The sequence below is a fragment of the Paenibacillus planticolens genome, assembly GCF_013141725.1.
Taxonomy (GTDB): Bacteria; Bacillota; Bacilli; order Paenibacillales; family NBRC-103111; genus Paenibacillus_E; species Paenibacillus_E planticolens.
Map to the genome: position 1 here is coordinate 1 of NZ_WHNZ01000022.1, position 57,671 is coordinate 57,671.

32 protein-coding genes (1 of these 32 running past the window's edge) are annotated in these 57,671 nt (G+C 47.9%); 10 read left to right on the forward strand and 22 right to left on the reverse strand.

Annotated elements, in window-relative coordinates; all coding sequences use genetic code 11:
- From GC097_RS11295 to GC097_RS11315, 5 genes are all read left to right on the forward strand, one after another.
- Window positions 1–927, forward strand: a 927-nt coding sequence (locus tag GC097_RS11295) for a cohesin domain-containing protein (protein ID WP_171683411.1), incomplete at its 5' end; no start/stop codon positions are given.
- A gap of 190 nt (window positions 928–1,117) precedes the next feature.
- On the forward strand, window positions 1,118–1,564 hold the full coding sequence (locus GC097_RS11300; RefSeq protein ID WP_171683412.1) for a hypothetical protein: 447 nt from the start codon (window positions 1,118–1,120) through the stop codon (window positions 1,562–1,564).
- Window position 1,565: 1 nt separating this feature from the next.
- On the forward strand, window positions 1,566–1,793 hold the full coding sequence (locus GC097_RS11305; RefSeq protein ID WP_171683413.1) for a helix-turn-helix transcriptional regulator: 228 nt from the start codon (window positions 1,566–1,568) through the stop codon (window positions 1,791–1,793).
- 5 nt (window positions 1,794–1,798) lie between these two features.
- A complete protein-coding gene (locus GC097_RS11310; RefSeq protein WP_171683414.1) occupies window positions 1,799–2,479 on the forward strand; it encodes a DUF4386 domain-containing protein in 681 nt (226 codons plus the stop codon).
- Between the two features lie 78 nt (window positions 2,480–2,557).
- Window positions 2,558–3,229, forward strand: coding sequence for a class I SAM-dependent methyltransferase (locus GC097_RS11315; RefSeq protein WP_171683415.1), 672 nt, complete (start codon window positions 2,558–2,560; stop codon window positions 3,227–3,229).
- A 580-nt stretch (window positions 3,230–3,809) separates the two neighbouring features.
- On the opposite strand, the gene GC097_RS11320 is transcribed toward GC097_RS11315, so the two are convergent.
- The 7 genes from GC097_RS11320 to GC097_RS11350 form a co-directional block, all read right to left on the reverse strand.
- Window positions 3,810–4,289, reverse strand: a complete 480-nt coding sequence (locus GC097_RS11320; protein ID WP_171683416.1) for a DUF6530 family protein — start codon at window positions 4,287–4,289, stop codon at window positions 3,810–3,812.
- An 88-nt stretch (window positions 4,290–4,377) separates the two neighbouring features.
- Window positions 4,378–4,737: a GIY-YIG nuclease family protein gene (locus tag GC097_RS11325; protein ID WP_171683417.1), complete on the reverse strand. Its 360-nt coding sequence runs from the start codon at window positions 4,735–4,737 to the stop codon at window positions 4,378–4,380.
- Between the two features lie 44 nt (window positions 4,738–4,781).
- Window positions 4,782–5,741 carry a vWA domain-containing protein gene (locus GC097_RS11330; protein ID WP_171683418.1) on the reverse strand — a complete coding sequence of 320 codons (960 nt, stop codon included), beginning with the start codon at window positions 5,739–5,741 and terminating at the stop codon, window positions 4,782–4,784.
- 134 nt (window positions 5,742–5,875) lie between these two features.
- Window positions 5,876–6,994, reverse strand: a complete 1,119-nt coding sequence (locus GC097_RS11335) for an AAA family ATPase (protein WP_171683419.1) — start codon at window positions 6,992–6,994, stop codon at window positions 5,876–5,878.
- A gap of 19 nt (window positions 6,995–7,013) precedes the next feature.
- On the reverse strand, window positions 7,014–8,213 hold the full coding sequence (locus GC097_RS11340; RefSeq protein ID WP_171683420.1) for an MFS transporter: 1,200 nt from the start codon (window positions 8,211–8,213) through the stop codon (window positions 7,014–7,016).
- Window positions 8,214–8,471: 258 nt separating this feature from the next.
- Window positions 8,472–10,694, reverse strand: a complete 2,223-nt coding sequence (locus GC097_RS11345) for a fibronectin type III domain-containing protein (RefSeq protein ID WP_171683421.1) — start codon at window positions 10,692–10,694, stop codon at window positions 8,472–8,474.
- A 136-nt stretch (window positions 10,695–10,830) separates the two neighbouring features.
- On the reverse strand, window positions 10,831–11,865 hold the full coding sequence (locus tag GC097_RS11350) for a HupE/UreJ family protein (RefSeq protein ID WP_171683422.1): 1,035 nt from the start codon (window positions 11,863–11,865) through the stop codon (window positions 10,831–10,833).
- Between the two features lie 194 nt (window positions 11,866–12,059).
- On the opposite strand from GC097_RS11350, the gene GC097_RS11355 reads away from it, so the two are divergent.
- Window positions 12,060–13,250 (forward strand): YibE/F family protein, encoded by a 1,191-nt coding sequence (locus GC097_RS11355; protein ID WP_171683423.1) that lies wholly within the window; start codon window positions 12,060–12,062, stop codon window positions 13,248–13,250.
- A gap of 59 nt (window positions 13,251–13,309) precedes the next feature.
- Here the strand turns inward: GC097_RS11355 and GC097_RS11360 are convergent, their stop codons facing one another.
- From GC097_RS11360 to GC097_RS11400, 10 genes are all read right to left on the reverse strand, one after another.
- Window positions 13,310–23,539 carry an S-layer homology domain-containing protein gene (locus tag GC097_RS11360; protein WP_171683424.1) on the reverse strand — a complete coding sequence of 3,410 codons (10,230 nt, stop codon included), beginning with the start codon at window positions 23,537–23,539 and terminating at the stop codon, window positions 13,310–13,312.
- A gap of 104 nt (window positions 23,540–23,643) precedes the next feature.
- Complete coding sequence (locus tag GC097_RS11365; RefSeq protein WP_171683425.1) at window positions 23,644–31,242, reverse strand: S-layer homology domain-containing protein; 7,599 nt, start codon at window positions 31,240–31,242, stop codon at window positions 23,644–23,646.
- 35 nt (window positions 31,243–31,277) lie between these two features.
- Window positions 31,278–36,563: a hypothetical protein gene (locus tag GC097_RS11370; RefSeq protein WP_171683426.1), complete on the reverse strand. Its 5,286-nt coding sequence runs from the start codon at window positions 36,561–36,563 to the stop codon at window positions 31,278–31,280.
- A gap of 141 nt (window positions 36,564–36,704) precedes the next feature.
- A complete protein-coding gene (locus GC097_RS11375) occupies window positions 36,705–37,391 on the reverse strand; it encodes a S1 family peptidase (protein WP_171683427.1) in 687 nt (228 codons plus the stop codon).
- A gap of 401 nt (window positions 37,392–37,792) precedes the next feature.
- Window positions 37,793–38,515, reverse strand: a complete 723-nt coding sequence (locus GC097_RS11380) for an ADP-ribosylglycohydrolase family protein (RefSeq protein WP_312875648.1) — start codon at window positions 38,513–38,515, stop codon at window positions 37,793–37,795.
- A complete protein-coding gene (locus tag GC097_RS34945) occupies window positions 38,497–38,670 on the reverse strand; it encodes an ADP-ribosylglycohydrolase family protein (protein ID WP_312875649.1) in 174 nt (57 codons plus the stop codon). Before GC097_RS34945 ends, GC097_RS11380 begins: the two co-directional genes overlap by 19 nt.
- A gap of 69 nt (window positions 38,671–38,739) precedes the next feature.
- A complete protein-coding gene (locus GC097_RS11385) occupies window positions 38,740–39,567 on the reverse strand; it encodes a TIGR02452 family protein (RefSeq protein ID WP_171683428.1) in 828 nt (275 codons plus the stop codon).
- A gap of 39 nt (window positions 39,568–39,606) precedes the next feature.
- Window positions 39,607–40,158, reverse strand: a complete 552-nt coding sequence (ybiA, locus tag GC097_RS11390) for a riboflavin biosynthesis intermediates N-glycosidase (RefSeq protein ID WP_171683429.1) — start codon at window positions 40,156–40,158, stop codon at window positions 39,607–39,609.
- Entirely contained in the window at window positions 40,155–41,048 is an 894-nt protein-coding gene (locus tag GC097_RS11395) for an NUDIX hydrolase (protein ID WP_171683430.1), read from the reverse strand. The genes ybiA and GC097_RS11395 overlap by 4 nt, the downstream gene beginning before the upstream one ends.
- A 229-nt stretch (window positions 41,049–41,277) precedes the next feature.
- Window positions 41,278–41,652 (reverse strand): ArsR/SmtB family transcription factor, encoded by a 375-nt coding sequence (locus GC097_RS11400; RefSeq protein WP_171683431.1) that lies wholly within the window; start codon window positions 41,650–41,652, stop codon window positions 41,278–41,280.
- A gap of 391 nt (window positions 41,653–42,043) precedes the next feature.
- Between GC097_RS11400 and GC097_RS11405 the strand changes: the two genes are divergently transcribed.
- Window positions 42,044–43,393, forward strand: a complete 1,350-nt coding sequence (locus tag GC097_RS11405) for a cytochrome ubiquinol oxidase subunit I (RefSeq protein WP_171683432.1) — start codon at window positions 42,044–42,046, stop codon at window positions 43,391–43,393.
- Complete coding sequence (locus GC097_RS11410; RefSeq protein WP_171683433.1) at window positions 43,390–44,418, forward strand: cytochrome d ubiquinol oxidase subunit II; 1,029 nt, start codon at window positions 43,390–43,392, stop codon at window positions 44,416–44,418. The genes GC097_RS11405 and GC097_RS11410 overlap by 4 nt, the downstream gene beginning before the upstream one ends.
- Window positions 44,419–44,495: 77 nt before the next feature.
- Here the strand turns inward: GC097_RS11410 and GC097_RS11415 are convergent, their stop codons facing one another.
- Window positions 44,496–46,847: a heavy metal translocating P-type ATPase gene (locus tag GC097_RS11415; protein WP_281364290.1), complete on the reverse strand. Its 2,352-nt coding sequence runs from the start codon at window positions 46,845–46,847 to the stop codon at window positions 44,496–44,498.
- A 27-nt stretch (window positions 46,848–46,874) separates the two neighbouring features.
- Between GC097_RS11415 and GC097_RS11420 the strand changes: the two genes are divergently transcribed.
- Window positions 46,875–47,024, forward strand: a complete 150-nt coding sequence (locus tag GC097_RS11420) for a hypothetical protein (protein ID WP_171683435.1) — start codon at window positions 46,875–46,877, stop codon at window positions 47,022–47,024.
- 204 nt (window positions 47,025–47,228) lie between these two features.
- On the opposite strand, the gene GC097_RS11425 is transcribed toward GC097_RS11420, so the two are convergent.
- Window positions 47,229–48,392 (reverse strand): DUF4317 domain-containing protein, encoded by a 1,164-nt coding sequence (locus tag GC097_RS11425; RefSeq protein WP_171683436.1) that lies wholly within the window; start codon window positions 48,390–48,392, stop codon window positions 47,229–47,231.
- A gap of 184 nt (window positions 48,393–48,576) precedes the next feature.
- Between GC097_RS11425 and GC097_RS11430 the strand changes: the two genes are divergently transcribed.
- Complete coding sequence (locus GC097_RS11430; protein ID WP_171683437.1) at window positions 48,577–49,311, forward strand: 4'-phosphopantetheinyl transferase family protein; 735 nt, start codon at window positions 48,577–48,579, stop codon at window positions 49,309–49,311.
- A 45-nt stretch (window positions 49,312–49,356) separates the two neighbouring features.
- Here GC097_RS11430 and GC097_RS11435 read toward each other — a convergent pair whose 3' ends face one another.
- The 3 genes from GC097_RS11435 to GC097_RS11445 all read right to left on the reverse strand — a co-directional run.
- On the reverse strand, window positions 49,357–50,622 hold the full coding sequence (locus tag GC097_RS11435; RefSeq protein ID WP_171683438.1) for a methyl-accepting chemotaxis protein: 1,266 nt from the start codon (window positions 50,620–50,622) through the stop codon (window positions 49,357–49,359).
- A gap of 81 nt (window positions 50,623–50,703) precedes the next feature.
- Window positions 50,704–51,045, reverse strand: a complete 342-nt coding sequence (locus GC097_RS11440) for a hypothetical protein (protein WP_171683439.1) — start codon at window positions 51,043–51,045, stop codon at window positions 50,704–50,706.
- A gap of 145 nt (window positions 51,046–51,190) precedes the next feature.
- Window positions 51,191–57,671, reverse strand: partial view of a non-ribosomal peptide synthetase gene (locus GC097_RS11445; protein WP_171683440.1) — the 3' portion only. Its footprint extends 326 nt past the window's final position; the window shows 6,481 of its 6,807 coding nt (coding positions 327–6,807); its start codon lies beyond the right edge, outside the window — the gene reads right to left on this strand; its stop codon occupies window positions 51,191–51,193.

The window sequence follows — 57,671 nt, forward strand, 5'->3', positions numbered from 1 at the left end:
ATCGTTACCGTTAACTTTGAACCCCAAACCGTCCGGTATTTCAAAGTGATCCAAACGGGCACAGCCTCGAACTGGTGGTCCATTCGCGAGCTTAGAGTATATGGCTTGACAGCAGCTTCTGCATCCTTAACGGTTCCGGCGAATGTGACCAGCGGGCAAAACTTTGATGCAACTGTTGAATTGGACAGTGTGGTAACAAGTGTATATGCCCAAGATATTAATTTCACCTACGATCCCAACGTTGTGGAGTTCCTTTCAGCGGAATCCTTACAGTCTAAAATCGTGATTGCGGCACAATCCAATGCTGGAGGCCATTTGCGCTTCTTGACTGCGAATATCGGCGGCGGCGGCAGTGTGAATGGTCCATTATTGAAGCTGCATTGGAAAGCGAAAGAAACAGCCGATAATGTCAGCACCACAATAGCTCTTTCAAGTATTGCGCTGGCTGACTTACAAAAGGAAACCAATCTCGATGGTAGTTCGAAAGTCATTCTCGTAAAAGCCATTGTAGATTTGACTGAACTGAGAGCACTGATTAATAATGCACAAACGCAGCACGATGCAGCCACAGAAGGTTATTCTTCCGGTCAATATCCTATTGGCTCGAAAGCAAAGCTGCAAGCTGCAATTACCTCAGCCAATAATGTAGCAAATAATCCAGATGCAACGAAATCAGAAGTCGCAGGAGCAATAACGGCACTGACGGCAGCCCTGCAATCATTCACATCTTCCGTCTACACTTCTGACCCGGCAGACATGAATAATGACGGAAAATTCACGGTAGTCGATTTAGCGATTGTGGCTGCGGCATATGGCAAAACTTCCTCAGATCCAGATTGGGAAATGTATAAACGAGCTGATTATAACCGAGATGGCAAGGTTGATCTCACAGACTTGGCTGCTGTTGCACAACGTATTTTGCAATAAGAATCTCCGTAAATCGTTTAAGTTGCCTAGGCTAAGCTGAATGACGCCCGCTATGATACATTTTGTATTGTAGCGGGCCTTTTCTTTCTTGTAAATGTAAACTACTCTTGACATGGTGTAAATTTTTTATTACATTGAGAATATAATACTATACATCGTGTAAAAGTTAACGTACAAAGGAGTGTGAAGCATGACTTATCAAGAAAAGAAAAGCATCTTATCGTTGATCAGCGCTATTCTCATTTTCGGTTCTTATTGTATGTACATGTACCCGAAGTATCCCGAGGGTGCGCCGGAGTCGACCTCAACCTTACACTATTGGGGTTCCTTCGTCCTCATTTTGACGATGGTTTCCATCGTCGCTCACATCGTGATCAGCATTATTTTTAACATCGTCTTTCGAATTACGACCAAGGAAAAGGAACCGTCCTTTGAAGATGAACTGGATAAGCTGATTAACTTGAAAGCCTTCCGAAATTCTTTCGCTGTATTTATCCTCGGTTTTCTTCTTGCTATGGGATCGCTTGTTATCGACCAGCCGTTACACGTAATGTTCATGATCCTGATCGCTTCGGGATTCCTTTCCGATGTGACCGGCTCCATTACGAAACTTTATCACTATCGGAAAGGAGTCTAGTATGGGCAAAAATCTTGTCGGCAATCACATCCGTAAATTACGATTCAACCATGATGAAATGACTCAGCAGCAATTGGCTGACAAGGCAGGCGTAACAAGACAAACCATCGTGGCCCTGGAAAAGGGTAACTACTCACCGTCTCTTGAACTTGCTTTTCGCATCGCTCGTGCCTTTAACTCGCCATTGGAAGAAGTATTCTTTTATGAGGATGAAAAAGATGGAGGTTAGATAGGATGTCAGTTAAAATGGCTTCTAAAATTGTGGGAATATTGTTTATCCTTGCAGCCGTTACGGCGGTAATCGGTGGTCTTTTCTTATACAAACCAATCCTAAACGATCCTAATTACCTGATTCAAGGTTCCGAACACGCGGGCCAGATCGTACTTGGAGCGCTTATGGAATTAATTCTTGTCGTTTCCGCGGTCGGAACTGCAACTACAATGTTTCCATTATTAAGAAAATACAATGAAACCATCGCCCTGTGGCATGTTTGCTTTCGGTTTATGGAAGCCGTTATTATTACTATCGGTGTGATCAGCGTACTGTCCCTACTGACTTTAAGCCGGGAATTCGTAGCGGCAGGAGCCTCGGATATCGCCTCTTTTCGAGCATCTGGCATTTTGCTAAAAGCAGTGCATGACTGGACATTTTTGCTTGGCCCCAATTTCATGCTAGGCATCAATACGATGATGTACAGTTATATCTTTTATAAATCAAAGCTCGTCCCCAGGTTTATCCCCATCTTAGGTATGTCAGGTTCCATTCTCATTTTTCTTTGCGCCTTGCTCGTCATGTTCGGTGTAATTGAACAGCTTTCGGCTTGGGGTGCTATTTTAGCGCTGCCAATTGCGGCTAATGAAATGATCCTCGCTGTGTGGCTGCTTGTTAAAGGATTCAATGATATTTCTCGCTAATTTTGGAAACTCGGTAATAGGACAAATTTGTTCTCGAATACGATAGAAAGCTGTCATGCTATAAAAGGAGGACTTCGGATGAGTTCCCTACTTCAATCCCGCTTCTTCAAGCAGTCCGATCCAATGGAGCAAGATTTTGTTTATCGTTTACCTGAGACTTGGTGGAGCAGACCTTATGAGTATGCCTGGTGCGCTTCCTTCATAGAGTCCAGCGATACTGCATTAGATGCGGCTTGCGGAATCCCACATCCGTTTAAATTTGTTCTTGGTCGGAGATGTATGCATGCTTATGCCTGCGATTGGGACTCTCGCATCGTTTCATCAAACATCATTCTGGATGCCGTTCGGATGGAAATTAACGAAGAGGCAGCCGAGATTGTACAAAAGGGTGCGTTTACGGAAACTCATCTCAGTCAAGCAGGCCTTACTCAGCTTCCTTACGCAAATTGTTTTTTTGATAAAATATTTTGTATTTCCGTTTTCGAACATTTGAATCTCGCAGACATGCAGTTAGTCTTGGAGGAATTCAAAAGAACGCTTAAAGACTACGGAATCATTCTCCTCACACTCGACTACCCAACCATCGACTTGAGCAAATTTCAGTCATTTGTTCAGAACGCAGGGCTAGAATTCTGCCATGAAGCAGACTTCACACTTCCGCCTGATGCTTTAAAAACTGACTTGTGGGGTGGACTATATTGTTTTCGAGCAGCGCTAAAAAAGACGGTTCTTAACTCCGGTAGTGCCTGATAGAAAAACAAAAACATAGCAAAAAAACGAGCCTCTAGAGTCGCTTCTAGGGCTCTTTTTAATGCTTCCGCACTAATCGTTTGGTTATCTGGATCAAATATATTTTAAATATTCCTTAACCGGAGCTGAAATTCAATGAAAAAAATTACGATTCCCTACTGGATTTTTACTGTGCTAATAGTGTTATTTATGGGTGTAGGCGCGAATGGGCATATGCCGGTTTGATCTTCGATTTGACAGGCGCTATGTATTCCAGCATCACTGTGGACGGCATTTCGGCTGGATTGGGTTTTCTTCTTGGTTATATTATGATCTTAGGTTCTTATGTTTATTACCATAAAAGACAGAAAATTGGCTTGTTAAAAGAGAATATCGCAAGGGGAATATGAGGGTAAAAGAAAAATCTCCCTCTAAATGGACTGCAGATGCTTGTCAGAGCCATTTAGCCGGAAAAACTCCCGCTATTTGCACCGATTTCGTGAGAATCTACGAAAACCAGTCAAATTAACGGGAGTTTTTCCTTTTAAATATCCTAAAAGGTCATCATTCGAGCCATTTAGAGGTGGGTTTTCCAGTTATTTCAATAACCCATATCCTTTAATATCTTTGACAATGTGCGCAGACGCTCTCCGATCAGCTCATCGTCGTCGCTCAAAGCTTGATTGAATAGCTTAATATCTTCATTAATTCGCTCATTGTCCGTACATATTGCCACGGTCATAGCATCACCTTGCAGGCCAACCCTATCAATGACGGGCTCCTGTGGGTCATATAAATTTTCATATCTATAAGCTTCACGAAAATGCTCCAGTGTTCGGCAAATCAGAATGGATAAATCGAGAACACGATGGAGAGGCAGTTCTTCTGACTGTCTTGACCATTTTTCTCCCGTGTATCTCCATACTTTGGCCGAAATATCGACCTTCCCTCTATCGTTCCACTGAGCTAAGCCTAATGAAAGGCCTTTTGCATCCGTATTTCGGGCAAGTCGGCCGTCGATTTGCTCATAGTTTTCCGACACGACAACAGGTTTATGCTTCAAGGTAGTGGGTATTTTCATTGTAATTCCCTCTTTCCGTTTACCTATTTACTAATTTACTAAACAACGGTTTCATCTTATCTTGAATTTCACCGTTAGTCAATCCGGCTTAATCCTTAAGAGGCTTATTATATCCTCTGTCTCCGTAGGGCTGTAACTTCTCAAGCCACGGCTTTAAGATTTGTTTCTTCTCCCAGCGCATGTCGGTCACCTTGTCGGCTTCCTTCTGTTCCAGCACCTCATAATCGAAGCTATCCTCTCCGAATTCCTTCCAATCGTTCTGGAGCTGAGCATTTGCGAATCTTCCGGCATCCAACTGCATCTTCAAGGTGAGCCATTTGTTTTTCAAATTCGGATAGCTGTCGATGTAGATTTTGCCGTTGACTTTGTTCTTGATTTGGGCGACACCCATATAAACCTTGATCTGCTTATAATCCTCCAGAAGCTCTTTGCGCTTACTTTTGTCCATAATGGATTTTCCTCCCTATCGAATCGAATACATATTTATGATATTTACAAATACCTTGCGATAATTCGTACTAGCTTGGCAGGGAATTCATGTAGATTCGTAATATCCAAAAATCTTTCATTCCCATAGATTTCACTAATGACATCCTTGTCTTGACCAATAGCGGCTGCCAGAAATGTAATGCCTTTCCGTTCATATTCCTCTAATGTTTGTTGCATATCTGTAACGGCATAACTTCCGGTATAGTCGTCCATTGCTTTGGGCTGTCCGTCACTTATGCTTATCAACAGCTTAGTTTGTTGCGGCGCAACGGCTAACCGTTCCGCCATAATTCTAAGAGCCATTCCATCACGATTATTGCTTCTGGCCCGCATCTGCATGAGCCTTAATCGATCATTAGAATCGGGTTTATCAAAATCGGCATACGCATAGATCGACATTTGCTCCATTTTGGAGACATCCGCCGTATCCCCATAGATCAATATGGGAATATTACATAGTTGACAATATTCATATACCGCGATTACGGCTCGCTTTGCTGCTTCCAGTCTCCCGAAAGCTGACATCGATGCCGATTCATCCACCCGTAGACCAACCACAAGGGAAGGCGACTCCGCTTGCGGGCGTTTCTTAGCAAAATACCGATAATCTCTGTAGGCAACGCTGTCTGCCTGAAATTTGCTGCCATAATAATGACTTCTCGCAAATTCGGAAGACATTTCATGTTCCAAGAGCGGAAGTGTCTTTCTAGCGATTTCCTTCACGATCGGCATCAGTCCCTGACTTAGACTGACATATTCCTGTTGATTTTCCTGATCGCAATCCGGACGGTGAACAACGAGCTTGACTTTTTTATGAATGGAGTCAGACACAATCTCCCTTGCTGCTTGATTCAGCTTTTTACGGAAATCACGATCTTTCTGTTTCGTATCCTCCAACATGGGCTCAAGATTGGCCTGATGATATCGGGGAGAGCCATTTTCTCCAAAATCCGAACGTTCCATCTGGGTAGAATCATCCCAAACATGGGTAGAATGTTCTTCGCTATCAGCAGATTTTTTTAATGCGATACCTTTTTCTTCTTCCTGGTTATCATTTTCAAAATCGGTGCCGTCTATATCTCCCCATGTCTTGATCTCTATGGCATCGTTACAATTTCGTTTTTTTTTACTTCAAACGGAGCTTCCTCTAAGCTGGCCATCAAACCTTGCTTTTCGAGTGCTTCTTCCAAGAGTTTAATCTCTTCGGAATCCGTTGTGATCTTATAGATGACTTTATGATACAGGGATTGTTTGGCGGAAGCTCCTTCTGCAACCGCATCTGCCCAGTAGAAGAACGAACGCATTCCAGCCACACCTTTGATTGCATGGGCCCGGGCTGTTTTGTCTAGAATAATAATGATATCTGCTAAAACGCTCAATACCTTTTCATCTTGATATCCGGTTTTGGAGATTGCGCGTTCTACCATAACTTCTTTGGTTGGCAGATCCATCTTTTCTGAGTGCTGAACCCTGTCACGCAATGCTTCGTTAAGCGGCCTAGCCCCTGCATAACTGCGGTTTGTTGTGATGACCGCTATGAAGTCCGGATGTCTTCGTATGATTTCGGTAGGAAGATTGATGCTGCCATCCAGCTCCAAGGCAGAGTTTAACGCCATCAATACCGCAGCATCGCGAATAACGTTTGGTTCTTGGATTTCCAAAAGATAACCTTTTTGATACGCTCTGACGATCTCCGATGGGTAAAAACGGTACTCAACCGCTTCGCCGTCGTTGTTTTCCGAAGCAAGTTTCAGCAGCTGCTTCATCTTTAAGGCGGCTTCTTCCTGTGTAATCCCCAGTACGTCCATCAAAATTTCACTTATGCTTTGAAAACCATTGCTTTCATACAATGCATTCAAAACGGTTTGCTCCGCAGGCTTCAATTGCTCTAATCGGTCGGAAGAAATCACTGGCAAAATAGCGCCAATAATATCCGATTTATCCATATCGGCAAAACAGGTTACTTTCGTATAAGGCAGCCCGAAATTTGCCGATAATGCTTTGGCAAGTTGTGTTTTACCGGAACCGGCGTCACCTTCCAATAAAATATTGGCAATTTTCATTTCCCCGCGATGCCAGTTGCGCTTTATTTCGTTGCTAATGCGCTGTTCTTCTTCGCTGACCTTATGCGATATTGGCTTTTTCCAAACAAGCTTTTTTTCTACATCTGTCAGTTGTCTTTCAGGTGACAAAACATATTTTTCGAAATCTGTCATTCCTTTCTCCTCCTATCTGTCATGTGCCTTGAGCTTTCGTTTTTTTCTTAACAATAAGTGGGAGCAGCAGCAGCGCACCGATCAGAATCAAACCACCGCTGACGACATAGACCCCCAGTAGGGATAGCGCATTCTTCAGATAGCCCGATATGAACATGCCAAGCACCATCATCCCCATAAAAGCAGGCATGATCGTCCCCGATACCCGGCCAATAAAGGCCCCTTCCGTGTTCCGCACAAGAAGCGTCTGGATTCCCCCTTGAATACTTGGGTAAAATAAACCGCTGATCACTAGAAGTGCAATGGTGAGCCAAATCATCGTAGATGCGCCAATTCCAACCGTACTAATTGCGGTAACAATCAGACCCACCATGAGCAACAATTGTGGCTTCACCTTTTTGGCGATCCCCATGATGACAGCACCGCCAATCAACATGGCTGCCCCATTGGTCATAACCAACCACTGTAGGAACTGTTTGCTCTGTCCCAATTTCTCCATGACAAGAAAGATCTGAAGCGGTTGAATCAGTCCTGATCCCAATCCCATCGCTGCGAATGTCAAACTGAGCGTTCTTAAGGATGGATTGGACCCGATATACCGCAGCCCCGCCTTCATCTCCTTCATGAAGCTACCTACTTCACCGGACCTTGTCTCCTCCGCGTCACGGGGAAGCGACGATAAAACAAGTGAAGAGCCAAGGAACATGACTGCCGTTAGGATCAGAGAGGCATGAATGCCAAACTGTAAGAAAATAAACGTCCCGATGACCGGACCCAAAACCGTGAACACGGCTATAACCGTTTGGGACAAGGCCATCACGCCTTGCAATTGTTCGCCAGGCACGTGCCGTTTGTACAATTTCATAGCCGAAGGCTGAGAAAACTGAGACAGGCTGGCGGAAATGAATGATCCGATGAGAAGTGCCGTCCATCCGCCATTCATGACGGCAAGCAGCACCGCCACAACGGACAAGCTGGAAAGCAAATCGCTCCATACCATTGTTCGTTTCGGCCGCCATCGGTCGGCAAAGGTTCCGCCAATAATAGCGAATAGAAAGATCGGAGCGAATTCCGCTACCGAGATCAGTGATACATACACCGGATTATTTTGTGTCAAATCGGTAACATAAAGAAGTACGGCATAATTCCGAATCCAAATTCCCAACTGCAAAAACACGCGGGAAAGGATAATAGTTCGAACATAACGATTGGAAAACATTTTTAAAACCCCAATCCTTTCATATTTTTTAATCATTTGCGCAGACGTTCGATGATCATCTCACCATTGCGAATTTCTACTAATCAACTACGCTAATAATTTACTAAATTACTAAGTCAGTATATATCGATTCTTATCGTTCGTCAATCCGCTTTTTTAGGGGTATTCGTAATTTTGCAACCGCGGTTTCAACGAAATTGGGCTGGATAACAAAAAAAAGAAGAAGGCTATTTAGCCTTCTTCCGCTATTTTTAACACTTAATTCTGAAGAATCAATTGCGCCACTGCCGCTAAATCAGCGATGTCAATGATGCCATCGTTATTCATATCCGCGATTTTGTACTGCTCCCAGTTCGGATCAGCGGACGTTTTACCATACCAAGCTGCTACCATAGCCAAATCTCCGATGCTCACTTTGTTATCTCCGTTCAAATCGCCCGGATCTCGCGTGATTACGGTAATTTGTACGCTTTGCGAAGCGCCGCTTACCGGCGTCTCTACGCCATTAGCATTTGCTACCGTAATGTTCTTTAATGTGACAGTTCCGGTTACCGATTGAGCGATCGATTTCGCTTTAAAATTCAATTTCAGCAAGTCGCCATCCGTACTTACCGCATGATTCCCGCCTAGGCTGGCCAGTAGGATTCGAACTTGTCCAGGCGCTTTTTCGGAAGTGACCACCGTTAATTGATCTTTCACTAAAGGTTCTGCTGAGATAAGCTCGAACTGCGCCGGATCAAACGTAAGGGTCAGATCTTGAGCGTAGAGAGGTTGAGTCACACCGGTTAAACCATAGTTCAGTCCAAATGACTGCCCTGCGCCGACGCTGCTCGTTCCGGTTAATGTCGCATTTAACGTGACAGCATCTCGAGCTACCACACTAAAACTCAATGTCGTATCCAGTTTATTACCGGCATAGTCGGCCGCTGTAATATTCAGGGTGTGGACGCCCAGCTTACCGGACAAATCGATCGGCGTTCCGTTGGTGTAAGGATTGCCGTCAAGCGTAATGGATTGAGAGACTACACTAGTTTCTTGATCTTGTGTGTTCAGCTCGAACGAAACAGTCTGGTTGTCTTTATATACTGTGCTGTCAACGAAAGGTGCCCCGTTAGCCTTCAGCGTATAGGTTGGCGCGGCGTGATCTTTTACCATGGAATAAGTGTCGACCACTGCCATCGTATCCGTTCTGTACGTGTTGATCTTAACGCTGGACGGTGAGACGTTGATGGTCGAGAAGGTCGGAACTTTTAGCTGGCTTCTGACCTCGGAATATATTTCTGGCGTAGTCATTAATTCGTAGTATTTACTTCCGCTCGCTGAGTTGGCCGTAAGGTACGTCGCACCTGTTGGATTGACGACTCGTCCCTCGCTGTCGATCAGCTGATTTTTCTGCGGAATATCGCCTTTCATCACATACGTTCTGACATAGGAGTGGTCATGACCCATGAAGATCATATCGACATCCAATTCGTCAAACGTCGGGAAAAGGGCGGCTCTTAAGCCGGTAATTACAGCTTCCGTAGAGTGAGGCCCGGCGCCGTAAATGTCATGGTGGAACGTGACGAACTTCCATTTCATGTTAGGCACAGCAGCAACCGTTTCTTTCATGAATTGTACGTGCGAAGCCCCGTTCGTGTTATTTGTGTTCAAAACCATAAATAGCGCATCGCCATAGGTGTAATAATAGTCACCACTGGCATTGGTAACGCCGTATTTGGTTGATTCATTCGGCTGGTTGAAATGGTATTTGTAATTAACGTTGGTATCGTGATTGCCGACAGTGGTTGCAACCGGCAAGCTTCGAAGAACGATAGGGCTTTCGAACGCGTCATATTCAGCTTCAGTGGTCGCATGCTCCACTTGATCGCCTGCAGACATAATAAAGCTAAGATTAGGCAATTTTGCAACCGCTTTATTTAAGGTGTCTGTCCAGCCTTCCGTATCCTTGGTCACACTGCCTGAAGCTCCGATTTGCGGGTCTCCGACGAACATAACGCTAAACTCATCGGTTCTTTGCGTATCAAAGTTATAGACAGGGCTCCAATTTGTATCATTACCGTCGCCAACACGGTACACATATTGTGTGGAAGGCTGAAGACCAGTAACCGTTACTTTATTGGAATAATAGAGCGTCGTTCCGACCGTAGCTGCTGGGGAAACCGTTCCTGTAAATGCTACTGCCTTTGCAGCGGGGAAATTGGTGTCAGTCATATCGGATTTCTTAGCCATTTGGACGATGCTGGCGACCGGATTAATGGAAGAATACCATGTGAGGCGAAGTTCAGTTGCATCCGTGCCGGGATTAAGTGCTATGTCCTTAGGAATGTATGTAACTGCATCTGCGCTGACTATGCCTACCGGTGTTATGTTTCCGTAACCTGCGAATCCATCGGACATCAGGGGTAATGCAACTAATACGGACATAACCAAAATACTAATTTTGGCAGAACGTTTCTTCAGACTAAATGAACTAAACATTCAATATAATCCTCCCTAAACTATTATCACCTTCACCCGCGCGGTATTTCATGAAGGCTCTGATATGATCATAATAGAAGTTTGTTAAACGAGAGTCGCAATCTAGTGAATTGTTTGTAAATAATTGGAACATCATTCAATGAGATATTCGAATACGTTTAGCCCATTTGAATCTTCGAATATGATGGATTGCAGGGTACATAACCAGCACCATCAAGAGCAGACTGGTAATTATGCCCATAGCAAATGCAAAAAGAGAAGAAGTATTTAGTCCGTTGTCCGCCCTCATTCCCGACAATAATTCAGCACTGCCGAACCCGTAAATCAAACCAAATCCAATTGCAAACTCGATCATATATTTTTTATTCCGGTTAAACAGGTTGTTCCAGGTGACAAACAGAATACTAAGCGCGATGATAGATTTTACAAATAATACAGGCGGCGTCACAACATGGAATCCGGCCAAAATTAAGGCCAAGGAATGAGCGGCAGCAAATGCTGCCACGACGGCAAGAAGCTGTTTTACAGAGCCGATCCCTATGAGAAGGCCGAGTAGAAACAAAATATAAACATAACCTGTCATTAAATGCTCCAAACCTAGCAGGAAAAATACTTGAACGGCATGTCCAAAGCTCATGCTGCCCAATTGAATTTCCCGCAGTTCGTTAACGATCACGGCGCTTTGCTGCATTTTACCTAGCGAGAACGTTACATAATTGATATGCCATTGGTCATTATCAAAAACCAAGTCATAGTTCAAAACAAAATGCTCCGGGATACTTCCTATCGGGTACTCCAGTACCGCCTCCGCAAACGGTTGAGCCTCATTCTCCATTTCGATGGACCGAAGACCTGTCATCTTACCTTCAAGCGGCAAACTATCCGCATAAAGCTTAATTTTGGACAGCAAATAAGTTTCTACTTCCTTTTTAGAATTGCTAACGAACCGATTCAACGCTTCCGGCGTCGAGATGCCGATGTCCGGATCATTCGGGGTTGCAATTACCCTTAGATCATACATATCAATCTGTAAGACATATTTGATTTTTCCATTCTCTAATGAAATATTCGAATAAGCTAAACTGTCATTGCCATGAGCCAATGAAACGGGCGTACACAAACCGAACAGCGCAAACATGAACACGATCAACAATATCCTTTTTGTACTCATCTCATATCCTCCCAAAATAGATTCTCTTGGGAATATTTTACTTCTCATATATTCGAGCAGATGCATAAGTTTTTTTTCTTTTTGTAAAAAAGCTATTTTATCCCAAGTTACTAGTTTCATTGACAACACGTTAACATTCATTTGATAGGATAGCTTATAAGTATTTTTTACAAAAAATGCCATGGAGGTTTCGTATGTTCGCATCCAGTAAGGTAAGAACGGCTCTATTCATTGCAGTGCTATTGCTTATCTCTGTCTTTATGTATTTTTTTAATCAGATTCCCGAAAAAACGTATAACGAACAAGGAGGTACCTCTTATGCAAGCTATGAAAAAGCAAAAGTATTGAGGGTCATCAGCGAAGATTTGACGAAAGATTCGACAGACGAAGGAGTGTTACACGGTTATCAAGAATTGGAGATCAAAATTCTTTCCGGGGAACATAAAGGCGAAGTTCACACTATTACAAACTATTTAAGCGTATACTTAAACGTTCTTGCCAAAGCAAATCAGACCATCATCGTGAACGTCGACTCCGCCGATCCCAAGCATTATCAAGTAACGGTATACAGCTATTACAGAGCCTCGCTTCAATTTTTCATGATTTTGCTCTTCTTTGCTGTTCTATGGGCGATTGGCGGGAAAAAGGGCTTGAAGTCGGTCGCAGGCATCCTATGTACGTTTGCTTTTATTTTTTATTTGTTTATTCCGATGCTGTACAGGGGCTATTCTCCCATTTTTGCATCCGTCGTGGTCGGTCTCCTGATAACCTGTATCACCTTGCTTTTATTGAACGGTTGGAGTTCGAAATCTTTGGCGGCTATATTTGGAACAATGATCGGGGTCGTCATTTCCGGCATCTTTGCCTACATCTTCGGTGAATTAGTCCAAATTTCAGGATACAACACGAAAGAAGTTGAAGTCTTAATTGTCGTTGCCGCACAAACCGGCATGCAGCTCAAAGGATTGTTATTTGCAGGAATTATGCTCGCTACCCTCGGTGCCATTATCGACGTAGGTATCTCTATCGCCTCAGCCGTTTATGAAGTATATGTGACGAACCGTAATCTTAGCCAAAAAGAACTGTTTGTATCGGGCATCAATATTGGCCGCGATATGATGGGCACAATGGCGAATACCCTGCTCCTTGCCTTTACAGGCACTACGCTCTTTACGCTGATGGTGCTCTATGCCATGAAAGTGTCTTTTACTCAATTGGCCAATATGAATATGGTGACGATTGAAGTGATTCAAGGGATAACCGGATGTATGGGGGTCGTGCTGACTGTGCCCATCGTTGCTTATATCTCCTCATTCCTTATTCCAAAGTTCGAGCAAAAGTCGGTTCAGCCTATAGAAAGGCAAGAGACGATGCCTAGCTTGTAGCGTTAATCGAAAAGACCTCCAACGACACCATAAGGGTGTAGATGGAGGTCTTTCTATGATCAATCTATAAGCGCTGATTTCTGCAGCAATTTACGCAGGATCGTCACCACTTCAGCCCGGGTCATCGGATCGGCAGGCGAAAATATGCCATCGCCTTTCCCGGAAACGAGTCCCGCCTTGACGCTTTGAGCAATGCCGGCTTTGGCGTAGCCTGAGATTCGGCCAGCGTCGGCAAAGCCCGCTAACAGCTGCTCCGCCTCGTCGTCCGTAACACGGACCTCCAAGCCGGATAGGTGTATCGCCCGCGCGATGATCGTCGTTGCCTGCTCCCGGCTAATCGTATCAAGCGGACTAAAGGTGCCGTCCTCATGTCCCGAAATCAGTCCGTATTCATACGCCCTTTGGATATAAGGGGCGTACCAGTCTGCCGCATTCACATCTGAGAACACTTTGCCGGCCGATCCGTCTTTGCCCGGCAAGCCTAAAGCTTTAACCGCAATCGCTGCGAATTCCGCCCGTGTCATACTGCGATCAGGCTCGAACTTGCCTGCGCCTGTGCCGCTGATCATCCAGCGCGAGCTCAGGTCGCGTATAGCTTCCTGTGCCCAATGCTGTTCTACATCACCGAAGGACGTTCCAGATGAACGAACAACTGCAAACGTGCCGTTGCTGGCCATGCTCCGGATCACCACAGCCCTTTTCCCGCCAATGCGGGTGGTTTGAGTAGCAACGGGGCTGATGGCTCCATCCGTGGTGATCGTAACTCCCGCTAATTTCCCGGTGTCCGGTGCGTTGTCCGGAAGAATAAGAGTTCGTTCCACATAGGTGTTAAAATGACCGAGCTCGCCAACGTTATCTCCCGTGATGTATGACGCATGAAATACCATTGGCGGGGCGACAAACGAATATCCGCCGCTAGCAGCTGCTTGCTCAAGCTGCTTGGCTTTCGCCTCCTCCGGAGCGGCAATCTCGATCCGCACCCGTACATCGCCTGATGCCGCTCGCTTGCTCAGACTTTGCAAAGCAGCGTTCTTGGCAAGCTCTACGGCAGGAATACGGTAAACGGCTCCGCCGATTTCAAGCCGGAGGGCGGCCTTCCGTTCACCCATCTCCCGCATCACTTCGTCGTTTAGCTCTACCGTCCATATGTCCGACTTCTTATCGAAGACGACGGAGATTTCGGCATTGTCGCCTTTCTCCTTAAGCAGCAGCTGCTTAAGCGGTTCTGCTTGGATGGTAATAACCGTGTTTACTCTTCCGCCCGTGGATATGGTGTTTTCCATACCTGCAGATACGACCTTGCCATTCACTAGTACATTCGCCGTAGCGCTAGGCGGAAAGAACCCGCCGCCTCCCCCGAAGCCAGGAACAATCTCCTTCTTCGTATACACAGCCCGAACAGCTTCACTGTCATTTTTACCTTCAGCTATGACAATCGCCTGTACGGTTGTAGTCGTTGTTAAATCAAAAGGTCCGTTATACCTTAGTGACGCCTCAGTAGGTAAGCTGCCGTCCAAGGTGTAATAAATGATTCCCTGTGGCTCATCAGCGGACAAGGTAATACTGGCCTTACCTTCGAAGGTGGTATTCGACAATCCTGTCGGATTATGTGCTGTATCGATATACATCAAAGCCTTCTTATTCACGGTAACGGTTTTGCTCTCCTGCTGCAAAGATGCGATAAGCTGCACTTCGCTCTCTTTATTCACAGTCTTCCACACAATGGAAGGGTCGTTCGTTAAAGTGTAGCTGGATTTCACACGATAAGCTGTATCATGTTCATTCAACACAACGGCCGCCGCCGCCAGCTTGGCCGAATCTACGCTATCAAACTGGGCTAGCTGAGGATAGAATCCGTCCGAAGCCTTCCAGATCGTCCCATCCAAGCCTTCATACAGCGCCCCCTTAATTAGAGAGCCGGTTAGCAGATTCTCGGCCTTGCCTGGAATGGATCCGACGATTTGACCGCTGCTATTGCTGTAAACAATATCTTCCTTAAGCATCTGCCTGTCGCTAAAAGCATTCGAAATGGATGCCTGATCCGTGACCTGGCCTGCAATCCCGCCATAGAAGGTCTTCTTGTAGATCATCAATCCGTTTATTGCTCCTTCGACCTGTCCATAGCTCAGAACATTATTGATGCTGCCCGCGAGTGCATATCCGGTTATTCCCCCTGCCCGGGTGATGCTTTGGCCCGAGACATGAATATTCCCGGCGTTCAGGACGCCGTGCAAAGTTCCTTCGTTTTCGCCGGCAATTCCTCCTGCGCTCACAACATCGGCTTCTGCATGAAGCTCTGCATTCGAAAAGCTTTTTTCTATGACAGCCGCCGGGCCGTTTGTTCCGGCAAGCCCGCCAATCTTCACCTGGGCGGCATCTTTTTTAATATCGATGCTCCCTACCGCATAAGAGGCTTCAACGCGAGCCATATTTTCGCCGGCCAATCCTCCTGCGACTTGCCCCTCGCCGGATATTGCTCCCTTAAAGTAGGAACGGACTATGCTGCCTTCATTCCTGCCGACAATCCCTCCGGCCACGCCATCCTTCATCGATAGCTCTCCTTGGACCGAAACTTGGATGATCGCTGCTGTCGTCTTGCTGGCTATACCGCCGATATGGCCGAAGCCTTTAATGTTTACACCACTTAACACAACGTCCTTGATTTCGTTATCCGTCTCCGGCACGACGCCTGCCGCTGTCCCGCTGGCAGCTTCCACAGTCACGCTTGTCGCCCGAATGCCGCTGACAGGTCCAGTCACCGCTCCGGCGATGCCACCAAGATCACCTTCGCCCTTGACCGTTACATTCCCTGCAGCCACGTTCGAAATGCCTGCCGCCTCTCCGGCGATGCCTCCGGCATTGCGCGAAGCTGTAACGGAGATGTCGCCTGTCCGGATATTGGCTAACTGCTTCGCCGATCCGGCTATCCCTCCGGCAAAACCTTCTGCTGCCACGATCTTTGTCTTCCCGGTCACGGTGATGCCGCTGATCATCGCCGTCGTCTTGCCGGCTATGCCGCCGATATGGTCAGTGCCTTTAATATCTACACCGATCAGCTCTACATCTTTGATTTCGTAGTCCGTTTCCGGTACAACACCTGCAGCTATCCCGTTTGACGCTTCTACAGTCACACTTCCCGCCCGAATGCCGCTGACAGGTCCAGTCACTGCTCCGGCCACACCGCCAAGTGCGCTTTCGCCCTTGACCGTCACGTTCCCGGCAACCACGTTAGAAATGGCTGCCGCCTCTCCAGCTATGCCCCCGGCATAATGTGCGGCTGTAACGGAGATATGGCCTGCCTGAATATTGGACAGCTGCTTCGCCGATCCGGCAATCCCTGCCACATAATCCCGACCGCTTATTTCAAGATTCCCTGCCGAGACGCTGCTAAGGACACCGATGTTTTTACCTACTGCGCCGCCGACATAATCCCCGCTTCCGGACACTTTTCCGCTCACGGTGATGCCCGCGATGACGCCGTTCTCCGCATTCGTTCCGGCGACAATCCCTACATTCGATCCGGCTGTAATCCGTGCGTCAGCGAAGACCGTATTCCGGATTGTCCCCTTATTGATTCTCACAAAGCCGAAGTTCTCTATGCCATTTCCGCCATAACTTAAGCCGGCGATCTTTTTACCTCCGCCGTCCCATCCTCCCGTGAACGCTTCGAAAGGAATCCATAAGGCGCCGGAAAGGTTCAAATCCCGCCCCAACGTCAGTTTCGATACCGTTGGCTTCTGTGCGGCGTTTTTATGATACAGACGATAGAAGCTAAGATCTGAATCATTCAGCAGCGCCACCGCGCCTCCAAGCTGCTGCTCGCTGGTAATGACAAGATTGTCAGCGGAGGACGCCTCCATCATAAACGACATATCCGGTGCGAATGTCCAGCTGGCAACGTTCCTCAGTACAGGTTTGCCGCCGTTGCTTCCCTCTAAATAAGCCCAGTAAGCATGGTCTGTGGCAAAATCCAATCCGGCAAAGCTTTCCTGCACAGAGAGGTCGGCTCGAGTAAGGCCCTGCACTGCCGTTCCATGGCCGATCCCCGTATCTCCTTCATAATAGGAGTTATTCACTTGGCCATCCCTGAAGTTATAGCCGATGAAGGAGCCTACATAGGAATTGGAGCCGTTGGCCAGAGAAGCCGTGTGTCCTACGGCGGCGTACGTTTCCGTCAGACTGCCGTTGTTATACCCGGCAAAGCCGCCCGCATACGCCCGTGTGGCTCCGTTTGTGCCGATGGCCTCCACACTGCTTTGGGCAGCATAAGCTTTGGCAATCACGGCGCCCTGATCGATCATGCCGGCAAAGCCGCCGCTTCTAGCATCAAAGGCCATGTTGGAAACGGTTCCCGAGGCATAGGCCTCCTGAATGGTATAGTGATCGATATCCCCCGCAAAGCCGCCGGCGTACGAGCCCGCCTTCCCGGAAACGGTAACGGAATTTTTCGCGTAAGCACGCTCAATCGATCCGCTGCCAATACCGCCGGATTCCAAAAGTCCGGCAAAACCTCCCGTGTACAGCGTCGTGTAAGGGTTATCGCTGGCAACCCGCACGATCGAATCGGAAACCGAGTTTCGGATGATCGTATCCGCCAGCCTGCCGACAAAGCCCCCCGTATGGGCAGCAGTAGTAACGCCAGAATTACCCACCGTCCCGCTTATATTCACGGCACTGCCGGCATTTGCCTGTGAATAGACAATCCGGCCGCCTGACGAAAGTCCGGCGATACCTCCCGCATTATAAATGCTGGAGTTCGAAGCCGTAATGGCGGAGGTTGAAACCCCGTTTATGATGTCCCCCTGGTTCCAGCCTGCGATCCCTCCGATATTGGCCGTTTTCACGCCTGAAGCTTCGATACCCGAAGCGGCGCTTGTGTAATAAAGGGAGGACGACTTATTCATGCCGACAACACCACCGACCGAAACGTCGGCTTGATTGCCTGTCCCCACGATTCGAATCGTTCCGCCTTCCGCTTTGGAGAGCGTGATTCCCCTATACAAAGGAAGCATCTGGCCAAAATCGAAAGCCGTATCCGCCGTTGTCTCAGCGACCCCCGCAATGCCTCCCACGAAGCTTGCTCCGGCTGACATAGAAAGGGTGATATCGGGGACTGCCGTCCCTTTGTAAATAATAGAGTCAAGGCTTTTGCCGGCGATGCCTCCCACGGTTGCGCCATCCGAACTCAACTTGATAGTCCCCTTGAAAACGCCGTTCAGAAGAGCGGATTTATCAAGGCTGCCGGCAACGCCTCCTGCATTGCCGCCGGTTCCTGCGGAAATGACCGCTTGTTCGACGGTCACATCAGAGATGTCCCACACGGCGGATTCTTTACCCGTTTTGGCTCCGATGATGCCCCCCACATTGCCATTGCCCGTAATATTCACCGGATTGGCAATACCATCATTATGTGCGAGGAGGCTGATGCCGCTCAGCGTATGATCACTGCTTGAGATACCCACGGCGCCTCCCGTATTGCTGCCGGAGCCTAAGCCCTTGATAACTCCGCCATTCATGGTAATCGTCGTGTCGGCGAGGCTTCCTGCCGAAGCGTATCCGACCACGCCTCCAACGGCTGCGCCGCTAGTCAAGGAGCGGATTTCCCCGGTGGCATCCACGTTAACAACAGCTTGCCGTATGGTTCCCTGACTCTCCCCGGCAACACTGCCTGTATACATCCCTCCGGTCAAATAACCTCCTGCCGGTACGGTAATATTGACGTTGGTGATATGCCCCTTATTCCATGCACTCAGCGCGCCGACGCGGCTTGCTCCTGTTACCGAAACCGGCTCCAGCTTGACTTGGCTGATGGTTGCGCCGCTTCCTACTACCCCAAATAAGCCGGCCAAATCAGGCTTATCCACTCTCAAACCGCTGATCAAATAGTTTTTGCCGTTAAAGCTTCCCTCAAAGGCATGCTGCTCGCTGTTTCCGATCGGTGTCCATTGAGCGGACTGAATACGGATCGGAGCGGTGATCTCCACGACTCTTCCGGCAAAATCGAATTGCGGAAGTCCCGTCACGCTGCCGTTGACAACGGCCGCAAGTCCCGCAAGCTCAGCTTCCGTGCCGATGAAGAAACGCAGATCCTCTTTATGCTGGGTATACCAGCTGATATTGACATTGATTTCAGGCTGTGTCGGACCTCCCCCGCTGCCGGCTTCCAGCACCAGCTCGGGATACATATAATCCGCATGGGTCGTGCCGTATGTCCATATTTTATTCCGGCTGCTGAAGTCCCAGCCCGACAAAACTTTGAAAGCCTCCCTGTCTGCCAGACTGCTGGACAGTATAGGAGATAGACGCCTATAGTGCTTCAGCTCGTAATAGTTTCCTGCGGCAAAGTCCAGCAGCCCGCTGTTGATTCCTAAAGTTTCATCTTTCACATAATAGTTGTTTTCCAGCAGTTCCTTATTGGCCGTATCGTATCTGCCGGCGAAGGCGCCCGCATATGCGCCGTTCTCTCCGGAAATTTGCCCTGCCGAATAGCTGTCTTTAGCGGTTCCGCCGGTAATTCTTCCGAAGAAGCCTCCTGCGAAGGAATTGGCGCCTTTGGCCAGCACATTTTTCGCCGTGTAGCTGCTGTCTACGCTGCCGCTGTCCTGCCAACCCACAAGACCGCCTGCAATGGCATTGGCCCCATTGGAAGAAACAACGGATGAAGTGTAAGACCGGTCAACCGCACCGCTGTTTTTGCCGATCAATCCGCCCAAATAACCGAATTCAGTCCCGGTTCCGCTAATGTCGGCGGAAATATCGTTATTCAAGTAAGAGGAGGCGATAAGTCCGGTGTTCTCACCGACAAGTCCTCCGGCCTTCGTGCGATTGCCTCCCAAGGTCAATGTCGCATTCGAGAATGAGTAATATACCGTCTTGGCATTCAGCCCGACAAGGCCGCCTACCGTGTTTTGACTGCCCTGTGAGACGACGCGGAAGCCGTCGGAAATGCTTGTATTGGCGATCACCGAACGGTTCTCTCCTACAAGACCGCCAACTTTGGAGTCAGATGAGTTCACCGTCAAACTGCCGAGATTCCTGTTATTCTGAATAGAACTCGCTGTCGCCTTCGGGTCGCCGTTGTCCATCCCTCCGGCTCTGGTGTCGTTCAGACCGACGAGGCCGCCCAGAATGGAATTGCCGGACGAAGTGTTGGCCGTTATGATGATCGGCGACATATAGTTATCGGCAATGAGTGCGGTGCTTGATCCTTTGTGGTAACCGGCCAATCCGCCTACTGTAGAGTTCGGAGCGTTGTCCGTAATCTTCACGTTGACGGCATACAAGCTGCGGACCGGGGTCGCTTCATTCCAGCCAACAACTCCTCCAGCCGTTGTTCCATCAGCAGCTTCCAGGAGATGGATGAGCACGTTCTCCACATTATGGTCTTGGGCATTCCCGCTGATGGAGGCGCCTGCTGTCTTGCCGGCTATGCCGCCGACAAGGGAATTCGCCCCGCCGACCTTGAGAATGGCGTACTCCCCATCCTCAGTGGCTATGGAAGAATTGATGATTTCATTTTCCGTATGTCCGGCAATGCCTCCCACCTTGGAAGCAGCACCGGTTGCAGTAATTAGTAAATACTTCTGAACGATGCTGCTCTGAATATGATAACCGGCTCCCATCGATTCCCCGGCGATACCTCCTGCCGTAGAACCGGCGCCGCTAATCGTGATGACAGGGCTGCCACTAACGACAGAATCCAGATTGGAGAGGATGCTTTGACCGGCAATGCCTCCCGCAATACTGCCATCCCCAGTGGCATTGATAAGCGCTCCCGCAACTGCCGGGTCCGTACCATTGCCGGATATCGCCGCATTCTCCAATATTCCCGCAATACCTCCAGCCACGGATTGCGGTCCATTCACCGTCAGCTTCGGATTCAGGCCATCCTCGCTAAATACTTTAGGCTGCACGATGCTGCCGGTGCTGCGGCCGGTGAGAAGACCTGCGATACTGCTCTGCCCTTCGGCGGCAATATCCGGATTCAGAATTGCGATACGGTTAAGCGTTCCGACGTTCTGCCCGATAATGCCTCCCACTTGTGCGCGCGCACCGCTGGAAGCAAGCTTGATATTGCGAATGTTTGGAAGATTCGCAGCGGCAAGCGATGCGCTGTTTTTGCCGAATACACCTCCGATGATGGAGTCAGCCCCGCTGGATTGCAGCTTTAGCTCGCTGGCATCTGTCAAAGGCATCGATATATATACATTGCCCGAATGGTTTTCACCTACTGCGCCTCCGAGCATGGTCTTGTCTGCGGTCGAAGTCACACTCACATGCTTCACCGCGATAGGTGACTCCCCGCTTCCAATGATCGCTGTCGGGGTGGTCTCCGCGACTATACCTCCCACTCTCCCTAGAAGCCCGTTCTGGCCTTGGGCACGAATGGCTATATACTCAGGAGCAGAGGACTGGATGCTGCCCGCTGCGTAGCCGGCGATGCCTCCCGCATCCCCTGAGGAGTCGATGGCGGCCTGACTTGCGGCGGTATTTCCCGCCTTGGCGCCAGAAATCGTTCCGGCCCCCAAATAACCGACAATCCCCCCTGTATAGGTGTATTCTCCTCCTGCCACTGCTAACGTCCCTGTAAAAGAGGCGCCGTCTATGGTTCCAACCTGTTCAACAAGCCCGACAATGCCGCCGGTAAATATGCCTGAAGCCAAATCCGTATTTTGCGCGACAGCTCCATTAACACGAATCGTTTTGGCGTATTGAGCGCTCGAGAGATTGGCCCCGGCTGCCGTTATTTTGCCGATGTAGCCGCCGGTATACAAAGCTTTATCTCCCGTTATCGTAATATTACCTGTATTCGATACGTTGTTAGCCGCCTGCGTGTAAGCCTGACTGGAAATAATTCCTCCCGTATAAATATCCGACTTTCCAGTTACAGTAATGTCTCCACTGTTGACGTATGCTCCCTGCTGCGTGCTGCCGAAGGCGACCTGTCCGCCAGCAGCCCCGAACAATCCCCCTGTATATACGTTGGAAGCACTGCCGGACACCGTTAATTTCCCTTGATTTTTAATCTGGAAGCCGGATATTGCGGAAATATTCCCGTCGACATAACCGGCCATAGAGCCTGTATATACATTCTTCGTACCGGAAGCCGCCGCTTGAATATCCACTGTATTGGTAAAGTTGCGGCTCACAGTGAGGCTTCCCTTTATTCGACCTGCTAAACCGCCCGTATAAACCAGATCCTTCGCCTGATTCGTGACCGGACCGGCATTGACATAATTAAAACTGAGGTTCAAATCCTTTTCAAACAAGCCTGTCAGCGACCCGGCATACGCCTCCGTGGAATTGGCTGCGTTTACCTGCACACTCCCTGAGTTTGCCGTCTGATCGGAGAAGGTAACCGAATCCGCTGCCGCAGTCAGGTGCCCCATAATTCCTCCGCTATAAGCGACTGTCCCATCTGCTTTGACGCTTCCGCTGTTTTTAATGAAAGTGTTGCCCTCTGCCATCAACAAGCCGGTATTCACCTGACCGAGAATCCCGCCAGCGGCTGCGGCTCCGGAGTTCTTGACGTAAACAGCAGCCGTATTGCTTGCCGACTTCAGCGTAAGCGCCCCCTCGGTGCTCCCCGCAATGCCTCCGGCGCCGGCTTGGTAGGTCGCGCCGGTAACGGTAACGGTAACGGGAGCGCTGTTCACAACATTGTTGAACGTCCCGCTAGCCGACCCGGCAATCCCGCCCGCATAGCCATACGTATTTCCAGTGACTGTCAGGTTCAGGCTGACATTCGTGGAAACATCATAAATGTAGCTGTTATTCCCGCCGCTGCTCTTGACGCGGCCGGCAAGGCCTCCTACATATGCCTCATCCGTCGGATTGACGGCTATGTTTCCGGACAGTACCAAGCCCCCCACCGTCGCATTTTCCATATTGCCGATGAAGCCCGCGTAGCTATAGTTACCGCTTACGGCAATATTGGAGATGGTGAAAGGTCCGCCGATGCTAGCGATAAGACTTCCTCTGAACGGCAGGTCTTGCGTTCCGATCGGAACCCAGTTGTATAGCGACAAACTCAAATTTCGGTCGACCGCCAAAATTTTCCCCCGAAAATCCGTCGTTCCATTATTCACAAGCTTGGCGATACCCGCAAGCTTGTTAGGTGAGTCAATCGTAAATGTCGTGTAATTGGAATAGTTGTCATACCAGGCTGTGTCGGCGTGATCCGTCCAGTTGTCGGTATCCGCTTGCACCAGCAGTACTCCCCACGTAAGCAATAGCAGCAGCATAAGAATGCCAAGTCTAAAGCTTTTTCTAGAAAAAACTTTACTCATGAAATGTCCTCCCTAGTCTCCATACATAACCATATCCAGCCCAAAAACCGTTCAAGACAGGCTTCGGGCTGGACCATGGAATTACAGTTATTACAGTTTGTACATTATTTTGGCGCCAAAAGCTTCTCCAGTCGGATCGCAATGGCTGCCGATTGCGCTCTTGTCAGCACGCCTGCCGCGTCCAGTCCTGCATCCGTTCCCAGAATGATGCCGTTCTTGACGCTTATGGCCACGTCTCTTGCGGCCCATTCCGGTAATTCAGAACCATCGGCAAACGAACTTACAATTTCTTTGACCTCTTCATTGCTAATGCGGTCTGCTGCTCCCGCATAATCCAGCAATCTTCCCGCCATGACCATAGCTTGAAGTCTGGTTAACTCTTGGTTCGGCTTGAAGGTATTGTCCTCATAGCCATTAACAATTCCTTTTTCCGCAGCGATAGCCGCACTTCGCGAGAACCAATCCCCGCTTCCAACATCCTTGAATTGCGCGGATGCTTCCTTGTTCATGAGCCCTGCCGTGCGAAGCAATACCGTAGCGAACTCCGCTCTTGTCACCTGGTTGTCCGGAGCAAATACGCCGTTATCTCTGCCAACCATAAGAAGCTTGGCTGCCGCTTCATCGATACTGTTCTTGCCCCAGAAGTTAGCGTCAACATCTTGGAAGGATGTCTCGTTTCCAATAAACGCAATGCTTCCGTTGCCTGTCAGATTGGCCTCCACATAAGCTTGGTCACCGGACATATTCAACTTCCACGGGATGGTCGTCCAGCTGCCGTTGCTATCCTTGAGAATTACTGCTTTAATCTCGCCTGTCGCTACATCGCTAGGAACTGGTATTTTGACAGTCGCAAAGCGGTCATCCTTCAACGGAAGATTGAATGCTACTCCCTGTCCCAACATCCAGGCATTTATTCCAGCGGCAATGTCTTTGAGGTTATGAATCTCAGACTCGCTGTTTTTGGCGATTTTCACCTGAGAACCCTGGGCGCCTGACAGAAGCGATTTCTCCTTCAGCAGAACAGAAGCCAGAGGCGTGTCAATTTTGAACGCCTGATCTTCTTTCACGTTTTTATCCAGATTAAAGATAAAGGTATGAGCGGATGTATCGTTAGCCACGATACGGTTCTCGCCGGCGTTCAGCTCCTTGCCTGCGATGGATAACGTCAACACGCCATTCACTTGCTGCTGAGCTACCTGTTTTCCGTTCACGGTAGAAGTCGTCGCTGGGGAACCTCCGCCAATGCCGCCTCCAAAGCCACCTCCGATGGCTGGCATCCAAACCTGCGCAGTGATTCTTGAACTTGTCCCCAAAGCTCGCTTATCTTCGATGCTTCTCTTCGCAACGACCAAATAGTCTCCGTTCGAAGCCGGAATGATCATATTCGAAGGTATAAGAGTCCAGCTCGACAAGTCGTCGTACAGCTTAGACACATTGGCACCGATCTTGTACACCAGCTCCGCTCCATCCATATTTCCAGCGTTCGACACGCTGATTCTGGTTTTACCGGTCGTATTGTCGATTTTATTCGAAGTCGCCGACAAGGCTTCCAGCTTATCGGGGACCTTCACGACTGCCATGGAGCTGAGATTCGTATCTTCGGATACTTTGTAGCTGGCGCTTACGATGCTGGAGCCTGATTTCATCGCCTGCAGCGTTCCATCCTCTCCGACTTGAACAGCCTCTCCCATATAGCTTGAGAAGCTCAGCTTGGCTAGATCCTCACGAGAGACAGGCGTCTCTTCATAGATAACCTTGCCTGCTGCGTCCTTCCCTTTCGCATATTTCAGAAAAGCCGCCACACGCTTTGTTTCTCCCAGCACCATGTCCGACGGTTTCTTCAAAACAAGAGCAACCGGCGCCTTAAAGGCGTTATTGGTCACATCTACAACCGCTTCATTGCGATTTCCCACTCCATCCACCGCGACAAAATTCAGCTTGACGTTGGGCTCATTGCTTGTAATTGGCACGGTTCCCTCGAATGTGCCGTCCGGCTGCACCGTAATCGGTGTTCCGCCCACGGTAAGAGCAGCGTCGCTGCTTGTCGTGCCTGTTACGGTTATACTGCCGTTCGTCGTTCTGTCCCCTGTTTTAGGAGAAGAAATATAGAGGATTGGCGGCGTAGTATCCACCGTCAAATACAGCATCGTGATCGAGAAATCGCCCGTACGTTTGTTTCTGGCCTTCAGCTCGACGCCGTAAGTGCCATCCGTAGGGAAGCTGCTCAAGTCCAACACGCCCGAGCTTCCGCTTCCTTGATTGGAAAGCTCAACGGTTGCTATGGTGTTCTCCGAGTAAATGGCTTCCACCTCTACATCCTTCTGATCGGACAGAAGATCAATGCGCTGGGAGGTCTTCGCCGTTAGCACCGTCAGCGAATTTCCCGAAGCTCCCATAGTGCCCGTAGGAGACGAAAGCTTCGGCTTCTGCGGCACAGGCAGCAAAGTTTTAACGGAATCCGCCCTATCCGAATAATGCCAATTTTCGTGTTGATCCAAGTTTTTCGGAGGCTTGACAGCCGCTGTGACGCCGATCACATATTCATTTCCGGTTTCCAGACCCGTATGCTTCGCCTGTCCCCCTGCCGGGCTTCCCGAGAGGGTGTCGTGATCCACCTGGTTGGAAGTAGAAACGGCTTGCCATCCGCCAACACGGATATGCTCATATTGACCTGTTGCTTCATTCCAATACTTCTGAAGCTCTTCCCCTTCGAGCGCGATACCGCCGAATTGCGGATAGGCTGAAAGCTTTCCTCCAGCTGATTCCTGAAGCGCGTCTATATAGTAGCTCTGCGGGAATTCCTTTTGTTCCGGTTTTTCCTTGCCAGGCTTGAAGGATATTTCAAAATATCCGTTACCAGCCGGTACAACCTTCACCTGATTAACCGGTTCAGGGGCCAGCGGATCGACAATGCGGAACTTCTCCGCAGAGGTTTTGGTCGAGAAGTTCGATACGGAGTGCAGCTCCGCCCTCAAGTAGTAATCCCCCTGCATGATCAATCCACGGATATCTTCGATGCCACCGAGCAGCGGTACTTGGCTGACATCCATGGTCGTACTGCCAGTACCTGCCAAACCGACCGGCAAATTTTTAGCCAGCAGTATCCCAGGGTCTCCGACAGCCGGCACTTGCACCGTTTGGCCGTTGCTGTCCTTGGCCGTTTCCATTTCCCCGGTAATCGCATCCTTGGTCAGATAAAGGCTGACTGTATCCCCGTTCTTGAAGTTGCTGGCCTTCCAGGAAGCTCTAAACAGCTTGGAATCGGAGCTGTCCGGAGTCAGCTTGACTTCTTCCAGAGTAGAAGGAAGAGGGATGTTCAGCAGCTTCGTTTCCACTGACTGGTTGGCATACAGCGTCCAGTCGCCTCCCTTGATGACTTCTTTGGGAATGGCGATATACGCTTTTCTCCGGTCTATTGTGCCTTCTGCTTGTGAGCCTTGGATAAACTGGGTATAACCCGGCAAATGACCTTTCTCTGCGACAGTTCCCTTCGCCACATCGGCCCCGGCCTGATAGTAAACGACCGGATATAGGGTTCCGGTTTTATTGTCCTTCAAAGTCAACTCAGGAGCCGTCTTCCCAAAATACTCTACATCGAGCAAGCCGTTCCCGGTCACGCTTCCCATCGGAAGTACATGATTTTTGCCGCCGTTGGAAACGGTTATGCCACCCATGCCAACATCCATGGAACCACTATCCATGATGCTGACGCCATCTCCTGCGCTGCGGTACTGGATCTCATGCAGCTGATTTTCGTTCCACGTCCAGGACGTTGCCACAGGCTGAATGCCTTCTCCGATTACCACCAGCCGTGGTCTCTCCTCCTCATCCTGCAGTTGGAGATAAGCAAGACCTTCCGGCAAGCCTTCACCAGAGGTGCCAAATTCCAGATCGCCTTTCCAGTAATAGGTGATGCCTAGCTCAATCATGATGAAGCCGATACCGACGCCGATACCGCCATAGATTTTATCGTTGTTCAGTCCCATGAACACGCTGCCTAATTTGATGCCTCCAACGATAGGAACTTTCGACGGGATTTGCACCTTGGCACCGACAAAGCCATCGAAATCAATTCGGTTCTTCTCCAGATTCTGACCGACGAAGATTCGGGCGTTGCCGATAATGACATCCCAGCCGAATACATCCAGCTCAGCCTCAGCCATGACAAACCAAGGGGTCGACCATTGCGCCTCGATCAATGCCTTAGTCAGCATCTCGACCCTTTTGGACGAAGGGCTTGGGGAATAATCAAGCCTGCCCTCAAGCTTGAATCCCGACATTTTCAACAGCAAATCAATTGAGCCATAGAAGGTAGCGGGAGGCAGTCCGAACCTAACATCCACCCCAGCTCCGATGGTCAGAGGCACATCTTTATTGCCTCCAGCAATCGTATCCGCCAGTTCCCGGATGGCTCCTCTTACGCCTGTCAGGTAAGTGGCACCGCTGATGAGAATGCCCGGGTCCATATCCTCGGCGCCAAAAGCAATGACGTCGGGCAAAACTCTGCCGTCAGACACCTGCTTAAATCCGATCTCGGCGTTGATGACGGCGATGTTTTTGAGATCTGCCTTAAATTTCATTCCATACTTGTTGGATATGCCTGGCATCTTCTGTACATAGTGAGTGACATTGAACTCTCCGGACACGTCCCCTGTCGTTCCCTCACCCTTTTTGATGATCTCTTTCCCTTTAGCGTCTTTCTCCCCAGTTTTCTTGTTCTGAGAACCTAGCAAGCCCATATCTTTGTCCAGATTGAACCTCAAGGCCGCGTCCACGCCTACAAAGCCCTTCTGATTAAAGAGTACGTCCTTAACCTCCGGCTCGAGCACCTTCAGATTCATAGTGCCGGCAAACGAAACCCCATCCTCTCGGAGCAGAAAGTCGCTCAAGGCCAAGGAGAGGCCGCTAATCGAAAATCCTGGAGTTGCATACATGCTGATCTTATTAAAATACACCTTGTCAATCGCTAACTGACGGAGCGGATTCATCCTCTCTCTGGCCGCGCCGACCGCCCATTTGAAAGCGCCGTTCAACGTGCTGTCTTCAGGGTTTTCCTTCGCTTTCTTGGCCTTCTCTTCGGCCAGCTTCTGCTTGGCCCTCTCATCCTTCGCGTCCTTTTCCTCTTGGCTCAGTCTGAAAGTCTTCTTGAAGCTGTTGAAGAAGTCCAGGGTCCACTCTCCACGGTAGAAGAGGAAGCCGCTGTTGTAGATGGTGAGATCGCCATCTCCTTTTACAAACAAAGTACTTAAAAACGGAAGATCGCTGCTCATACCCAAAGCCTCCAGCTTTCCTTTGACAAAGACGATGTCTTTGCCCTTGTAAGCTACGGTCTTGTTAATAATGGCAGGCTCGGTTTTCGTATCCACCACATATTCCGCTTTATCTCCGTTTCCGATTTGCTTGATCATGCCTCGTATTTCAACCAGCATCTCGTCGCCGCTGCCTTTTCTGGCCTTCAGCTCGTCTTCGCTTTGGAACGTTTCGATCCGATAAGCAGATACATTCTCAAAATCAACCAGTCCAGCATCATCGAAAGTAGGGTCCAGCGCTTTGCTGGCCGCCACCAGCGAGGTTTTAAAGGTCGCAAATTGGGTCACATCCGCAGTCAGCTGGCCGATATTGGACACATTATAGCCCGGATACGCCCTGTTAACTTCGGTCAGCTTCGTGCTTGGATTGAGCACGTTGCCCAGAGCGTTCACCCTCAGATCGAGCGTGGTTTTGGTAACCGTCAAAATCTTCGCCTCACGGATTCTCGCTTTATCGTTATCGGTAACCCGGAACGATTTGGAGGTCTTGATGCTGTACATGGAAGCCGTTTCCTCATCGACTCCCGCTCCGCCCTTAAAATCGATTTCTACCCGATACTCGCCCAAGGGAAGCTCCGGTCCCAGGTTCGCAGCCAGCACCTTGCCATAGTCGTCCACCAGGTCCCCGGTACGGTACGTAATCCGCATATCCCCCGTAAGCCCTTCGTCCGTCGATTGGATGATTACCGAGTCTTTGACCGGCACTTTGTATCGTTTTCCCGTCAACACTTCTCTGAAAAACAGATCGAAGTTAGGGGCTACATTGGCGCTTCCTACATTATAAGCCTCGATATTTGACATATTGAGGGTGATATATTTTTCATCCTTACGGTATGATTCTTCCGGCGACATCGCGTACACGTACGTAGGGGTCGCATTTCCTACCGGAGGCAGGAAGATGAATCCCCCTTTGGAGGACATGTATTCCGCCTTGATATTCTCATCCTGAATCGTCTCCAATTTTTGACTTGTCTCGGGACTTTTCACCGTCATCAAGTGCTCCTTCACCGTTGGCCAGGCTCTGCCCTTGGCCTTCACCTTGAAGGATACGGAGACGGTATCCCCAGGCTTGTATTTGGGCTGAATCCCATGGCTCGCTTCCTCCGGCGTAGCCTCTTTACGCAGAGTCAAGCTGGTCGACCTGTAAGGGGTCGTCACAGCTTTCCCGCTTCCGTCTCTGACCATATTTCCTTTCTCGTCCAATTTCACAAAGTCAAGGCCGCCATCAAGCGTAAGCTCGACATCCATGTAGGAATGCTCCATTTGGAAAACCTCGAGATTTTCCACCTCGGCCGTAATGTTGAAGATGCCCTCGTCTTGATAGGCGCTTCCGTCATCGAGGGTGGCGAGCTGATTCACCGGATCCATGTACCGGATAGAGAACACCTTGTCCGGCTGGATGATTTCCCCGAGGCCATATACGGTTTCAAAAGACTTGACTCCGCCTGGTGCGATCTTATTAGGATTCCAGTAAAGGGCCACCGCAGCATCGGCGGTGCCGTAGTCATTGGTATCCCGGGTAAAGTCCAGGTTCGGGTTCACCGTGTAATCCCATTTCGTATTGGCGAGACCGTTCCAATGTCCAACGATCATCTCGTCGACGGTGTTGACATTTTTCTCAGAAAAATTGTTCATCCCGTAAGCAATCACGTTCGTGGCCAAAGGATTGGTCAAATCCAGCTTGTCCTTCATCACCCAGTAAGCGGGGAGCTTGTACATCGGTCGCTCCCCCTCCGGAATGCCGGGGTCATCCTCGGGATTGTGAATCAGCTTTCTTTCCACCGTGAGTGGCGCTTTGGAGGCGGTGCCGACCTGGAAGGCCGGACCGTCATTCCCTCCCACCATCGTATCCAGCAATATTCTGGTACCCAATTGAACTTCTTTGCCGTTGCTGTTCAGAACCTCGTATCTGACATTCACGTTGCCGGCATTTTGTTTGTCCGCTGAGTTTGTGTACAGCATCAGAATCTGCTTGATACTCACTCCCTTGATTGTCCACACCGTTTCAATCTGCTTCGTTCCATCCGTGTTGGCCACAATCTGGGGCTTTGTTATCTCAGAAAAGAAATCTACGGCAAATTTATATGGATTTCCGAATATATAGTCCGTTCCGTCGATCCGAAAGGTGGTGAAGGAAGACTGTGGATCATCGCCTCCGAACAGCATATTGACGCCTTTATCCTTCTTCCTAACAGGCTGTCCTCCCACCGTGCGTATCCCGAAACGCCCCGAGGTATTGTCAACGGTGACTTTGATGAAGTCATTGGAAATCGTCGTTCCCCCGGCCTTCTGAATTTCTTCGGCCAATGCGGCTACGGGAGCCACATTCATAAGCAATGAAACAAGCAGGGTATAAACCACCCATGTAACGAGCTTTTTTCTCAAGCTTTTCATAATAGTTGTTCTTGCCTCCTTAGCCTGTCTCGGATTTAACGAAACATGTTTCCTATAAAGAATGTGGTATATTCCCTCTCTCTTTCCTGCGTTCTGACAATGAGGGTATACCAGCCCGTTTTAGGAAATTCGACGGTGAACGATTTCTGCAGAAGCTCCTTCAGGGATAAGCCTTTTGCAATGTATTTCATCTGGCCTTCCCGATAAAGTCCGCTTTGGTAGAACACATCGTAGGTTCCCCACTCGTTCACCAGGGTCTCTCCGGCTACATCCATAAGATTGTATTTGGATATTTGGAAGGTCACGACATTGGTGTCAAACAGCACTTTTTCCGATTGCTCTGCGGAGATCAGTTCCCCATTCCCCAATATCATGAGACCGTCACCTGGCAGAACGTATACCTTCTGCTCCACGGTGGACACATTGCCCGCTTCATCTTTTGCCGTATAAGTCACGGTTTGCGCGCCGACCCGGCTAATATCAAGACCGCTTGCTTCCACGTCAATGCTGCCTGGCTTGGAGAAATCATCGGACACGGTGAAGCCTCCCAAATCGGATAAAACATTGAAATCCGGTCTGTTCTTCTCGACAAAGGCAATCGGCTTGTTCAGCGTAATGATCGGTGGCTTGTTATCGATTCCCTGGATCACGATAGGCAGCTTGTTCACATTGCCTAGAGCATCGCTGATCGTAAAATAAGTCTGGCCATTCGCCGCAAAAATTCTGGAATAGCTGTAATTTCCGTCCTCATCGCTGATCCGATTGGTATAGCCTCCGTTACCGTCACCTGCCGGAGCGGTTCCCAAGAATACCTGGTTGGGAGCCTGTACATGACCGGATATGGTTACTTTTACTCGCCCTTTGGCAACCTTAGTGCCACCAATGACTACGATTCGATCATCGGGAATTAATGCTCCTTCATCATCCACAAACTCATATTTGATGCTTTCGGGATCGGACAGGAACGGGATAATGTTGGTAATTTGATCGCTTATCACCGACGTGTTGCCTGCATCGTCAACGATTGTAAAGTTCACTTCGCCATTTTGCACAAGAGTCGTGCCGTTTGTCCCCCTAACGATGTGGAATTCTTTTGCCTGGGAATTCGGCTTCTCGACATTCAGCACAACCCCTTGCGCCATAAGAACTTGACCGTTTGTATCCTTGAGTGTTTTGAACGTATTGCTTCCGTTCTCCCCGTACGCATAAGAACGTACGATTCTCGCTTCCGGAGGGGTCCGGTCTATGTTGTGTACCTCTGCCGTCACGGATGCCGAGTTGCCTGCCTCATCCTCCATCATGAAGGTGAAGCTTCCGTTCTCGGTAAATGTGTAAGCGGATTTTCCTCCATTGTTTAAAATCCTTACAGGCTTGGACGTATCCAGCCTCGCAATCACATTGCCAATAGTCTTCGATGTCATGGAGTATTCAACGCTTCCTTCAGGAGGCACGCCGTCCAGATTGTCCACCACCACCATAAGCGTATCCTTTCTTGCGCTGTTGGTCAGATCAGTCAGGTCAAAGGAGTAGACACCGTTCTTGGCGATGCCAAATTTGTTGCCCTTGATCCGGGTCGGCTCGGAAGGGTTGTTCCCTGCCTGCGGAACCACCCGGATACCTGCCGGAACCTTCAGCTCCAGAACAAAGTTCTCCGGCTTCACAGGCCGTAACGTGCTGTGAGAAGCAATTCCATATACCGGCTCATCGATTGAAACAGTTTTCGTATTCAAGCCTACAGCCGCGCTTTCCGCGCCTCCCGGGCTTCTGAACTTAGCCATAAGGAGAATATGGTCTGCGGTTCGGTCCTTCAGCCCTCCAACTTCGATAAAATTGGAGTAAGGGAGCCATCTGCCCCATGAGCTTCCGCCGTCCGTAGACAGGGAGTATCTGTAGCCTTCCTTCACGGAGTTTTCCAGGTTCAACTTCAATACGGCTGTGTATCCGTTGCCGCCATCCTCGTATATATAGAGCAAGTCCGAATCACCAGCAGCAGGAGTCTCCGCCTCCGCTTTTCGGGCAACCTTGAATGTTCCCGTGTGAGTCACGGTGTTGTTGCCTACGACATCCTCGCCAAGAACGTAAAGTACATAGTCGGCCATTTCGCCCGGAGATAAGCGGGTAGAATCAATCGTCACCGCTCCATCCACTGGAAGCTCCGACCATCCAGCGGAGTCCTTCACGGGCGCCGGAGCCCCTGATCTCAGCCACTGATATTTCTTTATGGCCACACCGCTTAACTTATCGCTTACGGTCACTACAACACTTTGTTGTTCCAAAGGGTAAGTGACGCCGTTTTTGCTAAACGTGATTTCCGGAGCCTCGTTGTCTACCTGATACTGTTTGGAATACGTATAGTACCTTTCCGCGCCCTCTTCCTTGACCTTCACATGAACGGCGTATGTCCCATTGATGTTGGGATCCGGTGCAATGACATAAGACGCAGCGCTATAGACGGCACTGCTCACTGTGTCGTAAACAGCCCGGGCGACGGAAGGATAATCGGAAGGAGCAGCCGCAGTGTTTGTCACGGCGTACCTTACGCTCTCTACGTTGATCCCGTTAATCGTGAAGTTGACCTCCGGACTTTTGATATAACTGCCATTCGTTTCGGGAGAGAAAGCGGCGCTGACTTTCACCGAGGAATCTACGGTTACAGCGGTATTCATCTTTTCAATGGCTTGATTACCCGCCTTGTCCACTGCCTTCACAACCAATTGATAAGTTCCATCACCCAGCACATGATTGAAAGTCGTAATCTCATCGTTCGCCGGAACATCCAGCCAGTCGATGTCTTGCGGCTCCTCTCCCTGCTTAACCCATTGGAATTGTTTAGCTCCGACACCGCTGTGCTCATCAGTAACGGACACCTGCACCTTGACCTCCGGCGTTGAATCCCCGCTGACCGTTCCGAAGTTAATGCTCGGTTTTTTGTTGTCCAAAAGCAGTGTCCCCTGTGCATACACCCAGTTGGCATCGTCTTTCTTAAAGTCGGCCAGCGGCCATTCCGAGTAATTGCCTACTTCTACCATGGCCTTGTCCTCGGCATATTTTTGTGCATCCGCATCGGAAGCCCCGGCATTGTTCGACTTGTAGTCGGCTACCCAACCGTTAAAGACCGCAGTGTTTGCCGCCTGGAAAGTCTTCATCTTGTTGTATTGTGCAAGCTCTCTCGCTGAATCCCATGTCATGTCCGCGGTCCAGGTGTGCAGATACCATGCTCCGCTGTTCTCTTCAGATAAAGCGGCTGCAGGCGGCTCGATCATATTGGTTTTATTGTTGGCCGCCTTCAACGTTACCGTATTGCCGGGATACAATCCGTCACCTGGCTGCTTGGCCGTCAGCGAATAACGCTTGATTGCCGCAAAATGGTCCGCTTCCTTCCCTGCGAACGGATCGGCAGGGCTCTGGCTCCATGTATAATACACCAGCCCCACCTCCGGCGATTCCCCAGGCTTTACCCCTGTCATGTTGCCGGGACGGTAGATGCCTTTGCTGGGCCGTTTTGTTACACTTTTATCCGGATCAAGGGCAGGAACCATCAAGTCAGGGTCAGTCGAATCGATCGTGATTTTTCCGGATCTTGCGTATAAGGCTCCGGTAGCGCCTCCCGAAGAATACCGAAAGCTGATCTCGGGCGGCGTATTGTCAATGGACAGATTTGCCCAGTCGATCTTGGTCGTGGACTTCGGCTTCTTAGGGTCGATCGGATTCGGTTTGTCCGTGTTGGCCGTCTCCATCAGCAGGTTGCCGGCATAATCCTGGATGACCCCTGTATCCGTCCCTTTTGCCTCATGAGTGAGCGCAATCGCTTTTAACAGCGATGTTTCCACATTTACCCCGGCAGGAATTGTCATTTTAAATTTCCATAGTCTCGTGTTCGGTCCCGTATTTTCCTGAGCGACATATTTGGCCTTCATTCCATTATTGAATAAAAGATACAGCCCATCCTCCGACCACCCGTCTTTGACTAAGGTATCTTTGTTAAGCTCTACGGTAAATTCGATCTCTTTCCCTTCATTTAAAACAAGTCCCGTAAGAATTTCCGGCGTGATGCCGTTGCCGTTCAAATTATATTGGGGAGGCACGGCGTCTGGGATGATCGCGTAGCCTTTGTCTTTAACGGCATAATCAAACGGATTGACAACCCGATTGCTTAGATAGGGTAGACTGTCGGCGCTCGCTTTCATGAAGCCTGACAGTTCAAGCGGATTCCCCGCTGCATCATAGTAGGCAGCTCCCTCCAGCCTTTCCTTCATGCTGTAGAAATTCTGCGATTTGGTCTCCAGCTCTCCGCCATTGCTAATCGGAATATTGCCAGAGTGATGATAATCCGAAACCTTGTATGTATAGGGAAGCTGTTTGATAAATTTGAAGGTGCTTGCATCGCCCAGATTGTATTTAATAGAATTTTCATAGAAGCCTTCTGGCAAGCTCATGCCCTGCTGTGTGTTATCGGTGGGCAGACCGTAGCCGGGGGGCACCGTATACAGCAAGTGCTTATCGAATAATTTATCATTGAAGACGGTTGCTCTTACAGGCTTGCTGAAGTTGTATTGCAGCCCAATGGATTGATCCTTTCTCATGAACAACTGCTTCTGCCCTTCCTTGTTAACCCTCTCCGTACCGTCGGATTTAAACGTATAATCCGCAATCGTAGGCAAAGTGATATCGGCAAAGTACAAGCGAAGACCTTCCGCGCTTGTACCCGTGCCGCTCGTCTCTGTCTCAATCATAATGGTGTCGTTCGGGCCGAAGCTTTGCCAATCAGAATCCACTTTTTTACCACCTGTTTTTGACCCACTGGACTCAGACCAAATTTGTTGATTATTAATATAGAGACGAATGGAAGCCTGATGTTCGCCCGTTATCAATTTATCAATTTTAAGCAGAAATTTTGCTCTGCCGCCTTCCGCCAGCCGTTTCAATCCCGGGATTTTGGAAATCTCAATTGTTCCGTTGAAAAAACCGCGCACGTGATCAACATTAGTAGGCGAAAACTTTTTGGAATCTTCACAGTCCGTGATTTTATCATCATTAATTGCGACGGATACTCCAGGATATGCACTACACGAATAGGCAGCTTGATAAAATATCGAAAAAAATGTTATATCGTCCGTCTTGCCTGGCGTATAATCATAACTCCTATTCCATGTAGGCATATCACCATGGTTAACAATTTTGTTCGTGTTCACATAAATGGGCAAATATGGTGCTTGCGTGTCAGCTTTCGCTACATCCATCGATAAATGGGAAAGCAGCGTCGTCATCAGCATACACGCCACCAGAAAGATTGAAATTCGTTTTCCGATCCGTTGATTCACGCTTTAACCTCCTGATTGTATTGGCTGACCCTGAATGAATCATCCTTCATCAACCAATGGATATATTCCGTATTCACGACAAGATGAATATTGTTCATCATACGGAGAGACCCTTCCTTGGGTAAAACTCCCAACCACACACTAATGTTCATCCTGCTCCAGCACCTGCATCACCGCTTGTGTGTCTACGGCCAGATGAATGCCGTTCATCGTGCGCAGAGAACCGGAAAGAATCCCCGCCGCAAACCCAAACGAATCCAGCAAAGGGCCGCCGGACATACCGCTCACCAGCTGCGAAGATACCATTATGCGATCCCTTCCATTAATCGCAGCGCGGGGAGCATTCACGATGCCTTCCGTAATGATCTGGGTATCCTTTATGGGATAACCGATGGCAAATACTTTCTCTCCGTGCTTCACGGCATTCTTCCGCAGAGGTATAAACGGAAAGGGCTGCTCGGTCCCCGAAGTGTCTGATAAAGGGGACAGTTTCAGCACTGCTGTATCCTGTAGGTCGCTTTCTACGACCGTTCGGCAAGGTACAACGGAAGCGTCGTTCAGCACGCATTCGATCCTGTCCGCCTCCTTCACTACATGATCAGCAGTCAAGGCTGTACCGTCCGAACGGATCAAAAAACCGGTACCCACATCTTTAAGAGTTCCATCAGAACGAAATACCCGGACATAGAATATTGCTTGTTCCACAGAGACATATAGGCTTTCCCCGTCATGTTTGTCCGGAGGGTCCGCTTGAGTAATGGAAAACCCGCCAAGAAACAGGAACAGTGCCATGAGCGCCAATATCATCGCTCTGCCAGTTCGTTTCATTTCGACATCTCCTTTGTGACTTTAGTCGCAGGACTTCCCTATGATACCTGACCTATTATACAAAAGGGCTCTCTCAAAATTCTCACAAAAAGTCGAAAATTGTTATTTCGATGGAAGAGAACTTGTTTTACGGCGTTAACTTCAACCTTTTGCGCTCTCCGCTTACGGTAGCACTGAAAAACGACATCTCAGCTGGAAAATGAGGGGGCATAGTCTGTTCCCAAACGCTAAGCTCATCCCAGGCTAGACGCGTTTTGTAAACAAAAAAGGGTGTCCCACAAGTCATCGAAATGACTGGGGACACCTTCTCATACTTTTATTCAGAAATTATTAGATAGCCTTGTAATCTTGCTTATTGCCCCGTGGCAAACTGCTCCCTATTTTTTTACTTTCCCGACTCTTCAACGCCTTTGCGCCCATATTTGAAACGCAACTTGATCAAGTCGATCCTTAATCAATATCGAATCTTTATAATTCGCAGGAATTCCTTCATAACCATAGTAGATGCCAGCTAAACCACCGGCAATAGCACCGATCGTATCTGAATCTCCACCCAAATTTGCCGCCTTTTGAACAACCTCACTGAAATCCGATGAAACCATCAGAATGTGTAACACCCATCGAAACGTATGTACAACAAAGCCACTTGGTTCACAAACCGGCACTGATTTTATGGAACTCTCATACTCGGTACCTGTTACTTCACACAAGATAGCATCTCTCATTTCTTCGCGTCGAAGAAGACGGTAAGCAATTCGATTATAGATGACGCATGCTTCATTACATCTCTCATCGTAGTGCGTCATCTTCGAATGCATCCTTGATATCGTTTCAATGCTAGTCATATCTGTATACGCCAGTGCTATTGGCAAACATCTCATTAAAGAGCCATTTCCAGCACTTTGACCCAGATCCATATCGGTAAGAAAGGCTGCTTCAAACCAATTATCCTCGAAATTCTCGAAAACGTGACGAATCGTGTTTCCAATGTCCTTTGGCCTAGAATGATACCATTCCATAAAGCGGCGACCAATTGACTCCAAAGGTTCCAGCGGGTTTTCAAGGATGCCCTCAGCTACACAAAGCGTCATCATGGTATCGTCTGTTACTTCTCCCGGCTCCAACTGCCAAACTCCACCACCAACGATATCCGCCAAATAGCCGTAACGGAGTTGATCTCCCGGGTTGTCATAAATTCAGTTGTACCTCCCAAAGCATCCCCAACGGCTACACCATATAATCCGCCCTTGATTCTATCGTGCAATCGTTCATCTTCCATAAAAACCACGCTCCTCCCCTTGTCTGAGGCCATTTTTCCACAGCTATCATAACCGTAGTTACAATCTCATCAAATATTGAGTTCTTTTTCAAAAGCAAACAAACACTTGCTCTCTTTGGAATTGTCCAATACCGCAAAACGGATTACCGAAAACAGGAATCCCAAGCCTTCATCCACCAAAAGTTCCCGCCACCACCGGGCCACCTTCACCGGATCGTTCCTGAATACTCCGCATCCGTATGCGCCCAAGATGAGGTTCTTATCGCCTTTTTGGGCGAATATCGCCAAGGCTAGTCGCATTCGGTCTTTCATCAAGCGTTCCGCCTCCAGGGGGTCTTCTCCTTTGAGCAGAACCTGCCCAAAATTCACGGCGGGCAGCGTCAAAACAGATGCAGTCACCGGTCGCTCTAAAAGTCCGAACTGCTGGTTACGGAAAAACACCACGTCCGGCGAATAGATGGCGTAATCTGTGTACATCATCGTTCCGCAAGCCCGATTCGCTTTATAATAGCTTTCATTACGCAGTTGCGTTTCATATAATCCACTGGATGCCGCTAAGCTTTCTTCCTGAGCCATCGCTCCGTTTAAAAACCCTCCTCCAGGATTTTTGGCGCTGGCGAAGTTTAGTACGCCAATGCGCTCTTTTTTTGCCTCTGCAAAATCCAAAATCGCCTTCACTGTGGACTCGTTGGCAACGGAACAGGCGGCAGTTTGCGGCAGTCTTAAAAGTCCAGCAGTTCCTTTAACCAGCACCTTTCCCTGTTCCGGCGTAATCAACTCGCTATTCTCCTCAGAGTGTTTTTGCTCAGTGGCGAATTCAACCCGGGTCCCATTATATTCATAGAAGCCCTGCCTTTGTATCCGCAAGGTTTCCTCGGCAATTACTTTTCTGCTCATATTCTTTCCTCCCCTACTTCCTGTTTTAACACCTCGAATTTAATCCCGTAGCAATACGTCCCGCACCTCTGTCAGCGCGAATCCAAGCAAATTCCTGCCACGCCATTTAACGGGATTCTCCACTTCCGGATCGGATTGGCTCATGCCGATCCCCCAAATGCAATCCAGCGGGCTGCTTTCTACGATAATCCGGTTATTCGTCGACTTGAGATAGTCGCCAAGCTTCGGATTCTGCGAAAATTTAGCGAAGCTACCTCTTTTGACGATATCGTAGCATTCGTTGTCCCAAGTGTCCTTGTCGAAGTTTCTAACCGCACGCCCGTAACTTTTCATCTCCTTTGGATGATTTGCTTTAAGGATTACGTCCAGCATTTCGTTATCTCCGAACAACCTTGCCTTTTCGGCCATCATAAATTGCTCAGGACAAGAATACGCAGTCCCCTCAACCTCGAACGGGCTCATCCACCATTGGCTGAAGCAGCTTTTATCTATGCCACCATCATTCGGAGGCGTATGGCCCCAGAAAAACACAAATTTAAACGATTGTCCCGCGCTATAAGCTTTTCTTAAATCCTTGATATTGTATATCATCGATATTCCTCCATATTTCTCCGATACAAACGCGAAGGACGGTGTCCCGCATTTTCAGTGTAATGATCTGTCTCCTCCACGAGTTCGGCTACTTTACGCCGAAAAGCAGCCTTCAGCAGTTCTTTATCCAAAATCACTTCGTAAACCTGTTGCAACTCTGTCAAGGTAAAAAGCCTCGGCATTAGATGCAGCGCAATGTCGGTATAATTCACTTTTCCCCGTAGTCGCTCAATGGCGCAGGCTATAATTTTGGCATGATCGAAAGCCAACCCGTTATTAGAAACGATGGAGTATGCTGTTGACGTCGAGCTCATCTTTGCCGTCAACGTCCGTTCCACGACCGCTGTAAGCTCTTCTTCTTTGCTGCTTAGCTTGAGCTCGTATTCAAACGTTTTTACATATCCTTCCTCGTTAAGCTCTTTCCGCTCCCGAAGAAGCCGATAGGATACCTGGAACCAAGCAGCGTCGGAAGCGTCATCCCCTGCTTTCAGCTGTATTTGATCGCTGTTGATCAATGCCATATAGCTGCAGCTCATCACCCAGGTACGGGGATCCCGCCCAATATCGCTGAAGGTGTACAGCTGCTCCAAATAAACTTCAGCCACACCCGTTTCCTCGCGCAGCTCTCTCACCGCTGCCTGTTCCGTCGTCTCACCCGGTCGGACAAAGCCGCCCGGAAGTGCCCATTTGCCCAGGAACGGGTGCCCTCCCCGGCGTATGAGGAGTATTCGCAGCTCTTTTTCCGGAAGCTTACGATAACTATCCGCCTCCATGTTCGTTACAGTGAAAATGACCATATCTGCAGCCACAGATGGCCGCTCATAATCTCCGGCCCGGTAATGCTCCAAAAATTCGCGTTCTGTAAGGCCATCGCGATCCAACAAATCCAACGTCTTTGCCTCCCTTAACCAACCAGTATTCCAGATTTCATCTTAGTAATACTTTGATAATAACATTTTATTACTATCAATGGCAATATAAAGAATTTGCAAGTTATACGTGAATGCCCATATGTATAAAAACAAACCGGCACTCCAACGGAGTCCCGGTTCATAAATCCACTTATCCAACCTTATTCAATACGAAAACCCATTTTTTTCATTTAACTGATAGTCCCCTTTAGCTGTGCTTCACATGTTGAAGCATTTGCACAAAAATTTGCTCAATATGCTCATCATCCAGGGAGTAATATACGGTCTTGCCAACTTTACGCCGTTTGACAATTCGCAAATTGCGTAAATATCTTAATTGATGAGAAATAGCAGATTGGCCCATTCCTAATACTTGTACGATGTCATGAACACATAACTCTTTATTTAACAAGGTGTGAATAATTTTTAGTCTTGTGGGGTCCCCGAGTGCTTTAAACACCTCAGCTAACCCACCAACAATCTGATCTGTGATCAATTGTTCTTTTAACACGTCAATATTTGAAGTTCCATGACAAGTGTCGTCACATTGATCTTGTATGGTTTTTGATAAGATCTCTTCCATATACCTTCTCGCTTTCTGATCATAAAACTTACGATTTACTTTTCATTATAACAGAAATCCGTTTTTTTTTCTGCGCCATAATTTAACGTTACATATGCAGAAGGTTCAAATAATATACAAAATTATTTTCACAATGTTCAATTTTCCGTTTTTAAAGTTGTAAAACTTTGTTCAATCCGTATTCACACATAATGTGAAAATAATCACAAGTCTTAGATTACACTAATTCCATATCCGAATAAATTAACCAGTAGGTGATACGACTTGGAACCATTCCGAAAGCATGAAAGACGGCTGATGTACCTTATGTTCGGTGTTGCGTTAGTCATGTTAGTCTCATTTATTCGTAAATTGCTTTAATCATTAAAAAATTGAAAGGTGATGAACCCCTGTGCCTGCTTACGATTCCGTATTTTATAGCCGGTTACTTACCGAGACCACTTTGGCGTTTCATATCATTTTCGCAACAATCGGCGTTGGTGTTCCTGTCATGATTATGTTGGCTGAACTAGCCGGCATTAAGCGCAAAGATCCCTACTTTACATTATTGGCACGAAGATGGGCGCGAGGGTTCGTTATCACCGTTGCTATTGGTGTAGTTACCGGTACAGCAATCGGCCTTCAACTCAGTCTCTTATGGCCTACGTTTATGGAAATTGCCGGACAGGCCATTGCGCTTCCCTTGTTCTTAGAGACCTTTGCCTTTTTCATTGAAGCTATATTCCTTGGCATTTACCTGTACACATGGGAACGATTAAAACCAATGCACCATCTCTTATTACTCGTTCCTGTAGTAATCGGCTCCTCCGCTTCAGCTTTCTTTATTACTACAGTAAATGCATTTATGAATACCCCTCAAGGATTCTCACTGAAAGACGGGGTAATTACGAATGTGCGACCTATATTAGCTATGTTTAATCCTTCTATGCCGACCAAAGTTGCACATGTGCTCTCCTCTGCTTACATGACCAGCGCATTTATTTTGGCAGCTATTGCAGCCTACTCCCTTCTCAGGAAAAAGGGAGACATCTTATACGCCAAGAAGGCTTTAAAATTGACAATAACAGCCGGTCTTATTTTCGCCATTTCTACAGCTCTTATTGGTGATTTATCAGCCAAATTTCTAGCTAAAAATCAACCTGAAAAACTCGCAGCAGCAGAGTGGCATTTTGAAACGACAGCAAATGCGCCGCTCATTTTAGGTGGTATACTGACTGACAATAATGAGATTAAATATGCTTTGAAAATTCCATATGCACTTAGTATTTTAGCGGGGGGAACTCCCGGGTCGGAAGTCAAAGGCCTTAATGAAATCCCACCTGATCTTCGTCCTCCCTTATATGTTCATTATTTTTTTGATGCTATGGTTGCTATAGGTATGTTCGCGATTGTTGTTGCGATTTTACATCTGTGGTACGCACGAAAAAAATCCGTTAAGCCTTACCCAAGATGGCTTCTTGCTATTATCGCTATTTGCGGACCTCTTTCCATGCTTGGTATTCAATGCGGGTGGTTTTATGCGGAAGTTGGTCGTCAACCCTGGATTTTACGAGGGTATCTGAAAGTGGCTGATGCCGCTACTACATCTCAACACGTGGATACTATGCTGCTTCTTTTTTGTTTACTTTATCTCGTTTTAGCACTTACAGCGGTCAAAGTATTATCCAAGCTCTTTAGAAAAAACAATGTTGCAGACGAATTGATAGCACTCGGGATTGTCGGAGGGAGGATCAAGAAATGAGCCTTGAACTAATTGGGATAACGGTTTTGTGGATCTTTTTATACGGGTATTTAATTGTTGCCTCCATTGATTTTGGGGCAGGTTTCTTCAGCTACTATTCTGTAATAACAATGAAACAGCATATCATTCATAACATTATTGAAAGATATCTTTCTCCTGTCTGGGAAGTGACGAATGTTTTCTTGGTTTTTTTCTATATCGGAATGGTTGGATTCTTTCCAGAAACAGCGCGTTATTATGGTACAGCACTGCTTGTACCAGGGAGTATTGCAATCATATTGCTTGCCATAAGAGGAGCTTACTATGCCTTCAGCAACTACGGTTCCAAGGATAACAAAATGTATATGCTCCTCTATGGTGCAACAGGCTTGCTTATCCCTGCAACTCTTTCGACAGTACTTACCATTTCCGAAGGTGGAGTCATTATTGAACAAAATGGATTGATTCAGTTTAACTGGCAAAGGCTTCTCAGCAATCCCTATACTTGGTCAGTCCTATTACTGTCACTGGTCAGTGTTCTTTATATTTCCTCCATGTTCCTTTCGTATTACGCATACAGAGCAAAAGATAAACCCGCATTTAAGATTTTACGCGGCTATGCGCTTTTCTGGAGTGGACCTACCATACTTGCAAGTTTTATTGCCTTTTTCACGATTAATCAGCAAAATCCTGAACATTACAGCAACATGCTTACCCTTGGCTGGATGTTTGGAGCATCGTTTCTATGCTTTTTGGCTGCCGTTTATCTGCTTTGGAAGCAGATGAAGCTTGGTTTATCGTTCATATTCGTGCTTCTGCAATTTGCTTTTGCTTTCTTTGGCTATGGGAAAGCCCACTTACCCTACATTTTATACCCTTACATCACCATTCATGAGAACTTTACAAACCAAACGATGGGAACTGCTTTGGTTATTTCCTTTATCGCTGGGATTATTATTCTAGTCCCTTCACTCTTTTTGCTTATGCGTTTATTTTTGTTCGATGCCGATTATGTACAAGGGAAATTAATAAAGAAAGGAAATTAAATTGAAAAAAAAGCAGGTCCGGACGAAAGAGAGTCCTTGACCTGCCACGCTTATTGTTTTTTTCGGTGCTACAGCATTTAAGACAGTCGTTTGTTCTTCTGCAGTAATCTCATCCCGTTAGCAATAACAATGAGTGAGCTGCCTGTATCCGCCAATACGGCCATCCATAGCGTTGAAGTTCCGAGAAAGATCATAACCAGAAAAACAACTTTAACTAGCAGTGAAAAAGCAATATTTTGTTTAATAATTTTTAATGCTCTCCGACTTAAACGAATCGCATAGGGCAGTTTGGATAGATCATCCGCCATGAGAGCCACGTCTGCTGTCTCTAAGGCCGTATCCGTGCCCGCGGCACCCATGGCGATACCGACCGTCGCTGTCGCTAAAGCAGGTGCGTCATTTACTCCATCACCCAGCATGGCTACATGACCATAATTCGTCATTAATTCTTTGACCGAAGAAACTTTGTCTTGTGGAAGCAACTCGGCGTAGTATTCGATTCCTCCAAGCTTTGCAGCAACCGCCTGAGCAGTTCCACGATTGTCCCCGGTTAACATCACCGTTTTCTTGATTCCAATCTTTTTTAGTTGTTCCAGCGTAGACTTACTATTGGGACGAACTTCATCCGCTACAGCAAAAATAGCGATTAGTTTCTCATTTGTCCCCATCATCATAACCGTTTGTCCTTGTTGCTCTAAGTGATTTATTCTTTCATTGACTCCATCCATCGAAACATTCAACTCGTTAGCAAACCATTTTGGACTGCCAATAAAATATTCCTCACCCTCAAGGGTGGCTTTAACCCCACGGCCGGTTACCGAAGTAAAAGACGAAATTCCCTTCATCCTTATACCCTTCTGTTCTGCAAGCCGAACAATTGCCTCAGCCACAGGGTGTTCAGATGAAGACTCAATACCAGCTGCTAAGGATAAAACGTCATCCTCAGTCCGTCCATCAAGAGCAATAATGACTGTTACTTGTGGCATTCCCGCGGTTAATGTACCTGTTTTATCAAAAGCTACAACGGAAACGGCTCCTAATCTTTCTAAATGTGCGCCTCCCTTAATGAGGATACCATTTCTCGCCGCGTTTCCTATTGCAGACACAATGGAAACAGGGGTGGAGATAACCAATGCACAGGGGCAAGAGACAACCAACATCATAAGTGAGCGATAAATCCACATTTGAAAAGGCTGTGCAAAAAATACAGGAGGTATAATGGCTATTCCAACTGCAATAATCAAAACTGCTGGCGTGTAATATTTAGAAAAAATATCTACAAACCGCTGCGAAGGAGCTTTTTGAGCCTGCGCATCTTCAACCATCGTAATAATGCGGGACAATGTATTATCTTTGGACAGCTTCGTTACCTGAACTTCAATTGCTCCTTGTTGGTTAATTGTTCCTGCAAAGACCTCATCTCCAACAGCTTTTTCCACAGGGATTGATTCTCCTGTAATTGGGGCCTGGTTGATCGATGAAGTGCCGCTGATAATGACTCCGTCTACCGCTATTTTCTCACCCGGCTTAACAATAACCGTATCACCGATTCGGATATCTTCAATCGCCATAATAGACTCATGACCATCCCTGCGCACTAAAGCTTCTATCGGAGATAAATCCATCAGCCCCCGGATAGATTTTCTAGTCCGATCCATGGTGAATGCTTCTAATGTTTCACCCAATGAGAACAAAAATACAACTGCTGCGCCTTCCTCCCACTGCCCGATCAGAGCAGCTCCGACTGCTGCAACAGTCATGAGCAGATCCATTCCGATTGTACGTGACTTTAAACCATAAAATCCTGTTCTCGCAATGCGGAATCCGCCAATAACGATAGCTGCAGCGTATATTACCGTTGAATAGATCTCTTCTACGAAGGCCCCCAATGATAAGCCCCAAGCTATTGCAAACAATAGCCCTGATAAAAAAGTAGGAAGAACCTTGTTATTACGCCTCCAGAAGCTTAATTCGTCCGTTGGCCGCGCGCCCCCTGTATCTAGCATTGCCGTGTATCCTGCCTGCTGTACCGTCTGTACGATGCTTTGAAACGCTGTTCCGTTATGTTCAACGGTCATCTTAGCCGCTCCATAGTTAACCGTTACTTGGTTAACTTCCGGAAGCGATCCAACCCGCTTCTCTAATTTTTGCGCGCAATCCGCGCAATCCATTCCATCTATCCGATAGACAGAGGTTTGATTCGATAGTGACTGTTGCTGGATCCGATACCCTAAGTTATTTATTTGTTTCGTAATCATCCCAAAATTAACAATCGGCTCTACATACGCAAGGCTCATCTTGGCCGTGGCAAAATTAACCGAAACCTGCTTTACCCCTTCTAAACGAGATACAGATCTCTCCAGCTTCACTGCGCAATCCGCACAATGCATGCCCTCAAGCGTTACCGTTCGATTGACCGTATCACCCAGTGTGTTCCCACAACATGAGTCACCATGATGATGATCGTGGTGATGATCATGGTTATGATCATGGTTATGATCATGTGTGTGATTAGGCTGATCCTCATGCACATGGTCATGGTGGTGCTTATTGTCATGGCGATGCGTGCCTTCGCATCCGTGTTTATGGTGCAAGTCATTTTTTGAATCTTCGTCATTGCAACAAGAGGTTTTTGAAGACATCAGAAATCATACTCCTCATTATCCATTAATATATGATTAAATGTTCATGTGTTGATTTTATATTATGTCGATCTCCTTATTATGTCAATTGTTATTAACCTAAAGATAACAATAAAAAAGGAGATCCAATGTTGGATCCCCTCTGTGTAATCATTAACTTTCCCTACTCTACAACGTCTCCGTATTAAGCGTAAATCCTTCGATCACGACGTCTTCGTCAACCTCGATCAAAATACATCTTTTCCCTTGATAATTCACCTGTCTCACGTACTTCAAATCTTGCGGACTAACCGAAATCGTGGCCACCTTCGTCTCGATCTTAATCGATTTCGAAGTAAACTTCGGAATAACGCTGCTCGCTTTAAGTTCATAATTTTTGTCGTCAACGATGTTTTGGAACGCTCGTTCCACCTTTTCCATCGTCACGTCCTCCACGCCGCTCACCGCGAGCATGCGTTCCACATCTTTATAATCCAGCTTTGCAGGCTCTTCCTCCTCGTTGGACTCGATGACCCGATGAATTTCCTCGTACACGTGAGCGATCGTAGCAGCATCCAGATGTTCGCCCGCCACTTCCTTCACGATTTCCTCAAAAATGGCTCTCTCTTCGAGCGCCGTCACGGTCTTCTCGGCATTTAAGACTTGCTCGATGAATTGTGGATTCGGTTCATGCGCTTTCCCCGCGCAATACAGAATACGATTTACGTCGGAATAGTTGTCCGTCACGCTAGGGTAGAAAAAACCTTGCTCCGGCGTATTCAATTTGACGATCGGATCTACGAAGACATTATACTTAAATTCCCTCTCGACATAATCAAACATGAGCGTTTTCCGCTGTTGTTCCGTGGAATTCACGCTGCACAAAATGAACAGATTCGCGAACATCTCGTCCTTTCCGGTCTCCTCGGCTTCATCGTTCCTTGCCTTTGTCGGCTTGGAATATTGCCCGCGGACGAAAGTAATCACCGTATCCTGTTCGTATGTGGTGTCCGCCAGCATCTTCTCCACTAACAAAAGCATCAGATCTTGCCACTCTTCCGGATTGCCAGTCACCAAGCCTTGGTGAAGAAGCACCTGCGTAGGTTGTTCCGCTTCCTCCTGAAACTTTAACTCGTACAGCTTATGATCTAATTCACCGGTCAGCAGTTTTTTAAAGTTTGCCATATAGAGTTCCTGTTTCTCCCTGTCCACTAGGGCGAAAGGCTGACGCTCGTAATGATAGATCTCGTTGGTTTCCTTCATAATGTACACGTTAAAAATGTCGTATAGGCGAAGCATCTCGTTATCCAATTTAAATTGCTTGCGAATATGTGCGATTTCTTTCTTTATCATGATCCTTCAGTCATCTCCTAAGAAGTGAAATGGCCTAACCAAAACTACTTCCTGTATGTTAATTCATAATTATAGATTTCACAACAATTTTGAAAATCTATCTTCCTGGGCAATGGCATGAAAATACAGCAAATTTATGGTAAAATGCCATAAAACAAATACACGATGAATGGTGATAAGTTGGATGGATAACGTGAAACCGTTTCTGATTGCTGTACAGATAGAAAATGAAATACCAGATGAAACGTTCGACAACTACTTAGCGTTATTGCCTGAAGATCACAGAAATTCGGTTATGAAGTATAAAACAAAAGATGATCGTGATCGCGCATTACTAGGTGCATTATTAATTCGATTTCATGTAAGCAAATTGTGTTCAATTCCTTTGCAAGCCATTGTTATTCACAAAAATAAATACGGCAAACCGTACTTGCCTATGTTCCCCGATATCCATTTTAATTTATCTCATTCGGGGAATTGGGTTGTCTTCATCATTGGAGAGAAAGCTGTCGGAGTTGATGCCGAGCAAATCAAGGAAATCGATATCTCAGCAGCTGCTTCTTTTTTCTCAAGCACAGAGCTTCAATTGTTATCCTCTTATGAAGGACATCGAAAGTTAGAATGTTTCTATGACTTGTGGACGCTCAAAGAAAGCTATATAAAGGCGCTGGGGGAAGGATTGTCTATTCCGCTTGACTCTTTCTGGATAGAGTTGGAACCGTTCATTACCGTTCATACGCGTAAAGGCAATCAAAACTGGCATTTCAAACAGTATGCGCTCGGCGATGCCTACAAACTCTCCGTCTGCAGCGCTCATTCTTCGCTGCCTGAAAAAGTAACCAGAATGACGTCGAACGAACTTCTAGACCAGGTGTCACTTCATGTTTCCGCGCAAATAGCTTCGGGTCACAAACTATGACGACGATTCATCATAGCCTGTGACCCGAATGAGTCAGCGTTCATATTATCGTTTTGTGTTGATTTTGCGCTTCAGTTCGTCGGTCAACGTAGACAATGTGTTTGCCGCTTCCAAGGTTTGACCCATGGAGGAGAAATGTTCCTCGGACGCTGCACGGATATTGTCCATTTCCGATCTTGCATTGTCGAAGATCTTCTCTGTCTGACCTAGGGAATCGGTCACTTCCTCTGTATGTGCCGAAATTTCCTCTACGGCTGCAGATACTTCCTGAATTTGCGTGCTCACCTCTTCGATCGAGGTTTGAATATACAAGAATGTCGTACCGGCGTGATTCAACGAATCAAGCCCTTTCTTCATATCCGCTGCCACATCTGCGGAAGAAAGAATAGCTTCATTCGCTTCTTGTTGAATCATACCGTTAATCAGTCTCACCTGCTTCGCAGATTCCGCTGATTGCTCGGCCAGCTTGCGCACTTCGCTTGCAATAACGGAAAACCCGCTGCCGTATTCACCTGCGCGTGCTGCTTCAATCGCAGCATTCAAAGCAAGCAGATGCGTCTGGCTGGACAGTTCCGTAATGACCGAAACGAAGGTCTCTACTTCCTTGGAGCGATCTCCAAGTCGATTCACTTGCACTAGCATTCTCTCCAAAGCTTCATCCGTTTGGGTGATTTGGGCAATTGCTTGCTGAATCGTTTCTCCGCCCATGGCCGCCTTATGGGATGTTTCACCGGAAGTGCTTGCTACTTCGTCGGAACTGCTGGCAATCTGCTGAATGGCGGAGGAAATCTCCGTCATCGTTCTAACGGTGGTTTGCAGAACTTCCATCTGCCTCTTAGAATCTTCCGCCACGTTTCGAGTTGATTCGCTAATAAGGTCCGCAACAAAGTGTCCTACTTCCGAAGTTGACTTCACCAGATCAACAGCTGAATTAACGTCAGTCACGAAATTCTCTGCTCCTCCAACAACTTCTTGCAGCGTATGTGACACCCGATGGAAATCGTGTGCAGCCTCCTGCGTTGTCGTGCTGCTGAAGTTCAATTCGCTTTCCGATAAATCCCCATCGGCCACACGCTTAATTTCAGCCGCTAAAAGAATCAGGTCGCTTTCCGCATGACGCTTGGCACGGCTTATCACCACATAAGCTCCTCCGAAGCACGCGAGAGCGACCACAATAATACCGATCAAGAAGGAAGCCCAGCCTCTTCCAGGCATGAAAAACAGAAATGACAGGACAAACGGCAGCAGCGCTATGACCGATGAAGAGATAATGATCTGTTTATCTTTAAAAGAATCTTTAAAAGAATTCAATGTATACACCAACCCAACAACTTTTTTTTACATTAATTTTGAAAAAAGCCTGGAACCCAGGCTTTTTTCAAATACAGTCATTTAGTTCAAGTATGCTTCCGCATCTTCCAATTTTTCGAAGGAAAGGACGATATCTCCAAACATCCGTTTCATTTGCATTTTCGAGACAGCGGATCCTGTAAAGTAAGCCCATTTAGAAAGGCCCTTTTGAACGGACAGCTCTCCCAGCGGCCCTAACGCCACCGCTACTTCCTGAGTGAACAATTTGCCTTCGCTCAAGTCAGTTAAGCCAGTAAAGCCTGGTTTTACTTGAGTAAGGACTTTATTAAATTCCTGTATATACGTTTCTACTTCTTCCATCGTGATGCTTTGTACTTTAACAGTAATTCTGTTCTTTGCTTGGTCGTAAGAAATTTGAAACATGGTCTTACCTCCTGAAGTGTTTAAAATAAGTACTACTTTGATTTTACCAAAATTTACTTTGAAGTAAAGAAAAATTTGTCGTATTTAGCAGTTTTATGAAAGGAACAATGTCGAATTATGTATTTTTTAGATAATACATGTCGAATTATAAGAAACCAACCTCTTTGCAGTAAGCGATCATAGCGTTGATCTGCTTGGGCTCAACAGCTTTCCATGAGAAGCCGAGCAGGTTCAATGCGGCAACGGTTTTCATTACGGAAGTTTCGAATACCGTCTCATTATGATGCTGTTCCAGCCAGCCATAGTGCAGCATAATCTTCTCGATCTCATCTCGGCAGTCGTCCGCCTCGTATTTCGCCGTCATATAATCGATGAATTGTTCGAATGATCCTGGCTTCACGTCCCACTCCAACCGTCCGTCTGCCAAAATGCGGTGCAAGCTTTCGCGATGCGGATTGAATAGATGGAAAATCTCATTCTGCAGTGCTTCTGGCTGCATAAGCAGTACAATCGCCCTGCTCACCGCATCGACATATGAGAAATCCGTGTCCGGTTCCATCTCAGGCACCATGCCAAGCCGGATGAACGATTGAATCATCGTGTAGAACGCGTTTTCCCCGATATTTTCTTGAAATTTTCCAGTTTCGGAATGAAACACGATGTTGCCGATTCTGTAAATGCTCGATCGAATGCCCGTTTCTCTGGCAAGAACTACTCTTCGCTCGGCTTCATGCTTCGTTTTGGCATAATAGTTCTCATACTGCTGTCCAAGATCAAGATCATACTCCGTAAAGTAAACGGCTGACTCGCCTGCGATCGTGCCCGATGCCACGCCTAGGGTAGAAATATGATGAATGTCCTTGCGTTGGTTCAACTCAGCGAATGTTAGCAGCCGGTCAGTAGCAATAATGTTGTGTTGTTCAAAATAGTCGTAAGTCCCATAATGCTTCACTGTTGCTGCTGAATGCACAATGCCGTCAACGGTGCGGGACAGCTCCAGATAGGTCTCCTCCGGCAAACCAAACCGCTCTTGCGTCAGGTCTCCCCGATACACCTTAATCCTGCGGAGCATAGCCTCATCCACGAGTGAGCCAAAATAGAAAGCCAATTTCTCTTTCATGCGGTGGGCAGCTTGCTCGTCGGAATCTCCTCGTACGATAACATGGACAGTCCATGAGGTCGTGCTCAGCATATCGCGCAGCAGATGAATGCCTAAATATCCGGTCGCGCCAGTCAGCAGCACATGGCTGTATGCAACTTTCTTTGTCACATCTAAATTGTCATACTTCTCATTCTTCAAGCGATAAACTTCCTTGCTATCGTCAAAGGAAGGAGCGGATTGGGCGTTGTGAGCATTTTTCAGCTGCGCTAATTTATCCATTAGTCGATTGTTCGTCGTCTTGACTTTGGCAGACAAAGCGGCAATCGTCTGATGCTCGAACACATCGTTAATGCCGATTTCAAACTGCTGCTGCAGTCTGGCTACCATGACCGCCGCTTTAAGCGAATGTCCGCCCAGTTCGAAGAAATTATCGTGAATGCCGATTCGGGCTACACCAAGGAGATCCTGCCATACTTCTGCAATCCGGCTTTCCGTCTCTGTCCGTGGCGCTACATAATCGCTGCCCGAATGCAATTGTCCCAGCTCAGGCTCGGGAAGGGCCCTGCGGTCGATCTTGCCGTTTGGCGTCAACGGCAAAGCCGGCAGCTGTACGAAGTAGGAAGGAATCATGTAATCCGGCAAGCTTTCAGCCAGATGGCTCCGCAGTACCATGACGCTTAGCTCTTCCTCAACAGCGATATATGCGCATAAGTATTTGCCTCCGCTGCCATCTTCTTTGGCTAACACAATCGATTCTTTGACGCTTGCATAATTGAGCAGCGTGTTCTCGATTTCTCCCAGCTCGATACGGAATCCGCGAATTTTCACCTGATGGTCCAGTCTTCCTAGAAACTCGAGCGTACCGTCTTCATTCCATCGAGCCAAATCGCCTGTTTTGTACATTCTTCCTTCTTCTGCATAAGGGTCCGGCAAATAACGTTCCGCTGTCAAATGATCTTGGCCGTAATAGCCTCTGCCTACGCAATCACCCGCAATATATAACTCGCCTGGCACTCCCGGCGGCTGAACCTGCAGACGATCGTTTAGAATGTAAATGCTTGTGTTTGCAATCGGTCGGCCGATCGGCGGAATTTCCGGAATATCACCGTTCGGATCAATCGTATACGTTGTGGCCACGTGAGTTTCCGAAGGCCCGTAGTGATTGTGCAAATACACCTGATAACGTCGCAAATGCTCCCTGAACTTCTCCGGAACGATAAGCTGCTCGCCAGCCGTAATAATATGGCGAACCGAAGTCGGGAACCGGTCTGCGTATTCCTTCTCGTTTAAGATGAATTTGAGAAACGAAACAGGCATAAACAGAATATTGATTCCTTCGTCTTCAATCACTTGAAGCAGCTTGCCAACCTCACGGCGAGTATCGTTTGTAACTAAATATAAAGTACCGCCCGCAAGCAGGGTGGACCAAATTTCCTGTGAGCATACATCAAAGCTCAGTGTCGTAAATTGCAGCACTTTCCCGCTATAATCCACGTTAGTCTGCGTAAATTCATATTGAAGCAAATTCACCATATTGCCGTGCTCCAGCATGACACCTTTCGGCTTGCCTGTCGTTCCAGACGTATAAATAACATATAGCAAATTGTGCGCTTTGCTGCGGTTTTGAGGATTATCTGCCTGCTCGCTATAGACTGATTCCTGGTTCAGGTACAGTTCTCCGCCTTCAAATGTTGTTTTGCCGGCCAAATGCGTTTGCGTCAGCAGCAGCCTTGCCCCGCTGCTCGATAGCATATAGTTCACTCGATCTTGCGGATATTCCGGATCGATAGGGACATAAGCGCCGCCAGCTTTTAGAATGCCGAGCAGTCCAACAATCATCTCCAGCGATCTATCGGTCATGAGTCCTACGACTTCATCGGCCTGAATGCCTTTATCAATTAACGTTCCGGCCAGACGATTAGCCTTCTCGTTCAGCTCCCGGTATGTCAGCTTTTCGTTCCCGAATACAAGAGCGGGATGATCCGGCGTCTGCAGCGCCTGTTCCTCGAACAACGTCTGAATAGTCGCTTCCTTACGGTACGGAACAGCCGTATCGTTCAAGCCGTAGACCTGCTCATGAACTTCCGTCTCGTCCAGCAAAACAATTTCCGACAGCTGCAGCTGACTCGACGAAACAGCCGCTTGAAGAATGCGGATATAGTGCCGGATCATCCGTTCCACAGTGTCCTGTCTAAACAAATCTGTGCAGTATTGGAAATCGATGCGCACAGCCGCTTCCGATTCATTGACATCCACCATCAGATCATATTTGGCAATCGGCTCCACGTATGGGGCTACCGTTACCTCGGATCCTTCCATTGACGGTGCGGTTCGTCCTGTATTTTGCATAACAAACAAGGTGTCAAACAACGGGTTCCGCCCGGGAACGCGAGGTATGTTCAAATCCTGAAGCAGGTGCTCCAGCTCATATTCCTGATGCTCAATAGCGCCGAGAACGCAAGCTCTGATTTCCTGCAAAAACACGGAGAACGACTTATTCTTTTCCGGATAACTCCGCAAGGGCAGCGTATTAACAAACATGCCTATCATATGCTGCATCTCATTTTCAGTACGACAAGCGAAAGGAGCGCCAACAACGATGTCCTCCTGCCCGGAATAACGGGCAAGCAGCACGTTATAAGCAGCAAATAAAATCATATACAGCGTCGTATCGGAGGAAGCTGCAAGCTTCTTCAAACCATCCGTCATTTCAGCTTCGAGCTGAATCGAAACCGTATTTCCTTTGAAGCTCTGAACGAGCGGACGCTCCATATCGGTTGGCAGATGCAGAATCGGGATTTCACCCGCCAGCGCCGACTTCCAGTAATTTTGCAGGGCATTTCGGGCAGTTACATTTTCCTGTTTCCCGTACCATACGGCAAAATCTTTAAACTGAAGGGAGAGCGCAGGGAGTTCTTCCCCTCCGTACAGCTTGCTCCACTCTTCGAAAAACAGATGCATCGAGACGCCATCCACGGCTATATGGTGGAAATCAAGCAGCAAGTAATGCAGATCGTCCGAGCAGGAAACCAAAGCGGTCCGCATCAAAGGGGCCTCTTCCAGATCGAAAGGCTGCACGAATTCGCGCATGATGTCTGCTACTTCTGTAGCGCCAGCTGTAAAAACTTGCAGCCTGAACGGAATGTAGTCCCTAATTGTTTGTAGAATCTCTTCTCCGACCCATTGGAAAGAGGTGCGCAGCATGTCGTGACGGTCAATGAGCTGTTGAATCGTTTGTTCCAGCCTGCCCACATCAAGCTTGCCTTCGATACGAAGCAGCATTGGCGTGTTGTAGGCAGTTCCGACGCCTTCCATTTGCTCTATCAGATACATACGACGCTGAGCCGGGTAAACAGGATAATGCTCCATCGCCGGCGCCGGCTCGATAACGGGACGGATTGCGTCGGCACGGCTCATTCCGGCAATTCTCAATGCTTGTTCTCTGACCGTCGTATACTGGAACAAGTCGGTGATCGGCAATCGCACGCCGAAACGCTGCTCGATTTGTCCACGCAGTAAGGCTGCTTGCAGGGAATGACCGCCGATTTCGAAGAACCGTTCATCAGCGCCAATATTGGCAAGCCCCAAAATCTTCTGCCATAACTCTATGAGTTGGCTTTCTGTTTCGTTCGCTGCCGGCGTAGACACAGCCGATTCTACCGCTCGCTCAGGTTCTGGCAGCGCACGTCGGTCTACTTTGCCATTGGCATTTACGGGCAAGCTGGATAATGTCACAAAACGTGCTGGAACCATATAGTCCGGCAAGCGAATAGACAGAAAGTCGGCAAGCTCCCGGTGCGTGCAGCTCTCCGGAACAACTACATACGCACATAGATAGTTGGCACCGTTCTGATCCTCGCGAGCCATTACCACGCAATCTTTAACCGCATCGTGCTGCAGAAGCTGCTGTTCTATTTCTCCGATTTCAATACGAAAACCGCGAATTTTCACCTGATGGTCGATGCGTCCGAGAAATTCAATCGTGCCGTCAGGCAGCCATCTGGCAAGATCACCGGTCCGATACATGCGCTCACCCTGAGCGTACGGGTGAGAAACGAACTTCTCCGAAGTCAGGTCGGGTCTGTGCAAATAGCCCCGGGCGAGGCCGGCACCGCTCACGCACAGCTCGCCGGCCATGCCAATCGGCTGCAGCTTGCCTGCCGCATCCAAAATGAGGATTTGGCTGTTATAAACCGGTTTGCCGATTGGAATGTTATCCGTCAGCTGCGTCACCTTGTGCGAGGTCGTTACGACGGCATTTTCGGTCGGACCGTAGCAGTTAAATAGCTCGTAACTTTTTGCACGGAAAGTCTTTAATTTATCTCCGCCTGTTAGCAGCACACGCAAGGAGGTGTTTTCCAGTCCCATAAACTGCTCACATAGCTGAGTCGGCAAAAAGCTGATCGTAATTCCTTGTTGATGGAAAAAGGCATTCAGTTCTTCGCTATCGAGGCGAATTTCATCGGGAACCATGCTGAGAGACGCACCTGAAATGAGATAAGGGAATATTTCCCAAACGGAAGCATCAAAACCAAAACCTGCATATTTGGCTGCTCGGTCAAGCTCTGTCACATGAAAATACTTCTGGTGCCACTGAGCCAAATTCACTAGCGATCGGTGCTCAATCATAACACCCTTCGGCGTTCCTGTTGAACCAGACGTGTAGATGATATAGGCCAAGTCGGTCGGCTTCACTTCAATCGGATTCGCTGAAGCTTCTTCAGCCTTCAGCCATTCGTCGTTAACGGACCACACTTCTCCTTGGAAAGCAACCTCCGGGCGAATGCCGGGTGTCGTTAACATAAGACGTGTCTGGCTGTCTTCCAGCATAAACCGTACTCGTTCGGCCGGATAATTCGGATCGATCGGCAAGTAAGCCGCCCCTGCCTTCAGAATGCCGAGAATCGAGACAATCATCTGCGTAGAAGCGCCGGCCATGATGCCAACAATGTCACCTGTTCCGATTCCTTCCCTGACGAGAATTCGGGCCAATCGGTTGGATTGCTCATCCAATTGCTTGTAAGTCAGTGTCTCCTCACCGCAAACTACAGCCGACCGGTCCGGCGTTCGCTCTACTTGTGCTTCGAACAGCCGGTGGATCGCAGCATCCGATGAGAATTCAAACTGTGTGCTGTTGAACGCTTGCAGCAAGATTTCCTTTTCTTCTGAGCTTATATAATCAATGGATTCGATGGCAGCTTGAGGCTGATTGATCCAAGCCAGCGCGATATTTTCTAAATGGCCGAGCATACGATCTACGGTTGCAGCCTCGAATGCACATTCCCGATAAAACGCCTCCACCTCAATCGTTTCCGTTATTGTAAACCGCAGAAACAGATCATTTCCCTGCACAGGGGCGTCTTTGACGAACCCGGAATCCCCGCCCATGCCCACAACCGTGTTGAAGGGCAGTTCATGTCCTGCCTTCTCTTTGATCTCACGAAGCTCGCCAATCGTCAGTGACATCGATCGCTCGTGATCGATGAGGGCTTGTGTTTGCAGCACCGTCTCATCTAAGGAAAGT

Coding starts and splice junctions, on each gene's coding strand:
- GC097_RS11400 (WP_171683431.1), bottom strand. CDS start 41,652: ATGGAAGAGATCTTATCAAAAACCATACAAGATCAATGTGACGACACT.
- GC097_RS11340 (WP_171683420.1), bottom strand. CDS start 8,213: ATGTTTTCCAATCGTTATGTTCGAACTATTATCCTTTCCCGCGTGTTT.
- GC097_RS11365 (WP_171683425.1), bottom strand. CDS start 31,242: ATGAAAAGCTTGAGAAAAAAGCTCGTTACATGGGTGGTTTATACCCTG.
- GC097_RS11355 (WP_171683423.1), top strand. CDS start 12,060: ATGTTCGCATCCAGTAAGGTAAGAACGGCTCTATTCATTGCAGTGCTA.
- GC097_RS11330 (WP_171683418.1), bottom strand. CDS start 5,741: ATGGAACGTTCGGATTTTGGAGAAAATGGCTCTCCCCGATATCATCAG.
- GC097_RS11425 (WP_171683436.1), bottom strand. CDS start 48,392: ATGATAAAGAAAGAAATCGCACATATTCGCAAGCAATTTAAATTGGAT.
- GC097_RS11300 (WP_171683412.1), top strand. CDS start 1,118: ATGACTTATCAAGAAAAGAAAAGCATCTTATCGTTGATCAGCGCTATT.
- GC097_RS11350 (WP_171683422.1), bottom strand. CDS start 11,865: ATGAGTACAAAAAGGATATTGTTGATCGTGTTCATGTTTGCGCTGTTC.
- GC097_RS11345 (WP_171683421.1), bottom strand. CDS start 10,694: ATGTTTAGTTCATTTAGTCTGAAGAAACGTTCTGCCAAAATTAGTATT.
- GC097_RS11410 (WP_171683433.1), top strand. CDS start 43,390: ATGAGCCTTGAACTAATTGGGATAACGGTTTTGTGGATCTTTTTATAC.
- GC097_RS11420 (WP_171683435.1), top strand. CDS start 46,875: ATGATGATCGTGGTGATGATCATGGTTATGATCATGGTTATGATCATG.
- GC097_RS11320 (WP_171683416.1), bottom strand. CDS start 4,289: ATGAAAATACCCACTACCTTGAAGCATAAACCTGTTGTCGTGTCGGAA.
- ybiA (WP_171683429.1), bottom strand. CDS start 40,158: ATGATATACAATATCAAGGATTTAAGAAAAGCTTATAGCGCGGGACAA.
- GC097_RS11430 (WP_171683437.1), top strand. CDS start 48,577: ATGGATAACGTGAAACCGTTTCTGATTGCTGTACAGATAGAAAATGAA.
- GC097_RS11315 (WP_171683415.1), top strand. CDS start 2,558: ATGAGTTCCCTACTTCAATCCCGCTTCTTCAAGCAGTCCGATCCAATG.
- GC097_RS34945 (WP_312875649.1), bottom strand. CDS start 38,670: ATGGAAGATGAACGATTGCACGATAGAATCAAGGGCGGATTATATGGT.
- GC097_RS11305 (WP_171683413.1), top strand. CDS start 1,566: ATGGGCAAAAATCTTGTCGGCAATCACATCCGTAAATTACGATTCAAC.
- GC097_RS11325 (WP_171683417.1), bottom strand. CDS start 4,737: ATGGACAAAAGTAAGCGCAAAGAGCTTCTGGAGGATTATAAGCAGATC.
- GC097_RS11385 (WP_171683428.1), bottom strand. CDS start 39,567: ATGAGCAGAAAAGTAATTGCCGAGGAAACCTTGCGGATACAAAGGCAG.
- GC097_RS11335 (WP_171683419.1), bottom strand. CDS start 6,994: ATGACAGATTTCGAAAAATATGTTTTGTCACCTGAAAGACAACTGACA.
- GC097_RS11310 (WP_171683414.1), top strand. CDS start 1,799: ATGTCAGTTAAAATGGCTTCTAAAATTGTGGGAATATTGTTTATCCTT.
- GC097_RS11375 (WP_171683427.1), bottom strand. CDS start 37,391: ATGAAACGAACTGGCAGAGCGATGATATTGGCGCTCATGGCACTGTTC.
- GC097_RS11440 (WP_171683439.1), bottom strand. CDS start 51,045: ATGTTTCAAATTTCTTACGACCAAGCAAAGAACAGAATTACTGTTAAA.
- GC097_RS11360 (WP_171683424.1), bottom strand. CDS start 23,539: ATGAGTAAAGTTTTTTCTAGAAAAAGCTTTAGACTTGGCATTCTTATG.